Source organism: Affinundibacterium flavidum, from assembly GCF_014284175.1.
Taxonomy (GTDB): Bacteria; Pseudomonadota; Gammaproteobacteria; order Burkholderiales; family Burkholderiaceae_D; genus Undibacterium; species Undibacterium flavidum.
Window position 1 is genome coordinate 1 of record NZ_JACOGA010000004.1, and the last position, 57,671, is coordinate 57,671.

Annotated in this window: 25 protein-coding genes (1 of these 25 running past the window's edge); 5 read left to right on the forward strand and 20 right to left on the reverse strand. The window is 45.4% G+C overall.

The features are described 5' to 3' along the window. The 4 genes from H8K55_RS05035 to H8K55_RS05050 all read right to left on the reverse strand — a co-directional run. On the reverse strand, positions 1-8,617 hold an 8,617-nt coding region (locus tag H8K55_RS05035; RefSeq protein WP_186940993.1), incomplete at its 3' end, for a transglutaminase domain-containing protein. A gap of 80 nt (positions 8,618-8,697) precedes the next feature. Continuing rightward, complete coding sequence (locus H8K55_RS05040; protein ID WP_186940994.1) at positions 8,698-9,612, reverse strand: choice-of-anchor A family protein; 915 nt, start codon at positions 9,610-9,612, stop codon at positions 8,698-8,700. A 137-nt stretch (positions 9,613-9,749) separates the two neighbouring features. Beyond that, positions 9,750-29,408, reverse strand: a complete 19,659-nt coding sequence (locus H8K55_RS05045) for a CARDB domain-containing protein (protein ID WP_186940995.1) — start codon at positions 29,406-29,408, stop codon at positions 9,750-9,752. 145 nt (positions 29,409-29,553) lie between these two features. Further along, positions 29,554-30,153, reverse strand: coding sequence for a hypothetical protein (locus H8K55_RS05050; RefSeq protein ID WP_186940996.1), 600 nt, complete (start codon positions 30,151-30,153; stop codon positions 29,554-29,556). A gap of 86 nt (positions 30,154-30,239) precedes the next feature. On the opposite strand from H8K55_RS05050, the gene H8K55_RS22275 reads away from it, so the two are divergent. Further along, entirely contained in the window at positions 30,240-30,539 is a 300-nt protein-coding gene (locus H8K55_RS22275) for an Lrp/AsnC ligand binding domain-containing protein (protein WP_408057954.1), read from the forward strand. Between the two features lie 80 nt (positions 30,540-30,619). Here the strand turns inward: H8K55_RS22275 and H8K55_RS05060 are convergent, their stop codons facing one another. The 11 genes from H8K55_RS05060 to H8K55_RS05110 all read right to left on the reverse strand — a co-directional run bounded on the left by H8K55_RS05060 (position 30,620) and on the right by H8K55_RS05110 (position 43,998). After that, the gene (locus H8K55_RS05060; RefSeq protein WP_186940997.1) at positions 30,620-31,723 is read right to left on the reverse strand and encodes a tetratricopeptide repeat protein; all 1,104 of its coding nucleotides are present in this window, start codon (positions 31,721-31,723) and stop codon (positions 30,620-30,622) included. A 492-nt stretch (positions 31,724-32,215) separates the two neighbouring features. Beyond that, entirely contained in the window at positions 32,216-32,662 is a 447-nt protein-coding gene (locus H8K55_RS05065) for an SRPBCC family protein (RefSeq protein ID WP_186940998.1), read from the reverse strand. An 80-nt stretch (positions 32,663-32,742) separates the two neighbouring features. Continuing rightward, positions 32,743-33,324, reverse strand: coding sequence for a DUF6151 family protein (locus tag H8K55_RS05070; RefSeq protein ID WP_186940999.1), 582 nt, complete (start codon positions 33,322-33,324; stop codon positions 32,743-32,745). A 71-nt stretch (positions 33,325-33,395) separates the two neighbouring features. After that, positions 33,396-33,737, reverse strand: coding sequence for a hypothetical protein (locus tag H8K55_RS05075; RefSeq protein WP_222612369.1), 342 nt, complete (start codon positions 33,735-33,737; stop codon positions 33,396-33,398). Continuing rightward, positions 33,724-34,245 (reverse strand): metal-dependent hydrolase, encoded by a 522-nt coding sequence (locus tag H8K55_RS05080; RefSeq protein ID WP_186941001.1) that lies wholly within the window; start codon positions 34,243-34,245, stop codon positions 33,724-33,726. Before H8K55_RS05080 ends, H8K55_RS05075 begins: the two co-directional genes overlap by 14 nt. Positions 34,246-34,444: 199 nt before the next feature. Beyond that, on the reverse strand, positions 34,445-35,815 hold the full coding sequence (locus H8K55_RS05085; RefSeq protein WP_186941002.1) for a sugar MFS transporter: 1,371 nt from the start codon (positions 35,813-35,815) through the stop codon (positions 34,445-34,447). A 169-nt stretch (positions 35,816-35,984) separates the two neighbouring features. Further along, on the reverse strand, positions 35,985-38,597 hold the full coding sequence (locus tag H8K55_RS05090; protein WP_186941003.1) for a TonB-dependent receptor: 2,613 nt from the start codon (positions 38,595-38,597) through the stop codon (positions 35,985-35,987). A 245-nt stretch (positions 38,598-38,842) separates the two neighbouring features. Continuing rightward, positions 38,843-40,090, reverse strand: coding sequence for an ABC transporter substrate-binding protein (locus H8K55_RS05095; RefSeq protein ID WP_186941004.1), 1,248 nt, complete (start codon positions 40,088-40,090; stop codon positions 38,843-38,845). Between the two features lie 382 nt (positions 40,091-40,472). Beyond that, positions 40,473-41,867 (reverse strand): ATP-binding protein, encoded by a 1,395-nt coding sequence (locus H8K55_RS05100; RefSeq protein WP_186941194.1) that lies wholly within the window; start codon positions 41,865-41,867, stop codon positions 40,473-40,475. Positions 41,868-41,973: 106 nt separating this feature from the next. Next, positions 41,974-42,687, reverse strand: coding sequence for a response regulator (locus H8K55_RS05105; protein WP_186941005.1), 714 nt, complete (start codon positions 42,685-42,687; stop codon positions 41,974-41,976). A 27-nt stretch (positions 42,688-42,714) separates the two neighbouring features. Further along, entirely contained in the window at positions 42,715-43,998 is a 1,284-nt protein-coding gene (locus tag H8K55_RS05110) for an ABC transporter substrate-binding protein (protein WP_186941006.1), read from the reverse strand. 890 nt (positions 43,999-44,888) lie between these two features. Between H8K55_RS05110 and ald the strand changes: the two genes are divergently transcribed. After that, positions 44,889-46,004 (forward strand): alanine dehydrogenase, encoded by a 1,116-nt coding sequence (gene ald / locus H8K55_RS05115; protein ID WP_186941007.1) that lies wholly within the window; start codon positions 44,889-44,891, stop codon positions 46,002-46,004. Positions 46,005-46,420: 416 nt separating this feature from the next. Here the strand turns inward: ald and H8K55_RS05120 are convergent, their stop codons facing one another. The 4 genes from H8K55_RS05120 to H8K55_RS05135 all read right to left on the reverse strand — a co-directional run bounded on the left by H8K55_RS05120 (position 46,421) and on the right by H8K55_RS05135 (position 52,218). After that, positions 46,421-49,525 (reverse strand): TonB-dependent receptor, encoded by a 3,105-nt coding sequence (locus H8K55_RS05120; protein WP_186941008.1) that lies wholly within the window; start codon positions 49,523-49,525, stop codon positions 46,421-46,423. Between the two features lie 625 nt (positions 49,526-50,150). Beyond that, a complete protein-coding gene (locus H8K55_RS05125) occupies positions 50,151-50,783 on the reverse strand; it encodes a head GIN domain-containing protein (RefSeq protein WP_186941009.1) in 633 nt (210 codons plus the stop codon). A gap of 225 nt (positions 50,784-51,008) precedes the next feature. Next, on the reverse strand, positions 51,009-51,431 hold the full coding sequence (locus tag H8K55_RS05130) for a hypothetical protein (protein WP_186941010.1): 423 nt from the start codon (positions 51,429-51,431) through the stop codon (positions 51,009-51,011). A gap of 373 nt (positions 51,432-51,804) precedes the next feature. Then, the gene (locus tag H8K55_RS05135; protein WP_186941011.1) at positions 51,805-52,218 is read right to left on the reverse strand and encodes a hypothetical protein; all 414 of its coding nucleotides are present in this window, start codon (positions 52,216-52,218) and stop codon (positions 51,805-51,807) included. Between the two features lie 400 nt (positions 52,219-52,618). Between H8K55_RS05135 and H8K55_RS05140 the strand changes: the two genes are divergently transcribed. From H8K55_RS05140 to H8K55_RS05150, 3 genes are all read left to right on the forward strand, one after another. Then, complete coding sequence (locus H8K55_RS05140; protein ID WP_186941012.1) at positions 52,619-53,095, forward strand: Hsp20 family protein; 477 nt, start codon at positions 52,619-52,621, stop codon at positions 53,093-53,095. 199 nt (positions 53,096-53,294) lie between these two features. Next, positions 53,295-54,737: a M64 family metallopeptidase gene (locus tag H8K55_RS05145; RefSeq protein ID WP_329604997.1), complete on the forward strand. Its 1,443-nt coding sequence runs from the start codon at positions 53,295-53,297 to the stop codon at positions 54,735-54,737. Between the two features lie 480 nt (positions 54,738-55,217). Further along, the gene (locus H8K55_RS05150) at positions 55,218-57,281 is read left to right on the forward strand and encodes a S41 family peptidase (RefSeq protein WP_186941013.1); all 2,064 of its coding nucleotides are present in this window, start codon (positions 55,218-55,220) and stop codon (positions 57,279-57,281) included. Between the two features lie 386 nt (positions 57,282-57,667). Here H8K55_RS05150 and H8K55_RS05155 read toward each other — a convergent pair whose 3' ends face one another. Further along, positions 57,668-57,671, reverse strand: the 3' end of a protein-coding gene (locus tag H8K55_RS05155) for a LysR family transcriptional regulator (protein ID WP_186941014.1). It continues 911 nt past the right edge of the window; only the last 4 of its 915 coding nucleotides appear in the window; its start codon lies beyond the right edge, outside the window; the stop codon is at positions 57,668-57,670.

Consider the following 57,671-nt stretch of genomic DNA (forward strand, 5'->3'; position numbering starts at 1 on the left):
CTGTGCCTGCTGGTTTGGTGCTGATGATTTCTTTGGTGCGATTGGCGACGCCATCTAAGGTGTAGGCTGTGGTGACAGTTTGGTTGACGTCGATGACCTCGGTTTGGGTCAGGCGGTCGGCTTTGTCGTAGCTGTAGTTGGTAACCTGTGCGGCGGCGTTGCGGTTGATGGTTTCTTTGGTACGATTGCCGTTTTGGTCGAACACGTAGTCGGTGCGTGCATGGATGATGTTGCCTTTGGCGTGTGTCACTTGTTGCATGCGCAGCGCGGCGTCGTAGCGCATGTTGCTACTGGTGCCGTTGCTGTACGTGATCTGGGTGTTGAGCCCGGTTTTGTCGTAGGTGTAAGCGATGGTGCCGGATTGACCAGTGATGCTGGTGACGCGGTTTAAGGCGTCGTAGGTATATTTGCTGACTTTGCCGTCTTGGGTGATGAGGCTGGTTTGGTTGCCATTGGCGTCGTAGCTGAGCGTGACTTTGGCACCGAAGGGGTCAAGCTGTTGTTGTTGACGGTCAAAGTTGTCGTAGCTGTATTGGCTGATCAAGGTCTTGCTGCCTTGCATCTCGACCCGGGTGATATTGTTATTGTTGTCGTAGCTGATGTTGATACTGGTGAGGCCGTCTGCACTGGCGGAGTAGGTCTTCGCCGTTTCGCGATTTAGAGCGTCGTAGCTGTGGCTGACGATGATGCCATTGCCGTCGGTGTGTTTGAGCAGATTGCCATTGGCGTCGTACGTAAAACTTTCTGTCGCACCGCCTGGGTAGGTGATCTGGGTGCGACGATTTAAGGCATCAAAGTCACTGCTAGTTTGATTGCCTTGGGCGTCGCTGATGCGGATATGGTTGTCCGATTTGTCGTAACCGTAACTGGTGGTGCCACCTATGGCATCGTCGATACTGGTGAGGCGGTTGGCGGCATCGTAGTGATAGCTGGTGGTGCCGCCATTGGGGCGTTTTACACTGGTGCGGTTGCCGACACCGTCGTAGTGACTGGTGGTGGTTTCCCCTGCGGCATTGGTGACAGCTGTAGGACGACGGCGTTCGTCGTAGCTGGTGGTGGTGCTGCGACCTTCAGGGTCGGTGACGGTGATGGCATCGCCCATCGCATCGCGTACTGTTTTGGTGATCGCGGCTAAGGGGCGGTTGTCGGCAATCCGCAGATTGCGTTTGTCGTAGACGTAGTTGCTGGTGTTGCCGTTGGCGTCGGTGACGAAGATGAGGTTGCCGCCATCGTCGTATTGGTTTTTAGTGATGGTGACGCCGTCTTTGCTGACCGTGAGTAAGCGGTTGACACCATCGTAGGTGTACTTGGTGGTGATGCCGCGTTTGTCTGTCTCACTAGTCTTGTTGCCCGCTTTGTCGTAGCGGTAACTGTGCTTTTTGCTCAGCGCATCGGTGACCGTGATGGGGTGATTGAGTTCATCGTAGGTGGTGCTGGTACTATTACCGTTGGGGTCGACTTCTTGGATTTTATTGCCGACTTTGTCGTAGCTGATGCGATGACTGCCGCTTAAGGCATTGGTGATCTCGGTCGGACGATTTAAGTCGTCATAGATAGTATGTGTGGTGCCGCCACGGGGGTCCTTGGCTGACAGACGATTGCCCATCAGGTCGACAGTAAACTGGTGGTTGCGCCCTTCCGGCGCTGTCGTTTTGCTTAAGTAATTGAGGGCATTGTAGTCGTGACTGGTGGTGTTGCCATTGGCATCGGTTTCTGTGATCTTGTTGCCGTTGGCGTCATAATCCCAGGCGCCGAGCTGACCTAAGCGGTCGGTGGTGGATACCAGGCGATTGAGGTCGTCATAGGCGTGACTGATGGTGTTACCGTTGGCTTGTGTTTCTTCGGTCAGGTTACCGACCGCATCGTAACGGTAGCGGGTGGTGTATCCCTCACCATCTTTTGTGGCGGTTTGACGATGGAGGGCGTCGTACTCGTGGCTGGTGACCTGGCGATTGGCATTGATGGTTTGGGTGAGATTATTGCTCTTGTCGTAGCTGTGCTGTGTCGTTTGACCATTGCCGTCGGTGCTGGAGGTGAGGCGATTAGCAGCGTCGTATTGATGACGCGTGATATGGCCGTTGCGATCAGTGATACGGACTTTGTTGCCATTTTTATCGTACGCCATGTCGGTGGCGGCACCTGCCAGACTGATTTTAATCTGCCGATTTAAGCCGTCGTAATCGTAACTCGTGATACGGCTTAGCGGGTCGGTGCTGCTGAGCTGATTGCCATTGCCATCATAAGTCATGCTCCAGTTGCCACCTGCGGCGTCCACGGTGGCGATGCGGTGACTTAGTTCGTCGTAGCTGTGACTGGTGATACGCCCTAGCGCATCTGTTTCGCTCACGACATTGCCGATCTCGTCGTAGGTGTAGCTGGTCTTTTTGCCGAGTGGCTCGACTCTCTTGGTGAGACGATTAGCGGCGTCATAACTGTAGCTGGTGGTATTATTGGCAAAGTCCGTCTCTGCAGTTTTATTACCCACATTATCGTAGTCTATCTGTTTGCTCTTGCCATCGGCACGGGTGATGGTGACCGGTAGATTGAGGGCGTTATAAGTCCAGCTCGTCGTTCTGCCTGCTTCATCTTTTTCTGTACGCTTATTGCCGTTCTTGTCATAGCTCATGCTACGCGATTTGCCCATCGCATCCGTGCGACTGACGACTTGGTCCTGATCGTCATAGTCGAACTTGGTCGTGCCAGCATCATCGGTGCTGCTCACCACGCGTGCGCGTGCATCGCGCGTTAAGCTTTGACTGGCACCTATCGGGTTTTTAGTGCTTTTGAGATTCCCCACGTCATCATAGGAGAAACTGCTCACGCCTCCCATCGCATCGGTCGTGCTGAGGATTAAGCCATTGCTACTGTAGCTATGGCTGATTTTTGCAGACTCGGGATGGCTCTCTTGTGTCCGGTTGCCGCGCTCATCGTAGGTGTAAGTGGTGCTGTTGCCGTTACGATCAACTCGACTAGTTAAGCGGTTCTTGATATACGGTGCTGCCGTTTGCACCAGATAGGTATTGGTGATCGTCGTGCCGGCTATTTTTTCTGAAAGAAGATTGCCGTGCGTGTCGTAGCTGTACTCCGTTTTTACACCGCGTGCATCGGTCTTCGATAACATGTTTATGTCGTCTATTGCCCAAGTCATACGAGTCGTACCAATCGGGTCTTCTATCGCTAACGGACTGCCATAGGCATTGAGTGTGTATTTGGTGAGTTTGCCGTTTTCATCCGTCACACTGCTATTTTTGAGCGTTGCGATATCGTAGTTAAAACCCACATTGCCCGTGGGCGTTGCGATGGTCGTCACCATGCTATTGGCCATCGCCAGATTGCTTACACCACCAGACGTAAAGGCGAGTTTCTCTTTATTGAAAGTGTAGGTCGTTTTATTGCCATTCGGATCGGTGTAGCTAGTGAGCAAAGAGCGGGCATAGGTGTCTATTTCGTCCGTACTGTACGCAAAACTTTCAGTACGGCCATTTCTGTTGACCGCGATCAGATTGCCAAATTTGTCGTACGTGAACTTCAAGCTCAGGCCACCTGGGCCTGTGACCGATTGCACCAAGGCTTCTATGTTAGTGACACCCGGGCGGTCAATCTTTTGCGCCGCATACGTCAAATTGAACTGGCGCCCATCGCTATTCGTCACATTGATCAAACGCGGTGCGGGTATCGCATCCATGTCGTAATTCAAGGTCTGGCGATTACCATTTGTGTCTTCTATATAGGCGAGCTTCCATTGAATTTGCGGATTGATCAATCCAAAGTGGTAGCGTGTGCCGTCTTTACTGTAAAAATCAAAGCTGTGATCGACTTTGTTTTCTACTAAGGTCGCGTGATAGCCTTTATCGGCAACCAATTTACCGTCATTGGTCGGCGCAAAACGCACACTGCCGCCATCACCTGCCGACACCGAGACTTCGCCACAACTATTGATGCTTAAACCGGCATCAAAGTTATGTGTCCAGTTCGCGCCCATGGTATTGATCTGCCCATTCGACCCGGATGAATACGTGGGCTGAAAGTGGAACGCAGGACCAACGCCTGGGATGCCTATTGCTTGGGTTTGGGCAACCAGCCCACCCGTCTTCAGGTTGACGCCTTTGACGATGACCTGGCCTACTGGCAGGCTATTATGCATCTTGAACAGGGAGGAGAATCCGCCAGCCCTTTGTTCTTGTTGCGATGGATCGGCAATACCGGTCGCGCTCAGCGTAAATACAAAATCTCCTGAGCCCAGTTGTGCCGGGTCAATGTTGTGCGAGAAGCTGCCTTGGGAATAAACCTGGTCTTGAAATAGTATTTGTGGCGTACCGAGGATTCCTCCATTAGCATTCACCGACTGCACACTGAGCGTCGCCCTGACATCTTGGGCAAACGAAAAATCTATCCCTCCTGAACGTCCGCATGAGCGTTGATTGACTAGATCTACGTCCAGATTTCCACCGTGGCCTTTTGCTGAAATTATTAATGATTGGCGTGTCGACAGCTGAAATTTCTCTGACTTCATTTCTACAAGAGAATTCTCCCCCAACACCAATTCAACCTGGTATTTTTTCTTAAGATCAAATGGGGTACCACGATGAATGTCTGCTTTGCCGGTACCCTTAACGCTATCGCCGATCAGGTCTATGTACTCTTTTTCTTCTTCATATATTCTGAGTTTGACTCCTAAAGCCGTATATTCTGGTGGCGAAATGCTGTATTCAATTGTGGCCTTAGCACTACTATTTCCATTCGCATCTAATAGAAGATGATTGCCGTTGATAGAGCTGATACTTTCTATTTTTGGCAGTACCGCTGAGATTGGTCCAAATCCATAGGTGAAGTAATCAATTTTGTCATCTCTCAGTGTCCCTTCTATCGCCTGTGCGTCAATAAAATGCTGCGCAGGTGAATTCCCAACTGTCAATCTGGTTTGATAAGTGGATGGACCTGTTTGTGTCACTCCGGATGTCGATCCGCCAGATGTTGCATGAAAATCCACTTTCATTGGATAGGAGATCAATTTTTGGAAAGGAACACCAACTTGCTCAGGCTTACCTGTTCGTTCACTGATACGGGTAATCTCTTCAGTGATGGGCAAAACGAAGCGCAACTCTATGGGGCGTTTATACTCACTGCCCAATTTTGCACCACTGACATTGACTCCTCGATCATCGGAAATTAATCCCGTCAACAAATTCCTTCCGGCATATGTCCCAAAGTCGGGATAGCAACGTTTCGCATCATCATAATAATCAAACGCGTCGAATTTCTGTTGAAGTGGTCCCGCTTGCACCGCAATCTTTTCCCTCGCATACCATGCGTTACTCGAAATAATACCGGCATTCACACTTCCTTGAGTCGATGACATAGCACTGAACGAGGAGTTTCCACATTCCCCCAAAATCGGCATGTTGGTAGGACAGTTACTGAGCCTGCCTTGATCATTTACGCTATTATCAAAAAGCACACTACCTCTAAAAAAACTATCATCGTAAGAATTGCATCTAAGAGTCGTTTCAATGTTCAGGGCGACAGGAATGTTCGCAATCGGATTACCATATTGATCCGCCACCATCGCACCAAATTGGCCTATAAAAATGCCCGTTGCCAGATCATCTTCACTATTGAGCGTGCTACCGGAAGCCGTGGGCGCTTTGACTTTTAACTTCTTCTCGGAAGTGCGAACAATATCGCTAAGCACATCTGGCTTTGCAAAAATGGTGACTGGCGTCTCTATTCTGATCATTCCATCAGCCGACAAGACACTCATGTCAATCATATTCTGACCGAGCTTTGTCAGATATTTATCCCCGCTTGCCACTCGCATATACATGGGGCTTTCAGCAGTTTTTTGGCCAAGCGTCACAGTAGCTGATGCGATTCCTAATGCATTTGTCGTGGCTGTATACGTCGCAGCTCCATTGAGTAATCCGCCTCCCGCAATCATCTGAAACAGCACCGATGCACCCTGCACAGGAAAACCGTCTTTATCCAATACCATCACGTTCAATGGCAATGGCATCACTTGCCCTGCAATGCCAATCTCATTATCTAAGCTACTGATCGACAGAAGTTGCACACCCGCTAAAGGATCATTATTCGCACCATCCGAATTGGGCGAGCGTAATGCGTCCGCCAGAAATCCTAAAGTCCAGGCATTCTCTCCCGTTGCCACTTCACCACCAGCCAAACCACCAGAAATAAAATACCCACCAGCCCCCGTTGCCTCTTCAGTAGCACGCCAGACAGAACCATTCCAAGCTTGATATTGCAAACGGCGTGCTGGCACTTCGACGCGATACGCTTGTCGTACCAGATTTCTTATATGGTCTTTCACTGCCAGTGAATGATCCGTGCCGTCAATGGCGTTAAGATTTTGCTGACTGACATTCAATGTAGGAATGCTTTGCTCTTTGGCCAATGCGAATCCCTTATCCGCAGATATGGCATCGACACTGAGTTGATTTTGAAATAGCACCGATTCCAACGATGATCCATGAAGACTTGAAAGCAGCAAGAAATCTTTAGCATTGGCGCCGATTGCTTCAATTGGATGCGCGATGGCATCGAGGCTTACACCGCGCCATTCTAGAGTTTGTGGTGCACCGTTGAGATAGACGGTCTGCATACGATTACTCACCAAGGTTAGCGATGGTAGAGGACGTACTACCCTCACGCCCGTCAACGCTGCTATTTGCGCATCCCCCTCATTCCAAAGCTGCTGATACGCAAATGCCAATCCATCGAGTATTTGCGCCGCCTTGCTTTCAGAATCCGCTGGATCTTTGCTCGCAGGCCGACTCGCTCCAGTGCCACTGAAGGCCAGCGCCTGATAGGCTCCTGCCATCACGGTTTGACTGATTTTTTGGGAGCCAAATGGTCCCGTCAAGTCGATTTGCAAAGATAAATCGCTGCCTGGCACGACGCTGCCTGATCCTATCGTGCGCACTTTTCCACCGACACGAATTTGAGGACGCAACTTCATCAAATAAAGGGGCGTCGCATCGAAGCCTCCAAAAGACAGACTTAAACGATGATCTTCTATCGTCGCCGGGATATAGGAAATCGTCAAACGTTGATTGGATATTTCATGCACCGGCAATAACGCATCTAAAACGGTCTGGTTACCAGAACGAATCTGAACGCGAGCATTAACGATATTCGAGGGAGAGATGGTTGGACTTTCATGGGTCACTGCAACCACGACATACGGTAAAGAATTGGGCAGCAAGCTTAAATTAAGTGGCACTAACTCTTGCTTACCAAATTGAGCCGTATAGTCACTAGCGGCACCGGACCGAGCTTGAAGTACGTCCGTGAGCTGCTTCTTTAAGAATTCACCAAAACTTTGTCGGCGTACTTGCGACAAGTAGGCATTTTGTACTTCATTGGCCGTACCCACATCAGTCATCGATACATTTGATGCAGTCCAGGTGCTCACTTTTGTTGAAGGATCTAATGGTATCCAAGTTTGTCCAGAGCCATCCACAACCGCGCCACGATAATTGGTATAAGGCACTTTGGCGGTCACCCACGTATGTTCCAGTTGAACCGCGGCCAAACGCCCACCGCGAACCACCGGGCTAAATGCGATACCAGCTTTGGTTAGTGCTGAAGCCACAGTACTGCTATCAGTCAGCCCCAATTCATTTGCTAATTTTTGCGTATCAAATTCCACCACGCCATGTACATATCTAGTGGCAACGCCCGTTGCCCGCAACAAGGCAATCAACAGACTGGCTTGATCGACGTCGTTTCCAGCTTTACTGCGCAAGGTACCGAGAGCCCCTTTGACGGAACCCGAATACCATTCGGTTTTGTGATGATTGCGGACGAATTCGTAGATACGAATGTAATCGTTACCTAGTACTTTCGCCTGTTTAGTAATCTCTTCGGATAACGGGGCTTCGCTTGAATCTTGTAAATCAACAGGCAGACTTTCAACCTCTGTGCCTTTGACATAACTAGGCGTAATCGCCGGGCTCAACTTAGGTGTTCGACTCGGTAAATTGGCCGCAGTTACAGGCAAACTATTTGCATGGAGTATCGATTCACGCTTCACATTCTCTAGTTTTGGTGTCAGCAACACGATGACTGTTTTTACTAAGCCATTCACATCTTTTGACACGAATTTTTCTTTACTAGAAAAAACAGGGTCCAACAAACTCTTAATCTGGGTAAGACGTGCGATAAGTTTTGTCGTGACGTCCCGATGTAGACTGAGATATGCAGAGTTCGAGGCAATTTTTTGTAGCTTCGACTCAATTCCTTTCTGACGACTTTCAATCACTATTACCGCTGCTTTCCATTGCAGATAGACAGCTTCAACTTCTGCGAATGTACTATCGGTACGTCGCATTTGCCAGTTGCTCAGTGCATCTGCTAATGCCTGTTCAGCGATGTGTAACTGGCGTAATTCTGCCGCGCGATCAACACCTATACTCGTCGTCTTTAGTTGATTTTTGTGGTACTCGTCTATCATCACTCGTGCATCGCGACCCGCGGCAACTTCTTGCAAAATCTGTTGCTCGAGGTTTTTGTTTTGCGCAAACGCAGTGGCAGAAAATACGATTGTTGCGCACACCATCAAGGCTGACATGGCAATTTTAATTACACGACTTTTCATTCCATCTTCCCAAACTTTTCAGATACTTCTATTTTTGTGACTTGCTATACGACGACAATTTCTGACTGACTGCGCGAACGCTAGTTAAGCGGCTCAAATGGCGCATAACCTATTGACATGCTGGTGTTCCAACTTGCCGCAACTATCGTGCCTTCGATAAAGCCGCTAGAATCTTTGACACAGGCGTAAGGCGCCAGAACATTGCCTTCAACCCGTACGCCTTGCATCATCAACACATCTGTATCAGGCAAATTAAATAGCACTCGTTTCCCACGTCCAGCAAATACATTCATAGAAATACTCATACGTACCTGGCGCTGATCATTTGCGCTCACATTTAAAATAATGTAAGCGGTTGACTTGATATTTTTTAATGCGAAATTTAAGTGACTGGTTACCTGATCTGCTGTCAAATTAAAATATTCAACATCCCTGTTACTCCCCGTCAACGTAACTGCAGAATACAATTGACTGACCGTTCCAGTAGGAGACACATTGCGCAATTGTTGCGACAAAATACTCAAATTCATTCTTTCAGCAGCAAAATCTACAGGACTAAAAGCCGCCTGACGCAAGTCTAAGTATTTCGCGACTTTGCTGGCTTTTGTTCCAGCATACACACCCCAACTATTCACGTGCCCATTTGCCCAAATTGAGCCACCGGAGAACGCATTGATATTCCCTCCCACCACTAATGAGGCTTGAGTCGACCCGGATGGAACACGACCACCTATACTAGGTCCGGATACATCGAGATCTCCACCAACAGCTAGACGCCCTTCGATATTGGGTATGCTGCTCACATTGCCGAAAAAAAATCCGGAATACTGCGCAGCCGTACCCAAATCAATTTTTTGTGCATGACAATTAACCGACACAACACTGCTTACCATTCCAACGATCAATATTTTCAAGAACCTTTGCATTCGCTCAAATAGAAAAGCACCTTCTTTCTGATAGTCAGGAGCTGAATTCTTTGCTCGAATACGAGCCATCACTTTTATCCATTTCACGTTAAATGTCGTCGCCTCTTTCATACCTAATTTTCGATACAAATCTGAATTTCTACTCCGTAGAAATGAAGTGGCAATTTTACTGGCCGAGATTGAAGGAGGGAGCGTAGTCGTCTTTATCATTTTGAGATTTTCCATTCTGCAATACCGATCAATTTTGCCAACAGTATGCCTTGCGTACCATTTGTATCAATTCGCGGCAATCTGCTTTGCACAACCAGTAAACGCCGGAGTACTTCGTCATTACTCGATGTCATCATGGCTAATTGTGCGCGACTCAATTCGTCAATCACCGCACTTCGAATCGCAATTTTCTCTGGATCCGTAAAGCTCATCGTTGATATTTGACTGATTAACTGAGTTAACAACTGTGCACCACTCTTCACATCAATATCAAAAGTTTGCGTTTGCAATTTTGTTATATTGAGCAATACGACTTGATTGCTTGTCGTCGTCACTTGGAAGTGCCCTGCCATAGTTGGAGCACGTAATCGCGCCTTCAGATACTTTGTCTCGTTTGGTGCGACTGGAATCGTCCATGTAACGACTTGTCCTGTAGGAGAGTTCGTTACCAAGCCAAACGGCTCAAGTCCGATTATTTGCGCGTCTGCTGGCAAGGTCTGAATGATTTGCAGAACCACCGCTTTTCCATCATTTTTGATCGTGGTGCTTAAATTGAAAACCTGTCCAGTCACTAAGTCCTGAGGAGCTATGGCATCCGATTTCAAATAATCAAAGCTCTTAGTCATAACATCGAACCAGCGTCCGTCTATCGATTGTGAACGCAAGGTTTCTTCTAGATCGAATCCAAAAGTCAAAGTTTTACCATTGGCGAGTTGACCACTGACAATAGCATCTGTCGGCGTTGCAGAATTCATCTTTGCTTGCGGTAAGCTACCAGCGGTTGCCGCTAGTTTGACCGGTGAATTGGTGATCCTGAAACTTCCTGGTGCGAACAAATTACCAGACATGTTCAAAACCTGATCCGCAACAGAATATTTCCCATTGTAATTAACACCGCTACATTGGCTAATTTGCGTATTCCGGCTATCCCCTAAACCGTCGAGCAACATGCTATTACCTCTGACAATCGCAGCTCGAACCTCTGCCCCCGCGGGCTCGGCAATATTTGTCGCGCCATTGCTTAGCCATACTGTACTATACAGACCACTCCGCAATTCATTTAAGAACGTAGATGGGGAGCTGGTAACTTTATGTGCTACCCCAAGTCCATCCAAATAGAGATCAAGCATCTGTGCCCTGCTAGCATCACAAATTGCAAGTGCCGATGAATTTTCAATCGGGATTGGCGTTGCGCCACATTGCCCCAGATAGTCGTCAGACGCACGTTTACAGGCGCTATAAACCAAGACGCTTTGCCAAGATGAAGTTTGCTGATTAATAGTAACTTTCACTTTTGGTTCGGAAAGGGCAAATTTATCTTGTACCAAGATCTGCTCTTTTCCAGCGACGGTTGCAGACAAAGCGACTTGATAATTACTGCCTGCTGTACCTGTTGTGGTCCAACTGGTAGATGCTGAATATTTTGCTGCAATTGCCAAGTTAATCGAATAGGGGTATTCAGCAACCACCTTCTTCGATGCCGCATCAATAATACTTAATTTCAAAGGCAAATTACTCAAGGCAACTTTGCCACTATTTGTAACCGCAAAAGACACAAGAATAGGATCACCGACAGGGATGTCTTTTGCCGATAAAGTCATGGTTCCCACTAGTTCCGAATTATCCACAACAAAATCGACCTCTGCGACATTGGAGACTTGCTCCAAATTATCTGTCGCGCGTACTCTTGCTTTGTGTGGGCCTTCAGTCATAGTTGAAATAACCGATTGATACTGAGTGCCTGCCATCGTCATCAAACTCCAGGCACCACTATCTACTTGGTATTCAAGCTTGGCAATCGTCGACGCACTGCTATTTGCCGTTGCTGTCAAAGTCATTGGCGTTCGTACATTTAAGCCATTTATTGGAGCTGTAATAGTAACGGTAGGGATTGCCAATGTAATCTGGAATCGAATTGTCTTGCTGACTTGATTGCCTGCTTTATCGTCCGCATCAATTTGCAAGATATGCGCACCGGATTTATTGACCACGGTACCGGATACATAGCTCACACCATCTAACAACAATTTTGTAGTAAGGAGATTAGTGTCGGTCACCGTAATGACTGGCGTCACTGCACTGGTGTATTGCTGCGCATCAGTTACTCCACTGACCGCAATAACTGGTGCCGTATTATCGACGATGACATCCACACCTGCGATTGCTGAGGTCTGAGATTCAGCATCTGTCGCCCGCACATTGAGTTTGTACGCTCCGTCAGGCAAGTCAGTAATCGTCGCCACAAAATTAGGGGCGGCAACAGACATGGCTTCCCATGCTCCGCCGTTCACTTGGTATTCAACTCGTGAAATAGTTGACGAAGCACTGGTCGCGCTCGCACTTAATGTCAGTGGCGTACGCACAAATTTACCTGACAGTGGAGCCAGTACATTAACTACAGGTGCTGCATACGCAATCTGGAATCGAATCGTCCTGCTGACCTGATTACCTGCTTTATCGTCCGCATCAATTTGCAAGATATGCGCACCGGATTTATTGACCACGGTACCGGATACATAGCTCACACCATCTAACAACAATTTTGTAGTAAGGAGATTAGTGTCGGTCACCGTAATGACTGGCGTCACTGCACTGGTGTATTGCTGCGCATCAGTTACTCCACTGACCGCAATAACTGGTGCCGTATTATCGACGATGACATCCACACCTGCGATTGCTGAGGTCTGAGATTCAGCATCTGTCGCCCGCACATTGAGTTTGTACGCTCCGTCAGGCAAGTCAGTAATCGTCGCCACAAAATTAGGGGCAGCAACAGACATGGCTCCCCATACTCCGCCGTTCACTTGGTATTCAACTCGTGAAATAGTTGACGAAGCACTGGTCGCGCTCGCACTTAATGTCAGTGGCGTACGAACAAATTTACCTGACAGTGGAGCAAGTACATTAACCACAGGTGCTGCATACGCAATCTGGAATCGAATCGTCTTGCTGACTTGATTACCAGCTTTATCATCCGCATCAATTTGCAAGACATGCGCACCGGATTTGTTAACCGCCGTACCAGATACGTAGCTCACACCATCTAACAATAATTTTGTAGTGAGAAGATTTGTATCGGTCACCGTAATGACTGGCGTCACTGCACTGGTGTATTGCTGCGCATCAGTTACTCCACTGACCGCAATAACTGGTGCCGTATTATCGACGATGACATCCACACCTGCGATTGCTGAGGTCTGAGATTCATCATCTGTCGCCCGCACATTGAGTTTGTACGCTCCGTCAGGCAAGTCAGTAATCGTCGCCACAAAATTAGGAGCAGCAACAGACATGGCTCCCCATACTCCGCCGTTCACTTGGTATTCAACTCGTGAAATAGTTGACGAAGCACTGGTCGCGCTCGCACTTAATGTCAGTGGCGTACGAACAAATTTACCTGACAGTGGAGCAAGTACATTAACCACAGGTGCTGCATACGCAATCTGGAATCGAATCGTCTTGCTGACCTGATTACCTGCTTTATCATCCGCATCAATTTGCAAGACATGCGCGCCCGATTTGGCGATCACTGTGCCTGATACATAGCTCACACCATCTAACAATAACTTTGTAGTGAGAAGATTAGTGTCGGTCACCGTAATGACCGGCGTCACTGCGCTGGTGTATTGCTGCGCATCGGCTACTCCACTGACCGCAATAACTGGTGCCGTATTGTCGACTTGAATGTTGGTCGAAACTACTTCAGACATTTGTCCCAACGCATCTGTCGCACGCAAGGAAAATGAATGCACGCTATCAGTCAAACCAGTCAACAGTGCTTGACACTGAGCTCCACTATTCACTTGCATATCGATCCATGCAGCACCATTGACTGCGTATTCAATTTTAACAATCGAAGAACCATCACTGAATGCTTGAGCTGCCAGTGTTAACGGGAGACGTACGATGGCATTTGCAGTTGGAGTTAATAACTCGACTCTGGGTAGATTACCGATAAAGAATTGAATTATTCGCGTTGTGGTATTACCTGCCTTATCTTCAGCAACGACTTTTAGCGTATGACTACCTGATATGGTCACTGGTGTAGCAGATACAAAATTTTGTTCGTCCAACGTGATTGAAACCGCATTGAGATTTAGATCAGTGACGTTGACAATCGGAATGACAGAGTTCAGATATTTTCCACCATCTGTCACCCCTGTAACACTAATCTGTGGCGCCAAATTATCGACCTGAGCATTCAAATTCACAGGTTGTGAAGTATTGTTCGCGATGTCAGTCGTTCGCAGGAATATGCTAAGCAAGCCGTCGGGTAATCCCGTTAATTTAAGGCCGTAAATGTCAGCTCCAGAACCTTGAGGAGGCAGAATATTCCAACTAGTTCCATCTATAGAATACTCAACTTTTGCCACCCGTGTATCTTTGTCATTAGAGCGAACTGATAGAGCAAGCAAATTACTGTTGAAATACTGGCTTGGCAGTGGTGTAAGAATGGTCAGCGTTGGCGGTAATCGATCAACCACACGCAAAATTCCTCTGTCCAAAGCGATTAGCTTGCCGGAAATTTCAGCGCTCATCAAAATTTGTAATGGTTTGATCGGCCAAGAATCAACTTCAAACCATGCTTGCCCTTTCGCTTCAGTTCCCTCATTAAGATTCACAGTAGTTTGGTAATGCGCAACAATTTTTCCACTCTCTGGGTCAAGCACATTCAATATGACTGGGGTTCCAGTAAGCGAAACAGTCCCGACATTTTTGACTGAATATGAAATTGCCAGACGATCGCCAGGAGCCACATTGGCAGCATCGACTATTATGCTACCTTCAACTTGCTCAACTACATTGCGAATCACTTCGAACGAAGCGTCAACATCCGCCAACCGCGTAGAATTTACGGAAACACGCAATGTCGCACGGTACATACCTAAAGACATAGCACTAGTGTTCCACGCGAAGTTAATCGCAGTCGGAGTACCAGTGTATAGCGTTTCCAGGGCCTGTTCACTTTGATAAACGACTTCACCTTTAGCATTGAATATCTGAAGTGTAGCCAAGCTATTTTGTAGGGATTCGTTACCATTCAATTGAATCTTGGCATTCAGCTGTACTGTTTGCTGAGTCTGATATTGGGCTTTATCGGTAATCAAGTTTGCTTGAACATTTTGTACAGAGTTAACGCTAAAAATAGTGGTGCCCGTATCGATCAGTGCATTCACATTGTTGTACAGCTTCGCAACGACTCTGTAAGCGCCGGCATAGAGGCTACCGGTATTCCAATGTGCAGAACTTTGTATCGTTTGACCAAATTTCAAATCCTTCACTGAAATTTCTCCCAGTTCACTAACTAGGAAACCATTTTGATCTTCAATTGAAGATTTAATCACGCCTGAAAACAATGATCCTGGGTTGGTAACAACAAAGTTCACATCTACCGGTACATTAGCAGCATAAGTAGCCGAATCTGTTTTCACACTTAAGCCAGGAATCGCATTTGCCGCGACACTAAATTCTCTGACTACTGAATTGTTAGTTTCATTCGACTCTTGGACTGCCTCTAGTGGATCAAGAGATAATGTCAAGGTATATGTACCTGCCTGAACTGGCGTCCAGTCAATTGGATAGATGACATTACTAGCACCCGCTAAGGACGGAACTATCTCATCCAATAAATTGAGCACAATGCCATCAGGCGCACGAAGTTTTACATTCACTCTAAAGTTATTTGCAGGTAAATTTCCCTGATTACGAATTTGCGCTGTCACTCGCGATTTTTCGCCAAGCAAAGGTGTTGAAGGCAAGAGAACGATATCCTGTAACTCCGCAAGCAAATCTGGCATTGGCCCGGCATTCAAAGTCACCCGTACTGGCTCCGATTCTGAGCCTCTGTTTCCAAACTGATCGCTCGCATGTGCCGTAAATAAGTTCTCGCCAGCGCGTAATTTCACAGCTGGAAACTGGAAGTATCCAGCTGGTGTCACGCGCGTCAAAACCAGATCAGAATTATCCGATGTTGCTTGATAAAGCAACAGTCCGCTCCTTGTCACGAGCGTTTTGTCACTCGCAGCTTGTGCGTCATTAGCCACCACTGATTTAATATTGCCATCACTGGAATGCACCACCAAGTTGCTACCTTCAAGCGTCAGATAGTCACCACTAACACCTGGCAGAAAGTGTGGGTAAAGGTCATCACCATTATTCAAGCGATCTTCACCAATGACTCTTGTCAACCCAGTTTCAGGTTGGTATAGAGCGACTTGCGAATTGCCGTTAGCATTTCTGAACTGATAAAGCAGGCGCGAACTATCGGAAGACCATGATGCAGAACTACTTTCCCGACCACTTATCACTTCGACTGAAATTCCAGTCTCAAGATTAAGGACATTCAAAATTTGGTTCCGTTGATACGCCAGCCATTTTCCATTTGGTGACCAAACTAATTTACCGCTTAGTTCCCACATGTTCGCGCTTATCAACAAACGCAAATTTTTTGTCGCACGATCAATTAACCAAAGTCCTTGTTCATTCTGATCACGCGCTCCGACCGCAGCAATGGACATGCCATCAGGTGACCAAGTGAACGAACGATCTGCAATCTGCAAGTCACTTTCTCTGCGAATCGTTTCCTGCCCTTCTTGAAAGCTGTAAATACTCAGATGATCTACCTGACTATCATATTGAACAAATCCTACCGTCGATCCATCCGCCGACCATATCGCAGCATTTGGTTGGATCGCTCCTGGCACAACTTTTGACAGACCCGTATCGAGATCAAGCAAAGTCAATGACCGGCCAACCAAAGCTAAGTGTTGACCATCTGCGCTCATATTGAAGGAATCAAATATGTTCGACACACGAATTGTTTTCTTCACGACATCTTTTGACGTCATGCCGACATCAAGCACAGCCTGATTTCGGATCAGAGAAACAGTTGCCCCAGGTTCGGCCATACCAGAAATATTGATGACTGGTTTAGTTGTTGTCACTGACATATTCCCTGTCACTGGCATAAAAATAACCGGACTGATTGGTGCTAATGTATCGCTTGGTTTTCCGCTCACCTGGTTAGACTGAACCTGAACATTCCCAAGTTTGTCCATCGCTGTGACTAAGTAAAAATAGATTTCTCCATTCTTCAAAGCGTTATCGAGATAATTTAAGTTTGTTATTTGTTGCGCGATAGGCTGATATGGGCCACTCGAATTGTTTGATCTCAATATCTGATAACTAGCAGGAACAGCACCAATTGCAGGGGCATTCCACATTAATTTCAATGCATTTCCACTGGCTACAGGTGCCAATGTTAAATTAATTGGGCCACTAGGAATATTTACGCTGATACTGGCAACAGATTCATTCGAACTTGGACTGGCATTATTCAACGCATCTAAGGCTTTCACTGTGTAGCGATAACTGCCATTCGGCAACTCTTTATCAACAAAGCGACGATTTTGCAGGTCAACAATTTTCGCAATAGAAATCCCATCGCGGAATACTTCGTACGCAGCGAGATCAGCAGCAATCGACTCGGTCCAATTCAAAACCACAGAACTAGCATCAACAGCGGAACTTAACACCACCGCATCTGGAGCAACAACATCTCCTATAGTCTGTCTCAAGTTTGCTGGAGCGCTAAACACGCCACTACTATTTTGTGCAAAGACACTAAAATTGTTTATTCCATTCTTAACCTGTCCGGACCAGGTATTCTCAGTTTGTGTTGGGATGATAGACACCAACACTTCGTCAATACTCGACTCGCCGTATTTCGACTTAATAAGCTTGATACGAAGTTGGTTCGTCAAATAGGGGCGTGACAAAATCGTCTCAACATGAATGCTTGTGTTTCCACGAATACCGGCCACCGGAACCCAAACTTGCCCATCCCAGGCTTCAATATCGTAATCACTTAATATGTTTTGTGACACGACCTTGATCTGTTGAACGGTGACAGTCTGCGCATAACTCAAACTTAACCATTGATTCTGTTCTGCTAATTGTGGATCCGGTCTCCATGCAGTGCTCAAATTTCCATCGATTGCATTTGACGGCTCCGCATAATAGTTTGGATTGCTACTGGAAGCCGTTGCGATAGTGCCTGAAGCAATTTCTACATTATTGATTCCATTGACTTGTACATGATATCCGCGAATGCCAACGTCAACATTTGGAGTCCAATTTATAGTGGCATTCAGCCCATTACTACTGCCCGCCAACCCAACAGGAGCCGATGGTATATCAGCCTTCACCACATGAAAATTAATCGATTTACTGACATTGCCGTCCGCATCTTTTTGATTCAATGTGAAAATATTCTCTCCAGAATTTAACGGAATATCTGCTTTCGCAAAGGTGCCATCCTCGATGGCATCAAATTGTGCAATGACGCTAGCATTTGATGACAACAAGACCTTGTTTTTGGCGAGACCTTTTCCTATTAATCCATAAGTTGTGTCTAAGGTTGGAGTGTAGGGCTGAACAATTGCAGGCGTATACACTAGTGCAGTCACATCCGTACTAGGCTTACTCATTATTTCGTTCGTGCTCACTGCATAAATGCGATATCGGTAAGAAGCATCATCTAAATTTTCGTCAACGAAACTTAATCCATTCACTGGGGCATTTGTAAGGCGAACAATTTTTCCAGCGGGATCTATGCGATCAACGACGTAGCCAGCAAGCTCATTTGATGTATTGGAATTCCAAGTCAAATTCACATTGCCGCCATCGACTTTCGCTTTCAATCCATTCACTGTATCTGGTACGGTGAGATTCTTATATGAAACCTTGATTGCAACGGGTGCTGCGTCGGTATGTCCTGTCACATCCGTTGCCACTGCTTGCAACAAATAGTCTCCGTATGCCGTTCCGATCGGGGTCCAATTCGTTTCATACGGAACTTTGCTTACTGGACCAGAGAAATTCGTCCACACATTGTCAACCAAGGATTTGTATTGGAATTGAACGGTCGCGATATCAGTATCCGCAGCAGTAGCCAGCAGATAGATCGTCTTGTCAAATTTGGTGCCATCCACAGGTTTGATGATGGAAGCATGTGGCGCGCGGTTATCCAAAGTTACGGAAACTGTGTTTGAAAGGGCGCTGAGATTTTCCGCTCTATCCATAGCCTGAACAGCGTAAGTATGCAGGCCATCAGCTACCTTCAAATCCACAAAATTGCTTGGCACAATTAGGTATGGTTTCAAACTGCCTATCACTGCACCGATTGCATTGGCAACTCTTTCATCTCGGTACAAAATATATCCAGCAAGGTCTGAAGATGCACTAGGAGTCCAAGAAAGTGTCACCGTATCGGCGTTAGCGTTTGCTGTTAAGGAAGTCGGGCTGAGAGGCGAAACATTATCAACTGAAATCGTCACGCTATCTGTTGCAATTTGCCCCGAAATGTCTTCCACCTCTAACTTGAGTGTCTGTACAGAATTTTCTGGAAGGCCTAAGGTATTCCAACTTCCCAATACATCGGCAATGGTGGAAATTGAAGAACGTCGTAGCTGTTGCCACACGGTTGGCTTGTCTCCCGCACCAACATAAAGTCGATATTCTTTCAAGCCCAATGAGGAATTAGCAGTTCCTTTAATATCGAGCAATGAACTAACCAGAGAGCCACGAGCAGGTGTGAATATCTGCGCAGTTGGACCAGTTTGATCAACCACCAGACTAACGGAATTTGAATTCAGACCCTCCCAACCGGCACGGTCTATTGCTCTAATCGTATAACTATAGGTACCGTTCAATAGAGAAGAATCTACGTACGTATTTCCTTTAACTACTTCTGAGTTAATACGCACACCATTTCTGAAAATGGCATACCCAACGACATCGTTTTCTACACTTGCACTCCACGACAAGCGTGCATCTTGACGATTCTCCAGCTTAACTTCCACATTAGTGACTACGCCCGGTGCCACCGTATCTACGATAATTTCACTCAGAGTTTCGGTGGTGTTTCCAGCCTTATCAGTCACCGTTAGTTTCAATGTATGCGTTCCATCAGAAGGCAGTTGCTGCCAATTGAGTAAGGCACCGGAACTAACAGCAGTAGTACTTGTACTTAATAATGACCAACGATCCGCCAATCTTTTTGAGCCCGCGGCAATTTCGATCTTATAGTCGTGGAAATTGGTGTCTGATGCAGTACCTACGATATCCATCCCTCGCTTCACGTAGCTAAGGTCTAGCGGTGCGCTTATTGACGCTACTGGTAATGTATTATCTACAGTCACAGACAGTGTGGCCTGATTAGTTAAGCCTGCAAGATCATTGGCTTTGAGCCACAAGGTATACGTGCCATCGAGTATTTGCGAAACATCCCAGAATTTCACAAGCTCAGACGATTGCAAACTATCACCGCTAATAATGTCAGAGAAATTTTCTGAAGGGTTTCCTTGCCCATAACGCAGTTTGTAAGTCGCAAGATTTTTCTCCGTGATTGTCGCACTGAGTTTAACCAATCCTTTTTTCGCGCTCACGTAACTTTCATTTGTCGGTAAATCAAATGAAATTTTAGGTGGCGTATTATCGATTTCAAAGAATTTGGTGGACTCGGTAAGATTCTCTGCCTTATCGACCGCGACAATCTTCACGCCATATTTAGCTTCCGGTAAACCTTCTAACGAATTAGCAGCTGCGGCAACTTGGTCAACCGCTCCCTCGGCAACTAATTGCCAATTTGTTCCACTAGTATTAGTGACGGCATTTGCCGCGAAATAGACTTTATAGGTATCGAGGTAAGCATCGCTTACAGCATAAGAAACATTTCCTTTGGCCGTTACAAAATTTGTTTTGGGATAAGTAATCGTTGCCTTAGGGGCTACGTTATCCAAAACGATTTGCGTCGCAACCTCTTGTTTCACAGACGCATTATCCAAAGATGTTGCCGTCATTTTTGCAAAATAAAGGCCATCTCTTTCCAACTGCCCAAGCAAATTAGTGCCATCCCATAGCCTCACCGCTGCGCCAGAATTAAGCACTTCGTCATTAATCAGCGTTTTTACTAAACTACCGTCTATCGTATCTCGCAAGATTTCAAGTTTCACCTTTGCCGGGCTCAAGAGAGCGTAACGAATAGTTGCCATATCACGCTTGCCGTCACCATTCGGTGAAAAGATCGCTGGAGCTGACTCTAAGTAACTGATCAGATCGTTTCTAGTGGTGATCTCAATCGGCATCGAAACCACAGAATTATTTCCGACACTATCTTGTGCAACAACTCGTAGACTGAGCAAACCTGAAAGACCCAAGGTATTCCAAGTCGCCAATCCTTGTTCACTGACTTGCGTTGGCGTCGGCTTACTGCCGTTTTCAATAGTTATCCAAAACTCTGGATTGGATGCCAATGCATATTGAACCGTGTATGACATAAAATTCGCATCGCGAATCGCGCCATTAATCTGCGCAATCAAACCGAGCTTAGCGTCTCTAATAGGCGCAGTGACAAGTATCGTTGGTGGTGTTGAATCAACCTCAACTACGTGGTCTACCTCTTTTGTATTGCCACAAGAATCCTCGTAAACAACGCGCAACAAATACAAACCATCTGTGACAATTTTACCGTCGGTTGCGCGTCCGTCCCAGTCATAGGCATATTCACCGGCAATCAAAGATTGTGTTTGAGCCAGATGGCGAATTGATGAACCGATCGCAATGGTGTCACCCTGTTCATTGCGCTGGGCAGAATAAACATGAATATCAACTGTCACCGACTCTGCAGGTGAGATTTTTAAAGAAACATGATCTGGCAAAGAACTCGCTTTTGGTGAAAACACTTTGCGATCAATTGATGAGGGATTCAATTGAAGTTGATTATCGAGAGCGAATTGTACCGGCGCTGAACAACTCTGATAGCCTGCCGCATTGAATACTCGTAAGCGAACACTAATATCGCCTTCTATTTGCTCGTTTTCAAACAATCCAAGTCGCCCCAATTCGCCACTACGCGCAACACTTCCTGGAAAGTTCTCATCCAGTTGGACATTTGCACTTGACCACTGTAGCGGATGAAAATCGTCGCAGAGTTTGGAGTCTGGATAACTACAGAATGTTGGCGGTAAAGCAGGAGGTCGAATGCGTTGAGCACTTTGACGCAATCCGCTAAATCCTGTCCTGGTCTTTTCCACGCCAGCAGGGCTGAAAGTTTTCCAATCAGTCGGGTTACTTCCTTTTCCAAACTCCAATGCATACGAAACATTGCTGTCGCTAGTAATGCTTCCTTCAATCGCGACAACATTCACCAACTTCTTCAAATCGAGTGGGCTGCGCGCCTTAATACCACACATCTTCTGACCATCGCTTGGATAGGTGATGCGTGCTGTTGGAGCAGTATGTACGACAGGAATAGATAATATTTCCGTCGCTACTTTTCCATCCTCATTAATAATTCGAGCAAAAAATTGTTTCTCTCCACTCGCAATATTGCTCGTGTCAATTGAGAATACATACTCGGACTGAGTAATATCATTCCAATTATGAATAATCTCTTCGCGACCGTCAGCTGTCAATCTTCCCAAAAGCAATTGGGTTAATTTTCGTCCATCTTTAGCATAAGGCGATAATGTAAACTGCAATTTTGACGAAGGTGTGGCATTGCAAACTAGCGAAGTTTCAGGTCCCGCGACCCAATTCACTCCTAAGCAATGGGTTGGCAAGACATTCGATTGCGTATAAACCACATCACCAGAGGCCGTTGTTCCTTTAAGACGAATACTGTATCGATCACACGAATGGAGGCTCAAGTCCTTCAATAGCTCAGTTCCCAAATAGTGGGTATAGAGATCATTTGGATTCTGCACCGTCTGTATCAATCGCTCAGTCAAATAGCGCGGATCGTCTGTACTAGAAATGAGCAAATCTGCCCGTATCATCGGTTCATTCCAAACTATTTGGGCAAGCACCTCGATAGCTTGCTCAACACCACCTCGATAATCTTTCACACCAGCGATCGTAAAATGATTATCAATCCGAATAAGGTATGGAGACATCGCAACAAATTCATTGGTGTCGTCATCTACTACTTTTAGACGAACAATATAGTCTGTACGCGACTTGATCCCTTTCAAGTCCCACAAAAATTCAAAAAAATGATCTGTTGGGGTACTTCCTACAGAAACATAATCATTCTTTAAAATGTCATGCTGTAAGAAACTAGAGATTGGCACTTCATTCCAGGTTGCACCATCGAGGGCAGATAAAGGCAAATCTTTTTCTGATACGAGCCTCTCTTTAAATTGCAAAACAACTTTATTAATACCCTTACGCAAGGTTTCAGCGAATATCAATCGCACTGGTGCGGCACCACTAATTCCAGACAAGAAAGGTATGCCACCAATTTTTTCTGCATTAGAGTAAGGAACGGATACGATCTGTTTCCAACGCATATTTTCTGGCGGATTCGTGCGACTGTGCTCGGCAAAATTCAGCAAAAACAATTCCTGAGCGGCGGGTGCCGTACTGGATGATGTTTTCGTACCAGCTTTATCAGACACGATCATTCGGTATTTCGTACCAACAAATCCCTTAGGATCAAGTAGCTCAGCGCCCTCGTCTTTGATTGCCGGGAAACGCCCGAATTCTTGCCATTCATTTGAGTTGTTTGCAGAAACACGCTCGATTAGCATGCTTGCATAATTTTGATCACTTGATGCCCACGTCAATTTTGGCACATAAGCCACAAATTTAGCGCCTTTTTCTTGGTCAAATCTGAATCCATAAGCACTGGTCAAGGAAAGCAAGCTATCAGGTGGTGTATTGTCTATATTGACGAAGAATTCATAACTTTGAACTGCAACTCGATAACGCCCATCGGAGACCGTGCGACCTTGATCATCACGTCCATCCCATACAAAAAACGCTTCTTGACCAATCGAATAATGATCCCTCGAGACACTACGAATCGCAGCATTATTTGCGTCATACACAGTGAACTCCAGATGTACTGGATCTAAAACTCGATAATGCAGTTTTAAAACGTCTTGCACCGAATCACCGTTCGGTGACACAAATTCAGTATCTTTATAGAGATCTGTAATACTCGGGGTATCCATCCAAGAAATACGTCGAATCTGTTGGCGTTTGTTACCTGCCAGATCTTCCACTGTAAGACGCAAGTAGTAATGTCCAAAAGCTGGCGGCACCCAATTCGTAAACACTCCGTCAATTATGGGAGTGCTGCTTCCTGGAACAACGGTCTTCCAATCATTCGGTGTCGACGCCGCTGCGTATTCAATCATATAGCGTGAGAAATTTTGGTCAGTCGCGGTACCGCGTAAAATCAAACCGCCAATGGTCGCACTGCGCAACGGCTGCAAATCCAAACTCATATTGAGCAAACTACCAAAGCTATATTGATCTGGGCCCGATTCATAACAGCTACTCGATGAATCCCTTGCAGCACGCCAAGATGAAAACATCAATTTACGACCGCTTGGCAAAAATCCCTGCAAGCTCATTCTTATGTCACTGCGATTATTGGTCAGGTCCGCAGAAGAGTGCCAATTTTTGAACAATGGACGTACTTTATTCGCATCATCTAATAACACGGCATCGATGCAAGTCTGCTCAGCTTGATTTTCGCAATCGTTACCTAATTGCCGAATGACAGTGCGTTCATTTGGTGCCCATGCGTACATGACCGATTCTGCGTTAACTTGACGTGTTTGGATCCGCGCAGACTCAACGTACTCCAATTCGCCACTCGACAAATCAGCTTTTACCATCACGTGTTGTGGACCACTATATCCACCAAGAACTACAGGTGGGCCAGCAAGTTTGTGTGCCACAGAGTTCGAAGCGATTGATTCAGAGCGGCAACTTTCAAAGCAAGTCGAGAATCCGAACACAAATTCGGTGCTACTGCTTGCCCACGCTAAATTGGCGATTTTCCCCTCGCCATTTTCTATACTTGCGTTACCCACGGCTGTCTCAAACGATTTGACGACATTAAATTCTGTGTCAAATACATAGATTCTGGCATCAATACGATTGGCGCTTTCAATGCCCAATTCACTTAACTTTCCACCTATCGCAAATAATTTTGAATTAGGTGCCCATTTTCGAATCGAGAAGTCACCACGCGGAAGCGTGTCTGACATTTTCCGACGATGCCCAGTGAGGGTATCAATAACAAAATAATCAACTCCCTGACTGCCATAAACGGGAACAAGTACCTTGTTTTGATCAGGTGAAAATATCAGGTCACCAAGACTTCCGCTCCCCACATCTGCGTTACTAAAAAGTACGGTCTCAGCACTAACGCCGTCTGTTGGTATACTAAGAATCGCATTGTTGACCTTAGCTATATAGGCGCTACCATCTCCATTTAAATCACTACCACCAGGATTGGTATCAAAACTACCTTGCGGTTCTACACGAATCTGCTTGACCGCACGGCCATCGCCACTTGCGATCCATAACTGTTCCTGATACTGTCCTGCAGCAATTTTCTGAACTCGCGTAAATGCCAATTTTTCGCCATTCAAAGACATACCAAAATAGCGATTCCAATCCGGCAAATTCAATAATTCACTCGACAATACAGGCGTTAGATCTGATCCATTTGTCAGCTCACGATAGAAGGTGCTGAGGAAATTGGGTGAAGTATAATAATCACGTTGATTGAACAAGAAGATACGTTCTTCATCCGCGGTCACGCGCAGAGACTTAGACGCTTGCTGCCATCTCGCATCGCCAATTTCACAACTTAGATTTGTGAATTGCTCATATCCAGTATCGATCGCGTCAATAATTGATGAACGATTTGTATCAATTGTTACTCTTACTTCTCCAAGCAATGACGCTTTGGAGTCGAGCACACGAATCCGATATTCACCATCAGACACCACAACACCCAATTGATTTAGACCATCCCAGGTCACACTGCCAGTTTGTGCATTCTTAAATTGCTCTCCTGCAAATGTACGAACGGTTTTTCCATACTTATTGAGGATATTGACACTCACATCAGTACTTGTCTGCAAGCGGAAACTCAGTACCGTATCGTCTTTCACGCCATCGCCATTTGGTGAGAAATATCGATTGGAAACATAGAAGTCACTGTCTTGTACTATCAGATCCCTGCGAGCAAAATTATTTGTCTTATTTTTTTCTTCGATTGCATTGTCTGGATCGACGAGGACAAATAAGCTACGCGTCAGGCTCACTGCTCCCGCTGGGAAAATATAATCGAGCGTTGTACTTTCTAATCCCGCCAAAACTGGAATTATTTTATCTGTACCAATCGCTTTGCCGTTTTGAGATGGATCTCCGTCGTAGAGACGCACAACAATATTCTTTGCGCTTTGTTTCCCTAAATTATTCAATTTCACAGATACAGTAACAGTGTCGCCAGGTTTTGGAGACGCCGGTGTAAGCACTATATCCGCGGCGGAAATTGCAAGATCTGTCATAGTCAATGGCGTGATCATTGCAAATGCAGCGTTGTCTTCTCGCGTAATTTCACTCTGTTTTTTATATGGATCAACAGAGACAAAAATCATATGTTCAAGCGCATCTGGCAAGCGAGGCCATTTAGCAACGACCGTCACACTTTCGCCCGGGTTCAAATTTGCAATTTTTTGAATCGGCGCAAACAACCTTCCTAGTGCAGGATCACCGTCATAGAAGCCAACTTCAATATCGCTTGCAGCCAGATTGCCAATATTTCGCACAATCTGACTTACGGTCAATTCTTGATTTTCAATATTCAGGGCAGGTGAAATAACAAGGTCTTTAAAACTCACGGCCAGATTTGCTCCGTTTGCTTCAAGTACCTTAAAGCTAATCTGATCAGCATTATTAGTTTTGTCAATTTCAGTCAAAATATTGTCTGAATCTAACTCAACATGAAACACTAAATCACCACCGAATTCTGCGCGCCACACTACATCTTGATCGACGGCGGATCCCGCGGCTATTTGTACAGTGCGATTTGCAACTTCAACATTCTTCACACCATTAGATACAAAATAACGTACTTTAAACGGCGGGGAATCTATCGTGCCTGCATTACGAATTTTGACTTTAAACTGCGCATCGGATCCTACATAAACGGGAGAACGAGCTAAGACAGTTTCTCCGTGACGTATTTCCAAATCGAGAGAGGGCGTTGTTTCAACCGACAGTGAAGCCAGGTTATTTGATTTATCCGATTCAGTAATCAAATTTTCTGGATCGATCAGTACAGCATACTTCGAGACTCCTGGTCGCAATACTGTTCCGCTAAAATTAACGACTTGCTGTGAGCGGCCAAGCAAATTAAGAACTCTTTCATCAATAACCTTCGCGTCGCTCCCCTCTCCCTCACGAAGAACAACGCGAACATTAGGTGCGTCGGTTTTTCCAATATTGAAAATCGGACCAGAGATAGAAAATATCGTTGGCAACCTATTTGGATGTGGCGGACTAATAATCATGTCGCTAGCATTGATTGCCAGTTCAACTGCTGCAGGTGCCTCTCGCACCGTTACGTTAATTTGTTGGCGATTATCAGATTTGGTGACTTCTTGTATGGTGTTTTCTGGGTCAACCAATGCATATAGTGTGTGAGCACCCGCCTTTCCGAAGGTGTTCCACAAAACTTTCAATTCCACATTTGCACCAACAGCTAGGGCTGGAATACTGATATCTGATCCTATTTGCTGACTGGCCAATGCAGGATCACCATCAAACACACGGACCTTTCCTGCAGGAGCAGTGCTGGTTCCGTTATTTGAGACTTTAAAACTCACAACAGTTTGCTGGCCATCGAGCAGCCCCTCAGATGCGATTTTTAGATCAGTTAGTGCCCAGTTAAATAGTCCAGAACTGCGCAGCAAACGTAACGCAAGTGCCGTCGAATATGCACTTTTATTCCAACTGCCATCAATAAGTTGAGTAGAAGCTACATAGGACGTCGCATCTGCCGCCCGAATTTGCCCAAGCGCATTTTGAGTCAGCAATGCCAATACAACGTTCGCAGTATCATGTACGGTACTGGGACTATCACCAAATCCACCGTCCGAATTCTGTCGCTGCGCCAGAAAGGAAATTATTTTTGACGAAGCACTAGTGGGAATACTACGCCCACTAAGTGACTGAAGCGCAGTCGCGGTAACACTTGTCCGGGAAACACCACCGGTCAAGTTGCCCCAACCGCCATCAACATTCTGGTTCGCGAGCAAAAATGCCACAGCTCTATCTAATTTTTCTTTCACTAAACTGGTATCAAGTGATCGCAGTGCGAGTATGGCGAGAGCAGTATCGAGAGGGTTACTTTGATATGAAAGCGAAACACCCCAACCACCATCCAGATTTTGCATAGCAAGCACTTTGTCTACTTGATCTGGGGAGTTAACACCCGCGCCAGTAAGCGTTCGCAGACTACGCGCAATGTAATCTGTATTTCCAGGATTTTGCCCAGTCAGCCAAGACAAAGTCTTTTGCTTACCAACAAATCCAACACCATCTAAATCATTTAATGTTTCAAATGCAAAAACCGTGTCTCGTACTTTAGTAAATGGATTATCTTCCCAATAGCCATCAATGGATTGTTGATTTTTTAACCAAGCCAATCCATCGGGAATATTCGCTCCACCACTTCGAACCTGCCCTGATTGAGTATTATTGCTTGAATCGTCTTTGCCCAAAACAGCAAGCTCACTATATGAATGGGCGATTGCCCTACCGCCTGTCATGACGGCAAGGCGAGTATTGATCGCTTTGCGAATACCATTGAGTGCGGCTATTTCAGCATCGGTGGGTTCCGCACCTGCTCGCGATAAAAGCACAAATCCTAAACGAAATTCTTTCTGTGAATTATCCGCCGATGGGATGCGCGGTCCCTCTGCCGCAATGACATCCTCAATTGAAATTTCTCTGCGTACACCACTCACCGTCACGCCACTTAATGGCAGACGATTCTTATCGATGTTGGGATTGTCAATAAGGAAGAAAGTTGGCACCTCATTCTTCTTGTACATCCCCATTAGATACAGATCAAGTGGACTGAAAAATTGATAGCCACCAGTCGAAGTAAAACTGCCATCTGAATTGTCTCGCCATTGATTACCATACTCGACTGAGGCACCACTATTGAGAAGAAAACTCCAATGCGAATTATCTTTTCCTAGTAATGCTGTGCTCAGCGTTCCATCGGCAGCTTTGAAGCGTACACGAGCGCCCCATTGGTGCAAAAATTCGTGTGAGAAAGTTCGTAAAACAGATTCAAAATCAGGATTAAACGGATTGGTCGTATATCGGCTTAATGCCGCCATATCGATATACCCCAACAATTTTCCACTACTGCCAAACTCCTTCGTATTATCGAACTGTGGAATCCCTAGACCCTTAACCTTATTCTGAACTCCCAAATGAGACGCCAGCGCATCTCCTGTATCAAATTCAAAATTACTAAACACCACAATGAAATCATAATGATCAGGGTGCGTGCGATAAAACTCTTTGGCAATGACAGTCCTCGGTTCCACATTGACTTGTCCGTCGCCGGATTTAATGCCGTAATTACCAGTCAGCTGAATAACTGAAACATCATTTTTATCTTTAAGGTGACGAGCCTGATAAAACCCCGTGTTGGGAAAAGATGAAGTTGATGGAAAGTCCGCACGTGCCAATACCCACCAAAACAGACTTAGCGTCATCAAAAGAAAGGAACTGCCCAATCTAATCGTTTGTCGATTTAACTTCATCTTAATTTATCAAAACCTTGAATATGTTCTGCAATGACCATTCACTGACAGAAAAATAAAAAGATTTCAAATCTTCCTGGCGTCTAAACGCTCAATCAATTTGAAATCTGTCTGGATTTTCGACAAGAACTTGATTCTTACTGGCTTACTGTTGTTCAACGCCATTAACAAAACTCTTCTTTTCCGGACGCTCATCTTCTTTTCGACTGGATAATGGATCTCGACCTCGAACCATAGTCGGTGGAAGCATATATAGTTCTGGTACTACTGATTTACTGAATCGTTGTAGACGGCCACCAAGTGTTCCTTGGGTCTTGTAGAGCCAGGCTAGTTGTTTTTCAGGAGCGTCCAATCGCCTTTCCTCAAGAACCGCCTTATCAAGCGCGATCCTGATTAGCTTTGTCTGAGTTCCTGGGATAAGTTCTTCAGCATGTACTGTTATCAGGCCACGTTCTGGAACAGAAAAAACGCCAATTTGCTCTTTCGTGTCGACCGCAAGAAGACGTATTGAGTCCAATGTCAATGTGGTTGTGGAATCCAATTGCAAGTTCGAGGATCCTAGAACGGCACCTACTTTTGACTTCACTGAAACGCTTGCTGGCTTGTTGCCATTAGGTTTTACCTGCGCCCAAACATTGGACTCTTCACATGCCAATAAGAAAACGCAAAAAAGGAATTGAACGGCACCTATTGCCACGTCATTTTTGTCCAAAATATTCACCCAAATAAGAAAAGACAAACTCATTGAAATGTGAAATACAAATTCATTTTTGTTAAAATTAACTCAAATATAATGCATATTTAACATTTAATCAAATATGTATCCTAATGATGATTGCATTTGAGCAATGCAAACCAAAATTACATGGAGTGCAACTCAAATGCGAGCAAAAGGAATGGGGAATTAAATCGAAGGACAGCTTGTGCTCATTGGCCAAGCGCCACGAAATCATCAAGCTCTATACGGTCAGTGGTCGCTATGATTTATGCGCCAAGCTATCAACAGAATCGACGCACGAGCTCGATGCCGTGATTGACAAAATACATTTGATTAAGGGGGGGTGGATACGTTTTCGACGATTTTGTTGTCGACTAAATTGGATAGGCCGGAATAGAGTCACTTCGATTTAAGGAAATTTAAGTGGCCGACGACGTTGTTCGGCGACCCCGATCGTGAGTTTGAATTCTATAGTCACGTCGGGGACCTTACTCTATTGATGTAAAGGGCTGGGACGAAGCGCGTATTTTTCGATAAATTGTTGTATGCCTAAGGGGTGCATTTTTTTCCAACTCTCGAATTCAGTTCGGTACGATTCATCAAAGAAAAATATAAATATTGCAGCCTCGATCTGCCCATCTTTTACAAACTGACGCAACTGCTGCAACAAAGGGTCTCGCAATTTGGCGTTTTCGTGTTCCTCATAGAATATGCTTTTCCAGCTAAGACGCTCTGTGTCAAATGGGCTCGTCACCTTACTCATTGACTTGACATTCGCATCCCCAGATTTCTTAGCTGCAAGAAAATTGGCTTTGCTTATGCCATATTGCAACCAAATGGCACTATCAACATCGCCTCCCTTAGCGTCGATCTTGGGATCAATTTCTATCGTGTAATTTTGCGCTCCATCTTTGTTGTTGACTTTCAGATGGACAGGGCGCTTCGCATTTAAGGCCTGCAAGGGACGATCGCTTATCTGAGTCAATGCTGAATATTGATCCCAAGCAGGTAAATAGTTAGGCTGAATTTCTATCGATTTCAACAAAGACAATTTCACCATTTCTATAGGGCGTCCCATTTTTGTCTGCGCATGCGCCAAAAAACGCCACGCCTGAAAATTACGTGGATTGATGTCGATCGATTTTCGGTAACGAATCTCTGCCTCATCAAATTTAGCTAATTGAAAGTAGCAATCCCCAGCGTACAAGATCGCTTCAGCAAATGTTGGATCGAGGGCGAAGGCTTTTTCATATTTGTTGATAGCGGCTAAAAAGTCACGACTTTGAAAAAGACGCTCGGCCTCATTGAAACTATCCATCGCCTCCCGATTTGCGGGGGTAATCCCCGGTGTTGAGGGAGCAGCCAATGAACGCAATGTCTCTTGTGCCAAAGGATCTCCCACGAATAACTCAAGCGCACGAGAAGCCGCAGCTCGCGCTCTATCGCGATATTCTTCGATGTATTGGGGATCAGTTTTGGTCGATGCAAACAAATAAAGTGCCGCTGTATGCGACCATGGCCCTGAAGCTTTTGGATCAGCTTTACTAGCCAAACTAAATTTCTCCAGCGCTTCATTGATTTCTAATTTCGACCACAAAACATTTCCTTCTTGAATCAACGATTTTGATTTCGCGTTTCCAAACAGTGTGTCCTCGTCAGTTTGGGCATATACACCAAACGCGAACTGACAACACAGAAAGAATACTATCCTTAAGAGGTACTTAGTCATGGTCATAAAATGAGAGTGCACTAGAAATTATCAATCAAAAAATTCAAGAAACCGACTAGAAATCATGTTCTGGGACATGCAAAAGAAGTTCGCGACAGGTCGAATCTCTATCGCGTTATGCCAGTTAGAATTACTCTTTGCTGGCCGTTTAACAGCACAGAGTATTGCCCACTTTTGATGATGCAGGATTCAAATTATTGCATTTCAATATATATCTTTGGCTTCATAGAGAAGACATCAATTAGTGCGCTCAGCAATTGCACCCTCTGTATGAGATATTCGGACCGGTTTTTTATGCGCGGCAACACCCAAGCAGAAATTATATTGGCAACCTAAAAGCATATTGCTCGCTATTAGGATCTAACCTGGAATCTCTGGTTCAACCAAATTCGCTAATTGCACCAAAGACTCTTGCCAGCCCAAGTAACACATTTCTACAGGAATCATTTCTGGGATACCTTCCTGTGTCACGCTCAACTCAGTGCCGCACAAGACTTGCTTGAAACTCACCGTCACCGTCATCACCCCCGGCATATTCGGATCATCAAATTGATCGGTGTAACGCAATAGCGATCCAGGCACCATTTCCAAATATTCACCACCGAAAGAATGCCCATTGCCAGTTGAAAAATTACGGAAAGACATTTTAAATGTCCCGCCAACTTTCGGATCCATATGATGTACCTGACAGGTAAATCCAAAAGGCGGAATCCATTTCGCCATTGCATCTGCTTCAACAAAAGCGCGATAGAGTTTGTCAGGATTGGTGCGTATTACCCGGTGTAATTTGACTGTGTTGGTTGACATGTTGTCTCCTCATTGTTTGCATAAATTTGGACTAATTTTCATTAATTTACGGTACTAATTTCACCAATGTACACAATAGCTTACAGGCTTTTTAAATGCATTAACTGCTCATGCGTCAAAATCTCTGCTTGCGCAACGGGGCGACCTTCCGCGTTAAACAGAGGCGATTTTTTATAACTACCGCTAAGCCGTGCCGACAAAGTCATCCCCATAAAACGTAACACAACAGGTAGCACACCTTTCTGTACTGGTTTAGGTTCACCAAGTGCTGCTTGTGTCTCCATCCAGGCAGTCACCGAGCCAAAATCCTTGCCGACATGGGCTTTATCCAATGCGCTGTGTATCAAACCGATAAACGCCATTTTAGGATCAAGCATGACATTACCTAAGGGTGTTTTGCAACAAGCCGCATACCAACGCACCATGCCCTTATCACTCAAACGTACGGCAGCAAGATGCTCACGACCTTGAACAAAGCGCAGACGCGCCTGACTCACTTGCACAATTTCGGTTCCGCCTTGCGCATCCAAAACCTGCTCGCCGCGTCCGAGAAAATGCGCGAAAGCCCGACAATCAGTGCAATAACAGACGATATGATTGTGTGTTCCCTCGCCTTCCAAATGCGCCCGAACTTCGCCGCATTGACATTGAATAGTGTGCATCGTAAATTTCCAAATTAAAATAAATGGACAGAATCAAACAAAGACAGCAATTTTCTACAACAATTAAGCGGCTAGCGGTTACTAGATTTTTTTAATCGATTTCTGCGCGATGCTCGATTACGCAATCTTGACAAAATCAAACCCTGTTTTACAGAAGGCGATTGTTCCTCAGACGCTACTTTCAAACCGCGAATACCCAAATATGCAAGTACTAAGCCAGCACACAACAGCAACCATGCTTCCATAAAAGTTGCAAATTGTCCATACAGTGCTTTCAACATCGTAGCAATCCAAGCCTGACGTTTGAGTTCAGACAAATAAGAGTGGTCGGCGAATAAAATCGATACCGCTATGAGTATGAATAACATGCCGACAAAGAAAATTCCAGCTCCAAAAATTTTATTTCGCATCATCATGTTCATTCGATGAATGATGGGATTGGTGCACGCGATACATGGCCACGCAAAATGCTAGCACAGCCGCCGCGATACAAAGCCAATGTAAGATGTTGAGTGACAGTAAATGCAAAAACGGATTCATCGCAACAAAAGGAGCGAAAGGTTGAACATCACTATGCATGATGCCATCAAGCACAATATGTGAATACACGCCGATTACCGCACCAAGAGAAACCTGTTCTATTGACAGCTTCGACCATTCGTAAAAATCGGGAATCCATGTCTTACGTTTTTGAACCTTGCGGAGCCCTATAAAGATTAAGACGACTATAGGGATAAAAAAAGACGATCCGAGAAAACTATGAAAAAAACGATGCACGGGAAACTGTCCACTCAGCATGTAATAAGCAGGTTCGAGATCCAATAAAACATTACTCAGTGCAAATGCAATAAAGCTGATCTTCTGAGGAAAGAGTGCCTGAATTGCGGCGCCTGGACCGAAATGAAATGGCGTAATAGGCATGTTCTAAGTAACTTATTTAACCTCTAATGTCACCTACGCTGCTGACGACAAGTAATCTGGGCTCATTTCATCAATGTTTTTGTCACTTCATTTCTTGAAAAACACACACTATCTTAGAGCAGCTCCCGCACGTCAGGTACGGGAGCAATGCTGACTAAGCTCGGGCTAGGCTTATAGCCTAAGCGCCACTCATCAAGAATTATAACAATACTTCTGATTGTTCAGTAGCCTCCTGGGCTAGCGCAGAACCGCCTTTCCAACTACGAATAGCATGACCCTTAACTGCATACAACAAAATGATCACATAGCATGGCAACAGAACCCAATAGGCACTTTGGGCGCTACCAGTATCGGAAAAATGACCGTATATCATCGGCAATAAAGCGCCGCCTGCAATACCCATAATTAAGAGTGCTGAACCACTCGCTGTGTATTTGCCTAATCCTTCCAGAGCCAAGGGCCAGATTGAAGGCCAGACCAGTGCATTCGCCAGACCTAGCAGCGCCAGAAACATCACTGTATTTGGCACTTCTGGCACACCCACCCACGCAATCAGATAATGCGACATAGTGGTATCCGTCGCTGAACTCAGAATCACACCCGCCGTAAAACCCATGCCACTGACCGCAGACAATAGTAAGGCCGCTTTTTGTGATAGCCATCGTGGGATGCAAGTGGCACCAAGCAAGTAGCCGAGCGCCATAAAACTCATGGTATAGGACGTTAAAACGGCGAAGTGATTCACGCCCAAATGATGTCCATACAATCCTATCGTATCGCCCGCGATAACTTCTACGCCGACATAGGCGAATAGAGCAACTGCACCTAGCACCAACTGTGGAAATTGAAATACGCCAAAGCGCCGCACTTCGGTTGCACTTTGATTGTCTTCCACATCCAGTTCAGGGAGCTTCGAAAAATGGATAAGCAACATAAACAAAACTAAACCAGCGGCCATCACCGCATACGGATAAATCAGACGCGAGGATAATTCAGCACGTAAAATTTCTTTTGCCGTTTGATCGAGCGCAGCCAGCGCGGTTCCTGAGTATTGCTCCATGCCAGACAGGATCAGTGCGGAAAAAATCATCGGCACCACAATTCCCGCACCTTTATTAAATAAGCCCATGACACTGATACGCATCGCTGCACTGTCACGCGATCCTATGCAAACAATATAAGGATTGATGGCCGTTTGCATTAAGGTCATCCCGGTCGCCAAAGTGAATAAGGCCAGCAAGAACAAGCCGTAGTAGCTCGATTTTGCAGCTGGAATAAACAATAAAGCGCCGACCGCCATAACACCCAGACTGAGCGTCATTCCATTTTTATAGCCAATGCGACTAAGGATAGCCGCAGATGGTAATGCCATCACGGTGTACGCAATATAAAACGCAAAAGTCACCCACAGTGCTTGAAAATCATTGAGATCACAAACGATCTTCAAGAATGGAATTAATGATCCATTGAGCCAGGTAACAAATCCCAAAATAAAAAATAAAAGGCTGATAAAAAACATCGCCATCACAACACTCTTGGTTGATCCAGCGGCTTGAACAGGCTTGGTCATAACGATTTCCACAATAGATTAAAACTGAGAACCGATTGAGCTAAGGTTCTATGCAACAGAAGAAAAGCCCATGTGAATGGCGACACGCACAAAGGTTTCACTTCACAAGCTATCTTGATGCGGACGTGCAAACAGCACATCCGCATCAAGGCGAGCCATCGAAGTCAGATCAGAACTTCGCGCGGACACCGACGCTATAACGCGCCCCATTTTCATACACACCTAAAGGCAAACCATCCGTCGTATTACTACGCACCAAAGCATTCGTAATATTGACTGCAGTAGCGAAGAGACTGATTTTCGGTGTCACATCGTAGCTGGCCGTCGCATCCCACTGGCCATAGGCACTGTTGACAACCTGACCGCCCATGGTTTGTCCACCAAATGATTCGGAACGGTAGTTATATGATAAACGCGTGCTAATACCATTTTTTTCGTAGTAGGCACTGGCGTTGAATTGATCTCTGGAGTTACCCAATACTTTCAAACCTGGCGCACCATTCACACTACCGGCTTTCGCATCGGTGAAAGTGTAGTTGAATACAGCACCAAAACCCGTGTTGCCAAAAGCCTGCTGCCATTGCACTTCGAAACCTTTAATGTCTGCACCATTATCAGCATTATGTGGACGTGTCACCGTATAGGTTTTACCATCCACCACTTCGGATTTATCAGACTTGTAGGTAAAGGTATCAAGCTGTTTCACAAACGCCGTCGCAGAAAATAAAGACGCATCGGAGAAATACCATTCCGCACCCACTTCGGCCTGATTCGCATGCACTGGCTTTAATAGTGGATTTCCAGCAGTGGCCTTCGTCAATACCGTACCGTCAACCGTAAATGCAGGGCTCAACAAATCAAAAGTTTGACGTGCCATGGCTTTCGAAATCGCGCCACGAATAATCAAATCTTTGCGCAAATCGTAAACCATATTCAAACTTGGCAAGACGTCGTTGTAATCATTCGTAACGCTGATCGCTTTGTAACCGATAGAGGAATTACCTAAAAATCCAGAGGAAGTTTGCTGCGTCTTAACCAAACGCACACCAAAGTCACCGCGTAACTTATCAATGGCGTAATCCGCTTTAATATAGGTCGCCGTGATTTTTTCTTTGATCGTGTAGTTCTGACTTGGCACACTCGCATACGTCATTGCCTTATCAAACATCGGTACACCTTTGCTGGCAACCAAGGCATCATCGAACCAAGCGTACTGTGTTAAAGCACCTTGTGATCCAGCTGCCTGACTGAGCATAGGTGAAGCACCCGAAGACAAGTCTGCTAAGGAGAAAGACTGCCAGCCTGCAGATTTATCATCAGCATTGCCTTGAATGCGCGTATTTTGCAAAGTATTGTCGCGATATTTCAAGCCAACTTTGACTGCTTTAATGATGGAACCGGTGATATCAAAACTCACATCGCCTTGTGCATAATTCTCCTTACCTTCCATCTTACGGATGCGGTCGTCGCCCGTTTTCAAAGTCAAGGCTTTCGGATCAAGAGGGCTAATATCCAAATACTTCACACCAAATTGATCGCGACCCATATCGATTTGAGTACGAGTATCACCTTCCATCCAAAAATGTCTGTCGTGTGTACTACCACCTTGACTATTAGTGGAACCTACCTGTGCATGTGCTTTCCAGTTATCGCCTTCGTAAGTTCCATCCAAATCGAGCACGTTTGTTTTGATATAGGATTGGCGATAAATAGGCTCAAACGATACGCCCGTTTTAGGCCCCAGAATGCCACCGACCAACGCCTTGGTGCCGTCTGAGGTAGTAATGAATTTGGGATTGGTCACACGAATATTGCCCTTCGCATCGGCCAGACCACCAGCTTGCCACAAATAGTTTTGATTATTATTGTCCATCTCCATGTCTGAATTCATATAATTCATGACGATATCGACGTCGCTATTTGGCTTGAATTGCAGCGCAACATTAGTCGTTGTACGCTCACGATCTTGACGGAAAATTGCCGAGCCGCCACCCCAAGCAGCATAAGCAGGCGTGGAGACACCATTTTGATCCACAATAGTGTATTTACCGTCATCAAAAAATTCTAAGCCATCACGACGCATGGTGCGCTTTTGCTTGTTCACGGCCACCATCACACCAAAGGTTTTGTCGTCGCTCTTCCAGTTCATCAAGCCCGATAATTGTGGATCTGTTTTTCCTGGCAATTTGCTGTAGACCGCTTCGACTGAGGCTTGCAAGGTTAATTGATCTTTGAATGCCAATGGCTTGCGCGTTTGCACGATCACCAAGCCACCGATACTACCTTCATCCAAATCCGCTGATGGGCTCTTATAAATATTCAAGCTACCGACAATTTCTGAAGGCAATACATCATAGTTAAAGCTGCGCGTTTGCGCTTCATTCAGCCACCACTCAGAAGACGAAACAGCCTGTCCATTTAATTGCGTCATATTCAAATTTTTGTCAGTACCACGAACAAAAATCGCTTTACCTTCGCCCCAACTACGGTCAACCGAAATACCTGGAACACGCTGCAAAGAATCAGCCACATTCTTATCTGGAAATTTGCCTAAGTCTTCTGCATTCACTGTATCGACGATATTTTGTGCATCACGTTTTCCCGCCAGATTTTTTTTCAAAGTATCGCGAATACCACGTACTTCGATGGACTGTGTTTCTTGCGTAGCTTTTGTTTCTTGCGCTGCTTGTGGTGCGGCATACACAACTTGCATCGATGCAGTGCCCAGCATGACGGCGATCAGATTGGGGATTAATTTTTTCTTGAATACTGGCTTAGCCATGTAAAGTCTCCTGTGGATTAATTTATTACTGCTGTAAATATGACGAACTACTATTCATAAAACCAAACAAACACGTACCACTACCACCTGCTACTACCTCGTCATGGCACGTGCTCAACGGGGTAAAAAAACACAGACGCTAAACCTGGTTACAACACGCTGTGCTCTCGAAAAAATTTCTTACAAAAAAATTCCGGCACCGCGCTGGGCGCCGGAACAAATCACACGTCTTGGGGGAAGTATGATCACTGCGAGTGTGGCTTAAACCACGTCAAATAAGCATTGTGAATTTTGAGTGCGGCATCCCTGGGGCGGATGGTGCCGTTCAGCACTTGCGCATTCACACTCCACAATTCTTTTTGCCATTTTGCCTGCGCACTATTTAAAATCTGCGCATCAATTCTGATCGTCGACTCACAACTGGAACGCCATTCCATCATCTGCCGACTGATAGGATCACGCACGGCAATCAAGTGATTCGATAGTGAAAAAAAACCAGTCGCTCGATTGGTATAAATATCCGCAAATTCTTGCGAGCCTATCCATTCCAAAAATTGCAAAGCATCCTCTTTATTTTTTGATTTGCGATTGATACCTATACCGATATCCATATGATCCAGGATGTAGCATGGCTCGCCCAGCTTGCGCACTGGTGGCGCGAATACTCCAAATTCCAAACCTGACACCTGATTAAAATAAGAAATATCCCATGAACCCATAGGGTAAATTGCAGCTTGTCCTAAAGCGAAAAGATGCTGGCTATCACTGTAAGTTTGTGTACTAGCAGTTGGATTCAAATAAGTACCTAACTTCGCTTCGTATTCCAACGCTGCAATAAATTCTTTGTCGGAGAACTTCGCTTTCCCGCTAATCAATGCTTTACGCCCTGTTTCACCATGCCAAAAATTAGGGCCGATACTGGTTAACACGGTTTGCGTTGCTTCCCATTGATCCGCCGTACCTAAAGCTAAGGGAACATAAGTGCGATGCTTTTTCACCGCGTCGAGCACAGAAATAAGTTCTGCATCTGTTCTGGGGATTTGCAGATTAAGTTTTTTGAAAATGCGTTTGTTGTACAAAAAACCGTGTATCACTGAAGCGATAGGCATACAAAAAGTAGATTTATCATCGTCGCTTTGCCAAGCAAACAAGGCCGATGCCGGAAAGTTTTCCATCCCTGGCTTGTTATCTAATTTTTCCAAGAAACCTTGCCGGAACAAGGCTAAAGACGCATCAAATGGACGACAAGCAATCAGATCACCAGCACGCCCGCTTTTCAGGCGGCTCAAAAGCGCGGCATCATAATCGGTTGGGGCAGTCGGCAAGAATTTGATTTCTATACCCGGATGCTTTTTATTGAAAGCCGGAATCAAGACGGTTTCCCATAAGAGCTTATCGTCGGCGCGCCAGCTTTCAATTACTAGCGTTCCTGCATGCACTACGTGAGCAGTGACGAGCGCAGACAAGCACAGAAAAAGCGAGATGAGTCTCAAAGGAAATCCTTACAAACATGAATTGACGAAACTAATGAACTCTCAGTGGCTGAAGTGACTGGAGTGCATGCTAGCATCGGCTTATTTGTAATGCCATTTTCCTTAAGCAGAATGGTGTAGACAACTTAAGCTATTGATTTTAAATAGCTTTATTAGTTTTCATCATTTAAGGGATTACATTTCTTTACATACCATTCTGATTTCCGCCAGTCGGCAGAACGAAGTGGTATGGATGATGATTTGACCAACTCCAAGTTAGCTTACGTTTCTCAATATAAGCTTACAAAACTTTACAAAAGTCTCATCGCAACTGTTGTGAATTGATCTGCATTGGTCTGCATCGGTCTACGTTAGCCTGTAGAAAAGAAAAAAGTCGCCTAAATTATTCGCGACGTTTCGGCAAACAAATGATTGCCTTCAAGCCGCCTTCAGGATGATTCTCTAAAACCAAATTACCGCCATGCGCCTCTACCACGCTGCGTGCAATTCCCAGGCCTAAGCCCATGCCGCTCTCGTTTTGCTGACGACCATGCAGCAAGCGTAAATAAGGATCGAATAATCTTGGTAGCGCTTCTTCCGGTACACCGGGTCCATGATCACGTACTTGAATCTGGACAGTCTCAGCTTCTTCCCAAATACTAATTTCTGCGCGTTCGCCATAATACAAAGCGTTGTCCAGCAGATTACCAATCGCGCGCTTTAAGGCCAGAGGCTTACCACGGACAACGACACCCGACTCAAGGAAGCTGACTTGATGCTTCGCCAGATGGGCACTACGCACCAATCTTTGAATTAAAGGGTCAAGCCGCACATCACTTGGATTTTCATGAATGTCACTGTCTTTCACACATTGCAGCGCACCTTTCACCATCATATCGAGATCGTCCAAATCCTCTTCAAATTCGGATCGCAAGACATCATCATCTAATAATTCTGAGCGCAACTTCAAACGTGTGATCGGCGTTCTGAGGTCATGCGAAATAGAAATGAACAAGCGTTCACGGTCTTCAATATAACGTTGAATACGCTGTCGCATACCACTAAAAGCACGCACAGTATTGACGAATTCACGGCTTCCGGTTTCCGGTAAGTCTGGCATGTGTTCACCTCTGCCAAAGGCAGCCGCAGCATCTGACAGTGCTGCCAATGGCAAGGTAATCCAGCGCACTACCAAGATCGACAACAGCAACACCGCAGCTAAAGACAAGCCTTGTAAAATCAAGCGATCAAAAGATAATGGATCACTTGTCTTTAAAAAATAGGGATTGGGCATCAGCGCCGCCAGATACAACCAGTTGCCAGGTTCAAGTTCTGTTTGAATCACCAAAATAGGTGCCGGTTCGGGCTTCACTAAAAGGATATGTTGCACCCAGCTTTCTGGCAGATCAAGGATATGCGTACCATCCACCGACGTAGTCAACTGATCAGGCCAAGCTAAGGCGACACGAAAATCGGGGTAATGCGGCAAGTCGGTTTTCAGTGTATCGGTAATAGTAGTAGTCACTGTTTGCGCGAGTTTTTGCGGCGCAATGGCGGTGATCGGAACATAGGCAGAATTAGTCTGTACAAAAAAACGCGTACCGCCCATTTCCCTAAATTGTTGCAGCGTCACCGTACGATAATTCGGCGGCAGGCTACGAAAAAACTGTATCGTACTCGATGCACTATGCGCCAGATATTGAGAAGCGGCCGCCGCTTCCAGTTCTGCTTTTGCCCCCTGCTGAGTCGCCCAGATTGCACTGCCAACCAACTGCGTTAACAGCACGCCAAAAACCATTACCAACGACAAACGTCCGAGTAAGGAATGCGGTAACCAAAACCAGGTTTTATTTCGTTTTACCTCACCGGGTGTGCTTACCGCAACATTAGATTGATGAGCAAAATCAGACACCGGAAATGCTCACATCGGCAGAAAATACATAACCCGCACCACGCACTGTTTTAATTAACTCTGAGGGCTTACGATCATCTTTCAGTAATTGCCTCAAACGACTGATTTGCACATCGAGAGTACGATCTAAAGGGCCAAGATCGCGGCCCCGTGTTTGCTCCGAAAGCACTTGACGATCCAAAATATCACCGGGATGCTCGACAAAATATTTCAATAATTGATAATCCAGTCCGGTCAATGCCACCACCTGCCCCTGACTATCGATCACTTTGCGTTCCACCAGATCGAGCGTGAATCCAACAAATTTATAATAACGTGATGCCACTGCTGTGTCGGCTCCGCTACGACGCAAGATAGCCTTGATACGCGCAAGTAATTCACGCGGACTATACGGCTTAGCAATGTAATCATCCGCACCTAATTCGAGACCAACAATTCGGTCAGTTTCATCTGAGCTGGCGGTGAGCATAATGATGGGAACATTACAGCGTTGTCGCACCGTTTTGCATAAGGCAAAACCATCCGTGTCGGGCAACATGACATCCAAAATCACCAAGGCTAATTGATCAAATTGATGTTGAAATTCAGCGATAAAACTTTCGCCGTTATGTGACAAAATCACTTCATACTGATTTTTTTCCAGATAAGCTTTGAGTAAGACCCGGGTTTTTTGGTCATCGTCAACAATCAGAATCTTGCGTGTCATTTTTTCCTCGGTCTGCGATCACAACTACTATTTACGGATATTCATATTTAAGGTACGGAACAAAGCGGCTAAGCGCTTTTGAGTTTCTGCCGGGCTCAAGGCATCGTCGATAAAGAAGCGATGAATAACAGCGATAATCGCGTCCCGACTCGATTCGTCTGTCGCCATGCGATGGGCAAGGCTGGGGGCTTGCATCGCCGCACCTTGCGCAAAATCGCTCCATGAAGCACGTGCGCAACTATCCATCTTATTCGGATCGGCGTCCTGTCTTACCGAGACCGAACCTTTGGCCGCGTTGTACTCATTCTGCATTTGAGATGTGCCTATCAGTCGCGCGAGCTTTTCTTGCGCGGCTACATGGGCGTAATCCTTCGTGAACATAGAAAAAGTATCGACGCTGTAGAGGTGGAAGCGGCCTGTACCCGGCATGGTCGCACAAGAAAACTCCAAGTCAGTCTCGTAATCAGTTTCGTTTAATTCAGCTTTTGCCCAATCCCCCATGATCATCATGGCCGCTTCGCGATTGGCAAATTGGCGCACTACGTCGGGCCAAGGGCGTTCGTCGATAGCTTGAATCATCCATGATTTCATTAAACGCAAACGCTCCAATGCCACCAGAAAACGACGCTCAAGCACGGCCTGAGGATTCTGTCGTGAAAAAACTTCACGATGAAAGTCCGGACCATTTTCTGCCAGAATCAAATTCTCAAACAGTGTCGCCACTTGCCACGGTTCACTGCTTTGCGCTAATGGCTTTATCCCAGCCGTCTTCAATTTAGCTGCCACGTTGACCAAGTCATTCCAGCTCTCGGGTGCGGCTAATTTAAGCGAGGAAAATAATTTACGGTTGTAAAATAAAGTATTAATGCGATGTATTCCCAAAGGCGCGGCAACCACGTGATGACGGTATTGGATCAAAGTTTGTATAGTGGGGAAAAAAGCCGTCTTCCATTTGTTCGCATTGGCAACTTTATCAAGCTCCAACAAAAATCCCAGATCAGCCCAATCGCGAATTGAAGCCCCAATAATTTGCGTGACTTCCGGTGCATCGCTGGCTAGCACCCGACTTTTCAGTACCTTACCTGCACCAATACCCGCACCACCAGGAACACCCACATCTTTCCAAGCCACACCTTCATCCATTAAGCGGTTAGCCAGCAAAGATGCCGCCTTACGTTCACGCGGCGAGGTCCACCAATGCAACACTTGCAAAGTCGGATCAGCTTCGGCAGCTTGGCACACCGGCTCAGGCAGACAGTTAAGAACGACCAAGGCAACAAAAAACCAGACTTGCCGGATTTTTACCAACATTGCACCAAAGTCATAGATGTAGACGTAGAACTAAGCAGCATATTGCCTCTGACATGAAAATATACACGAACAAAATTACAAAACCATCCCAAAAACATCGCAAAAAAATTAATCATACCAAAATAAGACCATTTAAGCCCCAACTGTTTTATTTAACTTAAAAGACATCATCCTATTTTCACCAATCATCTATAAATCCTTATGTAGTCTAACTAATCGACACGACTCTCGTAAAAAAATGAGGAAATAAGAAATTTTCGGCAATTAAATCACTTTAACGCCACTTTATAATTTTTCTTCCCACTGAGCTCATCAAAATTGCAGTACATCGCCATCATCGGTGGTGGTACAGCTGACGGAATGGCAATCAAACTGTTAGCACAATATTGGGCGGACATGGAAAAAAATCAGCGTGGTCGAATCAACTGGCATTGACATCATTGGTGTTGGCGAGAGCTCAACACCCTTCTTACGGCACTTTTTTCAGCTATTGCTATCTCTAAGCAGGAATGAATGCTGGCCGGTACGCCACCGAATCCTGACAAATTAATAGTGCGAGATAAAAGAAGCCATCAAATGCGGCCTGATCATGTATTCGGTTCATCATTAAAAAAGTAAGCACCTGTTCTATTTTCCGTACAGAAAACTTAGTTTCGTAAGAAATTCCGTACATTGTGCGATTGCACAATTGCCCTACATCAGCAAAATCAAAATTTCTAATTTATTACTTAAATAAGCTATTTTTCCGGTGTCATAATCAAATCCGACTGATTACCCATCTGGTCAAATATAACAACAAAAAACGGCGCCGGGAATACGCTTCCCGACGCCGCTACTATTATTCAGCCGAAATTTCCAGGCGCAATTTCTAAGTTAATGAAAGAGACATCATGATCGTAGGCGTACCTAAAGAAATTAAGAACCACGAATACCGCGTGGGCATGACCCCCTCCTCTGTGCGTGAATTGACTTCACGTGGACATCAAGTGTTGGTGGAAAAAAATGCGGGCACAGAGATTGGTCTAAGCGATGAACAATACACAGCTGTCGGTGCAGAATTAGTTGAAACAGCGAAAGAAATTTTTGAACGTGCGGAAATGATCGTCAAAGTCAAAGAACCGCAGCCAGTGGAATGCGCAATGCTGCGTCCAGGCCAAATTCTGTACACCTATCTGCACCTCGCACCTGATCCTGAGCAAACTGCAGCCTTGGTGAAATCCGGTGCGATCTGCATCGCCTACGAAACCATCACGGGCGCGAATGGCGGCTTGCCTCTATTAGCACCGATGAGTGAAGTCGCGGGTCGTATGTCCATCCAAGCTGGCGCTGCACATTTGGAAAAATCCAAAGGTGGCATGGGCTTGTTATTAGGCGGCGTTCCGGGCGTCGCACCAGCGCATATCGTCATTATCGGCGCTGGCGTAGTCGGCACGAATGCCATGCAAATGGCAGTCGGAACTGGTGCGCGCGTCACTGTTTTGGATAAGAGTGTCGATCGCTTGCGTCAATTAGATCTCGTGTATGGCAATCGTATTTCTACGGTGTATTCCAATGCGCAATCCATCGAAGAAGCCGTGTTGTCTGCTGATTTAGTCATCGGTGGCGTCTTAGTGCCGGGTGCAGCAGCGCCTAAGTTGGTCAGTCGTGACTTGATTTCACGTATGAAAAAAGGCGCAGTGGTAGTTGATGTGGCGATTGATCAGGGCGGTTGCTTTGAAACCTCGCATGCCACTACACACGCAGAACCTACTTATGTCGTCGACGGTGTGATTCACTACTGTGTCGCCAATATGCCAGGTGCGGTCGCCCGTACCTCCACATTCGCGTTAAATAATGCCACAGTCGGTCATGCAGTAGCATTGGCAAGTAAAGGCTGGAAACAAGCTTTACTAGACGATGCTCACCTGCGTAATGGTTTAAACGTATGTGAAGGTAAAGTCACTTATGAAGCCGTCGCACGTGATCTGGGTTATGACTATGTACCTGCGAACAATGTCTTGAATTAAAAGACGCGATCCGCATGACCCCACGCTAGCGCAATCCTGTAAAGTTTCAACACAAAAAAATGCCGGAAAATTATCCGGCATTTTTATTTCACGCATGTCTTTTTGAATAAACCAATCTCTAGGTCGTGTTGACATTGCATTTAGGCATGCGAATGTGCGGAAATGGACACTGGGCTAGACGCAAGCTGCGCGGTAGTGCGAGCACTATAAACAGATTGCAACAACACCATGCGCTCAATTCAGCCATTCCCGAAGGGATCATGATAAAACGCACGATGGACAGCGTTGCATCTCTTGCTGGGATGCCCAGCCGTAGCAAGAGATGCGCCTTGCCATCCTGCGTTTTGAATCGAAAAGTAAAGTCCTCTTTTAGATTCCCTTAATTTTCGTTTAGTTTTAATTTATTTTTAGCTGATTCAAAACTTCTTGTTGTACTCCATGGTTAAACGCACTGAGCGCGGTGCAGCTAAAGCGGTCGGGGCACGATAGTTAGGATTGACCAGATTCGTACCGGAGTTATAGGTTTCATTGATGGTCAAAATTGTTTGGCGATTCATTAAATTAAAGACATCTGCCCTAAATGCAAAGCCAGCCAAAATCGCAGGACGATACGTGATACTCATATCGAGACGTATGTCCGTCGGCAAATTCCCCAAAGTTCCACGTGGCGCTGGTGTGTTGAGTGGTTTTGCATTATTTGGGTTACCACAATAGAAGAAATTGCCTGCATAACCACCGGTGAACGTAGGATGATTACCCAAACAATTAATCGGGCGTCCTGTCGCTATCGATAAATTCGCACCAGCATTCCATTCTGATGTCACGTCATAAAAACCGTATGCCTTCAATGCATGCGTGCGATTATTCGGCAATAGACCTGTCGCGTTCTCAGCTAACTGTGGCAGATCCCAGGTCGTTGTTGCGCCTGGATTAATCTGTGCGTTTTCTGAACGGGTCTGACCTTCCGTATTACCGTAGCTGCGTGACCATGTATAACTGACTTTGCCATACCAACCATTCGAGTAAGCATGTTCGAGGAATGCATCAATCGCAGAATATTTACGCTCAGCCTTTGGCAAGCCCAGCATCTCTTTGGTAAATACTGCACGCACATAATTCTTACGTGCTAGCGCTGGATCAGCATCATACAAATCAAGCCAGAATGCGTTGTCTTCACCTGGGTTAATGAATGTACAGCCACGTGCTCGCATTTTAGATGTGTCATATTGTGGATTCGCAGCTTTCCAGCGAGCGATAATCCCCGCATCACAGTAGTCATCTAAAGTCGAACGTAACACACGATATGTACCTTTCAAACCATAGTTAATATTGGAGCTATACGCTTTTTCAAAACCTAAAGTCATTTCGTCCTGATAGTTCGGTTTCAAATCAATTGCCGCTAAGACTTTCGCATCTTTAGGAAAATTGTATTCATTATTCGCAGAGAAAACCGGGGCGATTGCGGTCAATCCGGTCGGTGCACCATTTGCATCCAAACCCGTATAAGTAAATGCCTGGGTCGTGTTCAAAGAGCGTGATGGTGCGCGTACTGAAATACTAGTTGGCACTTGTAGATAATAACGACCTGCAGTACTAAAAACTTTGAACGAAGAGTCACCATTGACATTCCAAGCCGCTCCCAAACGAGGTGCGAGTTGTTTTTTCATATCGAGGAAAGCATCACCTTCGCTATTGATGTTTTTGTAGGTTTCATCACGCAAGCCAAAAGACAATAAGAGATTCTTGGTGGCTTGCCAGCGGTCTTCAATATACATCGCCGTTTGTTCAGAAGCGATTTTGGTCGCGCTGGTAAAAATCCCCTGCGTTACGTAGTAACCGGCTTTAGCAATCTCACCCGCATTTGGTGTTAAGGCAACTGCGACTTTTTGATCAGATCCGGATAATACCGAGGCAACAGTAGGATTCAATTGTTTTTGGAAAGACCAACTGCCACCGCCAACACGGAAGAACCCTGCCAGAGAATCTAAACGGTTACGATCAGCACCAACACGCAAAGTATGATCACCCAGCTTATATTCCAAATCCAAACGCAAGGATTTCACGGTATCCTCTGCACCCAGTGGCAGAACATTTGCCGCTCCCAATGGCTGATTATTGTTATACGTCAAACCTGGATAACGTGTAGTCGTCACAGATGTAACGCCTGGAATTGCTGACTTCATGTCATATACATCGTAACCATCGAAGTTATTTTCATGCGGTGACTTCAATTCACCATACAACGCAGTGAAAGTCAGATCATCATTGATATTTGCAATGTATTTTAAAGTTGTGGCTTTCGAACCAACGCCGGTGTTGTTGGCCGGATCATTCCGATAATGCTGACCAGAATTCACTGTCGTACCATGCACATTGCTTGCATAGTCATAACCGTAGAAATATGCATCACGCTTTGCATCGTCATAGATGTAAGCCAACTCAAGACGATTTGCGTCATTCACATTCCAGTCAAACTTCGCTAACAAGCGATTGGTGGTGTCTGTATATTCGCCATAACCCCATTTTGCCAAGGCTGCGGGTGTTTCCGCTGCACTACGTGCGACACGATCCTGATTCACCACACCTTGCTCTGCAGAGATAAACATAAATAATTTATCTTCCACAATTGGCCCCCCCACATATGCTCCCATACGACGCTCAGCACGTGTGTTATCAGAACGCTTGAGATAAATTTTGCCATCTGTTGCGGCATTTTCTGTCGCGCCAGTTGTACTGTAATAGTAATCCTTGTACTTGCTAGTCAGTTGTTTTGGGGTATAACTTAACTGCGCACCTGTTTCCCATTTATTCGTCCCGCTCTTGGTGGTAATGTTAACCACACCGCCAATTGAGCGACCAAATTCCGCACCAAAGCCCCCAGTCAGAATCTGCGCCGTTGCAATCGCACCAAAAGGCAATTCAGACGAACCTAAGCCAGTCAGCGCATTGGTCACAGGGAAGCCATTGATATAATATGAATTCTCGGAAGGACCACTACCGCCCATCGCAGCGCCAAGATAGCGCGGATCAGCTGGTGCGGTATTCGGAGCTAACTGAATAATCGAAGTCAAATTCGGTGCAATCGGCAATTTTCCCAATTCTCGTGAACTAAAGTTGGTGCCATTATTGGTATTGGACACGTCAATCTTCGTCCTTTGTCCCATCACCTGAACTGATTGAATTGCCTGCGTATTAGTGAAATCGGCCTCAGCACCTTGTCCCGGTGTAACCTCCACCTCATTACTTTTCACCGCCTGCTCACCTTTCAGCAATTCAACTTTATAGCGGCCAGCGGGTAATGCGGTAATCTGATAGCGGCCAGACGCATCTGGAACGGCTTTACGCTGCAAATTAGTATCGATATTTTTGACGACAATGGTATGCCCAGTTACATCAACCCGACCAAAAATCGTGCCGCTAGCATTCGATTGCGCCATCACTGGCGCGACCATGGAAACTGAAATTGACGCAGTCGCAAAAGCGATTGAAAGTGCTCGCACTATTACGGTTTTTTTAAACATATTTCCATCCTCTACGTGGGTGTAAAAAGCCAAGCATCTGAAATATTAGAATCACCTATTCAGGCATACCAGCCATTAAATTTAAATTGCACTACTATTCCAAAAATAAAGCCTTAGACATAAATAGGACTTACGCAAAACAGACGCTAGCGTCGTTGCAGTCGCCTCGTCGTACAATTTACTGTCTTCGGCGACTCGCCTAGCTAGCGCAATTTTAGGTAAGTCTTAATAAATTGCATCAATAATGAAAAATATCTTTCATTTAACTTGGTATAAAACCAGTTAATGCGGCATAGGTCAATACCACTTCGCAGGACGAAAATCGACTGCGCAATGAACCTATATCATTTAGAATCAACGAGTTAATACAAACATCGAAGAAAATTTTCCACAAAACAAAGACAAACCTTCCTTTACATTTGTCGTAAAAAAACAAATTTTGATGCTTTTTACATTAAAACTATTCGACAACTCGTTTGATCAATACGATTGAGTGTCGCTCAATCATCTCAACAGCAACCTTAAGTCTCACAGATTTAAAATCGGTGAAACGTTTGTTTATCGAAGCGCAAACAAAAATGCCGACAATATCATTGCCGGCATTGTGCACATTTACATCAAATGACTATTTTCCGGCGCTGACACCGCCTATACCTTCCACGGTTTTGTTAATTGATTTTGGATTACCAAAATAATTCAACGAGCCAATCCCCTGCACATTCGCCTTCAGTTTTTCTGTTGCTGTCACTTCGACCGAGCCTATACCCTCAACTGTAGCATCGACATTCTCAGCAACCAGACCTTTAGCGTCCACAAAACCCACACCCTGCGCGCGCAATCTAAAATCACGCACCTTGCCGCTCATTTTTAACAAACCCACGCCTTCGTAGTTCAATTCGAAACGATCACCAGTAATCTTGCTGACGGTAGTTAGACCTGCGCCTTCCATTTTGAACTTGCTTAAGGTTGGCATCGTCACGATCACTTTTAAATCATCTGAAATACGAATATTCTTTTTTTCTTTGTAGCTGATCAGTAATTCATCGCCAGCGATATCGGTAATGATTTTGTCCATGTACTTGTCGTCGCCCTTGACCGTGATGGAATGCGTGCTACCCACAACAACTTCAACCGATAATGCACCTTGTGTGCGAATGGTGGAAAACGGAGAAACTTTACGAACCTGCTCACCAGCTGCGGCGAGAGAACTAGCTAATACTAAACCAAGGGTGAGGCCTGATATCCAAACTTTGCGCATGATGAGCTCCAGAAAAAACTATCGAAAGATAAAACATCAAATGATGTGATGACGGATGCTAGTGTGCCTGTTTATTTTTGTTTTGTGTAAAGCAAAAGACAAAACGACAGAAATGTGGAACAGAATGCGAAAAAGACTGATGGGATGCAAAGGACGCCTACCAATACAAAAACGGCGCACTGGGCGCCGTTTTTTCCTTCTAAACCCGTGAAGCTAGTTTAAGTATTATTTTGCAGATGCGACTGAAGCTGCTGCGGATGCTGCCGCAGGTGTTGCAGGTGCTTTAGTAGTCATCGCTTTCGCATGCTTTTTCGTATGCTTTTCAGCATGTTGAGTCACATGTTTTTCGTGCATGGCTGGCTTCATTTCAGTCTTCACTTCGGTCTTCGCTTCCGCTTTCACTGCGGTCGCCACTGCTGGTGCACTCGCAACTTTTGCTGCTGGCGCTGGCGCTGGTGCTGGCGCTGGCGCTGAAGTTGGCGCTGCTGGAGCTGGAGTACTAGCAACTGCGGTTGTTGGAGCCGCTGCTGTCGCCACTGGGCTTGCCTTTGCAGGTGTGCTTGTTGTGCTTGGAGCTTGTTCTGCGTTTGCAAACGCTGCGCCTAAAGAAAGAGTAGCTGCAACGAGTGACAATGTAAGCTTGTTCATGTTAAATCCTTTATGGTTTCGATTGAGTAAACTAAGTTTTTTGTTGCATTTTTTGTTGCTTGATTTCTTGCATCGTTTTGCATTTTTCGCTGCACTTGCTTGGCATCTTCTAATCATCTGCTAAACACTTGCTGCGTACTTCAATAACGCGGCCATTCAATTTGCTGTTGACACATATTGGAAATTTTTTCGATTTTTTTGAACTAAATTTCGCAAATATTTTTCTAATAATTTTTTCGACTCAACAAAAATTTAAAAAAATTTCTGACTAATTTTCTCCATCATTATTTTTTGTGAAAAATGAAAAACGGCGCAAAATAATGCGCCGTTTTCTTGATTCATCGCAATGATGATTTGCTGCTGTTTACTTCAATTATTTCTTCGTTGCGGGCACGGCAGCTTCTACTTTTTCAGTTGCCTTCTCTACTGCTTTTTCAGTGTGTTTCTTCACTGATTTTTCAACATGCTTTGTTGGTGCTGTCGCCGCCTTCATGTCTGCACTTGCCGCTGCTTTTGCCGCTGCAGGAACACTAGCTGCACTACTCGCCACTGCCGCAGCAGATGGGGCGCTGCTGACCTTCGCTGCTGCACTTGCTACTGGGGCAGATGCGTGTGTTGATGCCGCTGTTGCCGCTACTGCTTTCGGTGCTGCCACTGCGCTAGCAGCTGTCGCTGAAGCAGAAGCGATTGTCGCTTTAGCGCTGGCTACTGGAGTTTGATTACTAGCTGCGAAAGCTGCGCTCATGGACAATGTCGTAGCGATGATAGTGAGAGCGATTTTTTTCATGATATTTTTCCTGTTCGATTCTAAGTAAATGAAGTGTGAATTTAGTTCCGGTCTTGCTTGTGTTCTGTGTTGCTATTGCGCAGTGCTTGCTGCGTACTCCCATAACGGGCTCGCATTTTTTTCTGTTGACACACATTGAAAATATTTTTTTCACTTGGAAAATAAATCATGAGAAAAAATTAGATTTAATATTTTTTCACAATTGCCATTCACTCTAAACGCATTCATCTATGAACAAAAGCTAGCGGAAATGGGGTTGATTTTTATGCTTTCAAGCCCAAAAAAAATTTAAATTTTCTCTCTTGAAAAGCCCTTTTGCTAGCTACATATCGGTATCAGCAGATGCTCAAGTGAGGTCTGCCAATTAACTTATCGCTTACTTTTTTAAAGGATACTTATCATGCGTAATTTCGACTTTTCTCCACTCTATCGTTCTGCAATTGGCTTTGATCGCCTCGCGCATTTATTCAATGAAGCGCAACGCACTGAAGCAACCCCAAGTTACCCACCATACAATATCGAACTGGTCAACGAAGACCAGTACCGTATCAGCATGGCGGTAGCGGGCTTTGATCGTACTGAGATTGAAATCGAGAGCGAGCGTGATGTATTAAAGGTAGTCGGCCGCAAAACAAAACCTGAGCTGCAAGGTACATTCCTACACCGTGGAATCGCCTCACGCGATTTTGAGCACAACTTCCGTCTGGCGGATCATGTCAAAGTGGTTGGCGCCAAAATGGATAACGGCTTATTGAACATAGAATTGCAACGTGAAATACCTGAAGCACACAAACCACGTCGCATCCTGATTGATGGCGAAACACTACGCACTGTTAGCGCGCAAGATCAAGTACATAGTCAGCTGCAAGCAGCATAAAGCACTTAGCCCTCCTTCGTTAATATAGATTCCCCTCCTCGCGTGACTGGAAACAGTCACGCTTTTTTTTGCGCTAAGTTTGCTGTGTTTTCCACGCCAACTTTCACATCGCTCCTGCACAATTAATTTTGCTGTAACCGCCTACAGGCTCTGTTACCATTTCAATCATGCTTAAAATAATTGAAATTGGAGGAAGCAAATGCCTTACTTGAAATCTTCACTCATCGCCAGCGTGCTGAGTATGGCTGTGAGCTTGAGTCAAATCAGCGTGGCACAACAGATGACGACGCCAGCAAAGCCAGCAACACCAGCAACAGTGCGCGTCGATATTCTGCATAGCGGAAACGCAAAAACTGAACACTATGCCTTAGAGCGTGTAGTCATCGAGCCACTACCCTGGCCCGGTCAATTGAAGAAAAATATCGATACCAGCAATCGTGGCAATCAATTATTTGAAGTACGCGACAAAGCCACTGGCGAACTGTTGTACTCACGTGGGTATTCAACCGTATTTGCTGAATGGCAAAGCACAGCCGAAGCGGGAAAAATTGACAAAGGCTTTGAAGAGTCTTTACGCTTTCCCAAGCCACAACATGCGGTGAACATACGGGTTCTGAAACGTGATCAGCACATGCAATTTCAAACTGTCTGGAGCATAGATCTCGATACCGATGCACCGGATGTGGTTAGGAAACACCAAGCAACGACACTCAAACCTATCCCCATTCACATCAGTGGTAATTCAGCGGACAAAGTCGATCTCTTGATTATTGGCGATGGTTACACAGCGAAAGAATTAAATAAATTTGCGGCCGACGCCAAACGCATGAGTCAGTATTTATTTACCGTATCGCCGTTCAAAGAACGTGCTACCGATTTTAATATCTGGGGCTTGGTGGCGCCGACTAAAGAATCCGGCGTGTCACGTCCATCCACGGGACAATTTCATGCTTCACATACTGGGGCCAGCTACGATATTTTTGGTAGCGAACGCTATGTTCTTACTTTAGACAATCGCGCTTTACGCGAATTTGCGCAGAATGCGCCTTACGAATTCATAGAAATCTTAGTCAATAACAAAACCTACGGTGGCGGTGGCATCTTTGGTCAATTCTCGACTGCCGCTGCAGGCAATAATTGGGCGAACTATCTATTCGTGCATGAATTCGGCCATCACTTTGCCGGATTGGCAGATGAATACTACACCTCGCCAGTGGCTTATCAGACTGGCGCAGAAATCACGCAAGAGCCTTGGGAGCCGAATGTCACTGCCTTGAAGGATACAAGCAAACTCAAATGGAAACAGCATGTCTCTGCGGGTGCCAACTTACCGACTACATGGCCGAAAGAACGCTACGAAGAAGCATCACGCGCGTATCAAAAAGTTCGGGCAGATTTACGTAAAAATAATCGACCAGAATCAGAAATGAGTGCTTTATTCAAGAAGGATCTGGTCGAATCAAGCCAGCTGTTTTCTAAAGACCCAAATTTTCATAGCATAGGCGCTTTCGAAGGTGCGAACTATGAAGCGAAAGGCTATTACCGTTCGCAAATGCAGTGTTTGATGTTTGATCGCAGCGAGAAATTCTGTCGCGTTTGTCAGGATGGGATTACGACAATCATCGATTTGTATTCGAAATAATGACAAAATTCATGTGATCAAAATAATACATCTGTGTCTGAGCAGTTTTTCTCATCGACATCAAATCGGGCGTTAAATTAATTTTTTTACTTAAATTAATAATACGCAATTAAATTACCAACGAGCAACTGGTATTACTGATATTGCCTATGGGAATTGCTTTTCTCTTTCCATCATGTAGTTAAAATACTAACTCACATTCAATTTCAGTCTGACGAGCCTTTATTTGTCGAAAAATCGAACAGCATAGTAAATATTGCCGACAATAAAGTGGTACAGACAACTGTGATTTGTAGCAAAAAAAACCAAAAATACAAAGGATTATTTAATTACTTTTTATATCGACTTTGAGGGTTGACTTATCAAATGGTAAATATGATACTTTGCGCGCTTGTTATTTGATACTCAAGCGATCCTAGTTTATATCCACAACAAAAATGAAGGTGCCAACTCGGCATCTTAGGCAAACGGAGTTAATTCATGAAAATTCATAACGTCTTGCGTTTGGCGATACTCGGTGCATCCATCTGCGCTGGTCTCGCACATGCAGAATACCGCGTCAACTACCTTGCGAACACAAGGCCTTTGATCAAGTTCAACGAACTCACTCAACCACAAAAACTCGTACTTGCGGAACAAGCGCAATTGGTACTGCGTGATCTGTATGTTAATCGCTACCAAAAAAATGAGTATTATGGCACTGGCCCTACTTCTGGACATCTGGATCCAGCTTTAGCGGCACAAGACATTCTGAACAAAGTGAAAGCCGGCAACCTCAGTACGACCGATTTACATAAAAGTTTGAGTCAAGCATTTGTTTCACAGCGCGATTTGCATTTGAACTATAACTTCCCACTGCCTTACGCAACTTTCGAAACGTTTATTCCATTCGAATTTACGCGCACAGCATCGGCTGCTGACCAAAATGAAGTGCGCATTAGCCGCCACTTCAGTTCTTTTTACTACAACACCTTCTACCAAGGCATCAGAAAGCCAGCGATTGGCGATCAAGTCTTAGAATATGACGGCCTGCCAATCAAACAAGCCGTGCAAAATGCTATCGTTAACGGCAACGGTGCTAATCTGTACGCAGGTTTTTCTCGTGCATTGCAATACATGACCTACACATGGCAAGGTTCTGCAACGCCACCAACCAAAGACACGATTACACTCAAACTGAAAGCCGCTTCCAATGGTGAAGAATATAGCATCACACTGCCATGGCTGAGTTTTTACGATGATGCGGATCTCCCTCCGACGATTAATCAAGCAACAGCAAAAGTTGCAAAAACGGGCGCGGCACTGAAAGCTAGCATCAGCAAAGCACTCAATCTCAGTAACGAGCCAATTCAAGAACGTTACAATCGTTTTGTGGCAAGAAATTCTACTGATGTCGTTGGCGCAATCACAAAAAACTCCACTGCTGAATCTAGTATCAAGTGGGCAGTTGTGAATCGTGGCAGCAAGAAAGTTGGGTATCTGAGCATCGGTACATTTGCACCAGCAAGCAACGAATATGACACTTCTTTGAGCATCATCACTGGCTTATTGCGTAATCAATTAGCAGCGACAGATGCATTGGTCATCGACGTTCGTAATAATGGCGGTGGTTTTATTTCTTACGCCGACATGTTGCCTGAGTTATTCATTCCTGGAAAAGCAAGTGTTAATGCCGCTCGCTTATTGAATACTTCTTTGAATTTCAACTTCTTGAACCAAGAAATTTTCCAATTCTACTGGCCAGAATGGGTACAAGTCATTACCAACGCACAAAAAACAAAAGATCGTTACAGTAAAACTGAAGTATTTACTTCTGCAGCTGATGCAAATTACTTTGGACAAATGTACTACAAACCAGTCGGCGTTTTAGCAAATGCACGTAGCTTCTCCGCAACTGATTTGTTCACATGTGCAATGCGTGACAATGCTGCTGCAACAATTTACGGTGAAGATCCTAAGACTGGTGCTGGTGGCGCAAATGTTATTCAACATTCTTTCTTCGCCGATTATGGTTCTGCACCATTCCAAGCCTTGCCTGGTGGCGTGACTATGCGCGTATCTTGGCGTCAAAGTATTCGTAGTGGCTTAGCGGCTGGTACGATGATTGAAGATCAAGGTTGTAACGCTGACGTACAAGTTCCACGTACTCTGGCAGATTTGAGCAATGGCGATCAAACTCAATTTGACAAAATTGCAGATGACCTCTTGGCAAAAACCCCAAGCAAATCTTACTATCGCAATTTGACTGATGGCAGTTTTATTCCTGTAGGCGATACGATCACTTCGTCCTCGAATACAGTGAATTTGAATTTGCAAGTAGCAAATACAGATCTCGTTAAAGTCTATGTTGACAATGTCTTGGCTTCAGTACAAACCGTTCGTGCTGGCGCTAATCCAGTCGCAGTTGCTTTAAGTACTAACATCGCAAATGGTTCGCATCAAATTTCTATCGTTGGTACGACCAATGCTCACGCACCATTGTGGAACACCAAGCGTTTTGTCGATGTATCAGCATCATGCGTCTCATCTTGTCTCAAACGTTAATTGAACAAGCATCTTTGATGCTCAATTAATCACCTAGAAATCGTTGGCGCCAATTCTGTGCGCCAGCGATTTTTAACATCGGCCCGACATAGCCTATCGCGCTTCACAAGCATCACTAATCACAGTATGCTTGATTCCATTGTCCTGATGGAATTCAAATTCCCCCTCGTGCCTCAAATCGGTCACTTGCCATCGCATGACGTCCTGCCCAAACTAAAATCCATCTTCGACAAAATGATTAAGCCTATCTCACTCTAAATCACCGCATGCTCATCACAAACATCAATTCGACTCGCAATGGGCGCTAGAGTCTGTGCATTTATTGCATAACGGACTTCCTATTTGACCTCGTAGCAACTTATGCAAAGATCTCTTTGCGGGTCTATCTAG

Coding starts and splice junctions, on each gene's coding strand:
- H8K55_RS05040 (WP_186940994.1), bottom strand. CDS start 9,612: ATGGCTCGTATTCGAGCAAAGAATTCAGCTCCTGACTATCAGAAAGAA.
- H8K55_RS05045 (WP_186940995.1), bottom strand. CDS start 29,408: ATGAAGTTAAATCGACAAACGATTAGATTGGGCAGTTCCTTTCTTTTG.
- H8K55_RS05050 (WP_186940996.1), bottom strand. CDS start 30,153: ATGAGTTTGTCTTTTCTTATTTGGGTGAATATTTTGGACAAAAATGAC.
- H8K55_RS22275 (WP_408057954.1), top strand. CDS start 30,240: ATGATTGCATTTGAGCAATGCAAACCAAAATTACATGGAGTGCAACTC.
- H8K55_RS05065 (WP_186940998.1), bottom strand. CDS start 32,662: ATGTCAACCAACACAGTCAAATTACACCGGGTAATACGCACCAATCCT.
- H8K55_RS05070 (WP_186940999.1), bottom strand. CDS start 33,324: ATGCACACTATTCAATGTCAATGCGGCGAAGTTCGGGCGCATTTGGAA.
- H8K55_RS05075 (WP_222612369.1), bottom strand. CDS start 33,737: ATGATGCGAAATAAAATTTTTGGAGCTGGAATTTTCTTTGTCGGCATG.
- H8K55_RS05080 (WP_186941001.1), bottom strand. CDS start 34,245: ATGCCTATTACGCCATTTCATTTCGGTCCAGGCGCCGCAATTCAGGCA.
- H8K55_RS05085 (WP_186941002.1), bottom strand. CDS start 35,815: ATGACCAAGCCTGTTCAAGCCGCTGGATCAACCAAGAGTGTTGTGATG.
- H8K55_RS05090 (WP_186941003.1), bottom strand. CDS start 38,597: ATGGCTAAGCCAGTATTCAAGAAAAAATTAATCCCCAATCTGATCGCC.
- H8K55_RS05100 (WP_186941194.1), bottom strand. CDS start 41,867: ATGGTTTTTGGCGTGCTGTTAACGCAGTTGGTTGGCAGTGCAATCTGG.
- H8K55_RS05105 (WP_186941005.1), bottom strand. CDS start 42,687: ATGACACGCAAGATTCTGATTGTTGACGATGACCAAAAAACCCGGGTC.
- H8K55_RS05110 (WP_186941006.1), bottom strand. CDS start 43,998: ATGTTGGTAAAAATCCGGCAAGTCTGGTTTTTTGTTGCCTTGGTCGTT.
- ald (WP_186941007.1), top strand. CDS start 44,889: ATGATCGTAGGCGTACCTAAAGAAATTAAGAACCACGAATACCGCGTG.
- H8K55_RS05120 (WP_186941008.1), bottom strand. CDS start 49,525: ATGTTTAAAAAAACCGTAATAGTGCGAGCACTTTCAATCGCTTTTGCG.
- H8K55_RS05125 (WP_186941009.1), bottom strand. CDS start 50,783: ATGCGCAAAGTTTGGATATCAGGCCTCACCCTTGGTTTAGTATTAGCT.
- H8K55_RS05130 (WP_186941010.1), bottom strand. CDS start 51,431: ATGAACAAGCTTACATTGTCACTCGTTGCAGCTACTCTTTCTTTAGGC.
- H8K55_RS05135 (WP_186941011.1), bottom strand. CDS start 52,218: ATGAAAAAAATCGCTCTCACTATCATCGCTACGACATTGTCCATGAGC.
- H8K55_RS05140 (WP_186941012.1), top strand. CDS start 52,619: ATGCGTAATTTCGACTTTTCTCCACTCTATCGTTCTGCAATTGGCTTT.
- H8K55_RS05145 (WP_329604997.1), top strand. CDS start 53,295: ATGCCTTACTTGAAATCTTCACTCATCGCCAGCGTGCTGAGTATGGCT.
- H8K55_RS05150 (WP_186941013.1), top strand. CDS start 55,218: ATGAAAATTCATAACGTCTTGCGTTTGGCGATACTCGGTGCATCCATC.